The sequence below is a fragment of the Streptomyces sp. NPDC050263 genome (assembly GCF_040655955.1).
Lineage (GTDB): Bacteria > Actinomycetota > Actinomycetes > Streptomycetales > Streptomycetaceae > Streptomyces.
In genome coordinates this window covers 1-57,377 of the sequence record NZ_JBFAKW010000004.1, presented here as the reverse complement: position 1 = coordinate 57,377, position 57,377 = coordinate 1, and the positions used below count along the sequence as shown (strand labels likewise).

General features: G+C 71.0%; 52 protein-coding genes (1 of these 52 running past the window's edge). 38 read left to right on the top strand and 14 right to left on the bottom strand.

Translation table 11 applies throughout. The features are described 5' to 3' along the window. Positions 1-110, top strand: the 3' portion of a protein-coding gene (locus tag AB0J04_RS02735) for a hypothetical protein (protein WP_363166560.1). 25 nt of this gene lie to the left of the window's left edge; the window shows 110 of its 135 coding nt (coding positions 26-135); its start codon lies off the left edge, out of view; its stop codon occupies positions 108-110. 119 nt (positions 111-229) lie between these two features. On the opposite strand, the gene AB0J04_RS02730 is transcribed toward AB0J04_RS02735, so the two are convergent. From AB0J04_RS02730 to AB0J04_RS02720, 3 genes are read right to left on the bottom strand one after another with little or no spacing between them, the layout of a single operon-like run. After that, the gene (locus tag AB0J04_RS02730) at positions 230-1,141 is read right to left on the bottom strand and encodes an aminoglycoside phosphotransferase family protein (RefSeq protein WP_363166559.1); all 912 of its coding nucleotides are present in this window, start codon (positions 1,139-1,141) and stop codon (positions 230-232) included. 28 nt (positions 1,142-1,169) lie between these two features. Beyond that, entirely contained in the window at positions 1,170-1,658 is a 489-nt protein-coding gene (locus tag AB0J04_RS02725) for a DUF4439 domain-containing protein (RefSeq protein WP_363166558.1), read from the bottom strand. Continuing rightward, on the bottom strand, positions 1,655-2,182 hold the full coding sequence (locus AB0J04_RS02720) for a hypothetical protein (protein WP_363166557.1): 528 nt from the start codon (positions 2,180-2,182) through the stop codon (positions 1,655-1,657). Before AB0J04_RS02720 ends, AB0J04_RS02725 begins: the two co-directional genes overlap by 4 nt. 233 nt (positions 2,183-2,415) lie before the next feature. Between AB0J04_RS02720 and rimP the strand changes: the two genes are divergently transcribed. From rimP to AB0J04_RS02675, 9 genes are all read left to right on the top strand, one after another. Then, positions 2,416-2,928, top strand: coding sequence for a ribosome maturation factor RimP (rimP, locus tag AB0J04_RS02715; protein WP_363166556.1), 513 nt, complete (start codon positions 2,416-2,418; stop codon positions 2,926-2,928). Between the two features lie 2 nt (positions 2,929-2,930). Continuing rightward, on the top strand, positions 2,931-3,917 hold the full coding sequence (gene nusA / locus AB0J04_RS02710; protein WP_363166555.1) for a transcription termination factor NusA: 987 nt from the start codon (positions 2,931-2,933) through the stop codon (positions 3,915-3,917). 103 nt (positions 3,918-4,020) lie between these two features. Further along, entirely contained in the window at positions 4,021-4,317 is a 297-nt protein-coding gene (locus tag AB0J04_RS02705; protein ID WP_363166554.1) for a YlxR family protein, read from the top strand. Between the two features lie 147 nt (positions 4,318-4,464). Beyond that, positions 4,465-7,590, top strand: coding sequence for a translation initiation factor IF-2 (gene infB, locus AB0J04_RS02700; protein ID WP_363166553.1), 3,126 nt, complete (start codon positions 4,465-4,467; stop codon positions 7,588-7,590). A 190-nt stretch (positions 7,591-7,780) separates the two neighbouring features. After that, positions 7,781-8,074, top strand: coding sequence for a DUF503 domain-containing protein (locus tag AB0J04_RS02695; protein WP_363166552.1), 294 nt, complete (start codon positions 7,781-7,783; stop codon positions 8,072-8,074). Between the two features lie 44 nt (positions 8,075-8,118). Next, a complete protein-coding gene (gene rbfA / locus AB0J04_RS02690; protein ID WP_079659156.1) occupies positions 8,119-8,568 on the top strand; it encodes a 30S ribosome-binding factor RbfA in 450 nt (149 codons plus the stop codon). After that, entirely contained in the window at positions 8,568-9,473 is a 906-nt protein-coding gene (truB, locus tag AB0J04_RS02685) for a tRNA pseudouridine(55) synthase TruB (RefSeq protein WP_363166551.1), read from the top strand. Before rbfA ends, truB begins: the two co-directional genes overlap by 1 nt. A 260-nt stretch (positions 9,474-9,733) precedes the next feature. Further along, on the top strand, positions 9,734-13,387 hold the full coding sequence (locus AB0J04_RS02680) for a trypsin-like peptidase domain-containing protein (RefSeq protein WP_363166550.1): 3,654 nt from the start codon (positions 9,734-9,736) through the stop codon (positions 13,385-13,387). A gap of 133 nt (positions 13,388-13,520) precedes the next feature. After that, positions 13,521-14,471 carry a bifunctional riboflavin kinase/FAD synthetase gene (locus AB0J04_RS02675; protein ID WP_363166549.1) on the top strand — a complete coding sequence of 317 codons (951 nt, stop codon included), beginning with the start codon at positions 13,521-13,523 and terminating at the stop codon, positions 14,469-14,471. Between the two features lie 76 nt (positions 14,472-14,547). Here the strand turns inward: AB0J04_RS02675 and AB0J04_RS02670 are convergent, their stop codons facing one another. The 3 genes from AB0J04_RS02670 to eccE all read right to left on the bottom strand — a co-directional run bounded on the left by AB0J04_RS02670 (position 14,548) and on the right by eccE (position 20,535). Then, positions 14,548-18,117 (bottom strand): SCO5717 family growth-regulating ATPase, encoded by a 3,570-nt coding sequence (locus AB0J04_RS02670; RefSeq protein ID WP_363166548.1) that lies wholly within the window; start codon positions 18,115-18,117, stop codon positions 14,548-14,550. Positions 18,118-18,445: 328 nt separating this feature from the next. Further along, positions 18,446-19,222, bottom strand: a complete 777-nt coding sequence (locus AB0J04_RS02665) for a hypothetical protein (protein ID WP_363166547.1) — start codon at positions 19,220-19,222, stop codon at positions 18,446-18,448. Continuing rightward, positions 19,219-20,535 (bottom strand): type VII secretion protein EccE, encoded by a 1,317-nt coding sequence (eccE, locus tag AB0J04_RS02660; RefSeq protein WP_363166546.1) that lies wholly within the window; start codon positions 20,533-20,535, stop codon positions 19,219-19,221. Before eccE ends, AB0J04_RS02665 begins: the two co-directional genes overlap by 4 nt. A gap of 226 nt (positions 20,536-20,761) precedes the next feature. On the opposite strand from eccE, the gene eccB reads away from it, so the two are divergent. The 17 genes from eccB to AB0J04_RS02575 all read left to right on the top strand — a co-directional run bounded on the left by eccB (position 20,762) and on the right by AB0J04_RS02575 (position 35,444). Continuing rightward, positions 20,762-22,288 carry a type VII secretion protein EccB gene (eccB, locus tag AB0J04_RS02655; RefSeq protein ID WP_363166545.1) on the top strand — a complete coding sequence of 509 codons (1,527 nt, stop codon included), beginning with the start codon at positions 20,762-20,764 and terminating at the stop codon, positions 22,286-22,288. A gap of 14 nt (positions 22,289-22,302) precedes the next feature. Next, complete coding sequence (gene mycP, locus AB0J04_RS02650) at positions 22,303-23,574, top strand: type VII secretion-associated serine protease mycosin (RefSeq protein WP_363166544.1); 1,272 nt, start codon at positions 22,303-22,305, stop codon at positions 23,572-23,574. Between the two features lie 110 nt (positions 23,575-23,684). Further along, complete coding sequence (locus tag AB0J04_RS02645; protein ID WP_363166543.1) at positions 23,685-24,113, top strand: WXG100 family type VII secretion target; 429 nt, start codon at positions 23,685-23,687, stop codon at positions 24,111-24,113. Positions 24,114-24,182: 69 nt separating this feature from the next. Further along, a complete protein-coding gene (locus tag AB0J04_RS02640) occupies positions 24,183-24,497 on the top strand; it encodes a WXG100 family type VII secretion target (RefSeq protein WP_363166542.1) in 315 nt (104 codons plus the stop codon). Beyond that, positions 24,497-26,236, top strand: a complete 1,740-nt coding sequence (locus AB0J04_RS02635; protein ID WP_363166541.1) for an RNase A-like domain-containing protein — start codon at positions 24,497-24,499, stop codon at positions 26,234-26,236. The genes AB0J04_RS02640 and AB0J04_RS02635 overlap by 1 nt, the downstream gene beginning before the upstream one ends. 45 nt (positions 26,237-26,281) lie before the next feature. Next, the gene (locus AB0J04_RS02630; protein WP_363166540.1) at positions 26,282-26,881 is read left to right on the top strand and encodes a hypothetical protein; all 600 of its coding nucleotides are present in this window, start codon (positions 26,282-26,284) and stop codon (positions 26,879-26,881) included. A gap of 319 nt (positions 26,882-27,200) precedes the next feature. Then, positions 27,201-27,500 (top strand): RNase A-like domain-containing protein, encoded by a 300-nt coding sequence (locus AB0J04_RS02625; protein WP_363166539.1) that lies wholly within the window; start codon positions 27,201-27,203, stop codon positions 27,498-27,500. A 48-nt stretch (positions 27,501-27,548) separates the two neighbouring features. Next, on the top strand, positions 27,549-28,238 hold the full coding sequence (locus tag AB0J04_RS02620) for a contact-dependent growth inhibition system immunity protein (RefSeq protein ID WP_363166538.1): 690 nt from the start codon (positions 27,549-27,551) through the stop codon (positions 28,236-28,238). Positions 28,239-28,422: 184 nt separating this feature from the next. Beyond that, positions 28,423-28,977 carry an SAV_915 family protein gene (locus AB0J04_RS02615; protein ID WP_363166537.1) on the top strand — a complete coding sequence of 185 codons (555 nt, stop codon included), beginning with the start codon at positions 28,423-28,425 and terminating at the stop codon, positions 28,975-28,977. Then, positions 28,977-29,279: a DUF6317 family protein gene (locus AB0J04_RS02610; protein WP_363166536.1), complete on the top strand. Its 303-nt coding sequence runs from the start codon at positions 28,977-28,979 to the stop codon at positions 29,277-29,279. The genes AB0J04_RS02615 and AB0J04_RS02610 overlap by 1 nt, the downstream gene beginning before the upstream one ends. After that, complete coding sequence (locus AB0J04_RS02605; RefSeq protein ID WP_363166535.1) at positions 29,279-30,553, top strand: hypothetical protein; 1,275 nt, start codon at positions 29,279-29,281, stop codon at positions 30,551-30,553. Before AB0J04_RS02610 ends, AB0J04_RS02605 begins: the two co-directional genes overlap by 1 nt. Beyond that, the gene (locus tag AB0J04_RS02600) at positions 30,531-31,079 is read left to right on the top strand and encodes a hypothetical protein (RefSeq protein ID WP_363166534.1); all 549 of its coding nucleotides are present in this window, start codon (positions 30,531-30,533) and stop codon (positions 31,077-31,079) included. Before AB0J04_RS02605 ends, AB0J04_RS02600 begins: the two co-directional genes overlap by 23 nt. A gap of 214 nt (positions 31,080-31,293) precedes the next feature. Then, a complete protein-coding gene (locus tag AB0J04_RS02595; protein ID WP_363166533.1) occupies positions 31,294-31,677 on the top strand; it encodes a hypothetical protein in 384 nt (127 codons plus the stop codon). Beyond that, the gene (locus tag AB0J04_RS02590) at positions 31,677-33,383 is read left to right on the top strand and encodes a hypothetical protein (RefSeq protein ID WP_363166532.1); all 1,707 of its coding nucleotides are present in this window, start codon (positions 31,677-31,679) and stop codon (positions 33,381-33,383) included. Before AB0J04_RS02595 ends, AB0J04_RS02590 begins: the two co-directional genes overlap by 1 nt. Before the next feature lie 27 nt (positions 33,384-33,410). Further along, positions 33,411-34,685: a S8 family serine peptidase gene (locus AB0J04_RS02585; protein WP_363166531.1), complete on the top strand. Its 1,275-nt coding sequence runs from the start codon at positions 33,411-33,413 to the stop codon at positions 34,683-34,685. A gap of 58 nt (positions 34,686-34,743) precedes the next feature. Further along, the gene (locus AB0J04_RS02580; RefSeq protein WP_363166530.1) at positions 34,744-35,082 is read left to right on the top strand and encodes a WXG100 family type VII secretion target; all 339 of its coding nucleotides are present in this window, start codon (positions 34,744-34,746) and stop codon (positions 35,080-35,082) included. 59 nt (positions 35,083-35,141) lie between these two features. After that, positions 35,142-35,444, top strand: a complete 303-nt coding sequence (locus tag AB0J04_RS02575; RefSeq protein WP_363166529.1) for a WXG100 family type VII secretion target — start codon at positions 35,142-35,144, stop codon at positions 35,442-35,444. A 91-nt stretch (positions 35,445-35,535) separates the two neighbouring features. Here the strand turns inward: AB0J04_RS02575 and AB0J04_RS02570 are convergent, their stop codons facing one another. Further along, complete coding sequence (locus tag AB0J04_RS02570; protein ID WP_363166528.1) at positions 35,536-35,823, bottom strand: GntR family transcriptional regulator; 288 nt, start codon at positions 35,821-35,823, stop codon at positions 35,536-35,538. A gap of 161 nt (positions 35,824-35,984) precedes the next feature. On the opposite strand from AB0J04_RS02570, the gene AB0J04_RS02565 reads away from it, so the two are divergent. Beyond that, positions 35,985-36,344, top strand: coding sequence for a hypothetical protein (locus AB0J04_RS02565; protein WP_363166527.1), 360 nt, complete (start codon positions 35,985-35,987; stop codon positions 36,342-36,344). Continuing rightward, positions 36,344-36,559 carry a hypothetical protein gene (locus AB0J04_RS02560; RefSeq protein WP_363166526.1) on the top strand — a complete coding sequence of 72 codons (216 nt, stop codon included), beginning with the start codon at positions 36,344-36,346 and terminating at the stop codon, positions 36,557-36,559. Before AB0J04_RS02565 ends, AB0J04_RS02560 begins: the two co-directional genes overlap by 1 nt. A gap of 562 nt (positions 36,560-37,121) precedes the next feature. Here the strand turns inward: AB0J04_RS02560 and AB0J04_RS02555 are convergent. From AB0J04_RS02555 to eccCa, 4 genes are all read right to left on the bottom strand, one after another. Beyond that, positions 37,122-37,649: a hypothetical protein gene (locus AB0J04_RS02555; RefSeq protein ID WP_363166525.1), complete on the bottom strand. Its 528-nt coding sequence runs from the start codon at positions 37,647-37,649 to the stop codon at positions 37,122-37,124. A 44-nt stretch (positions 37,650-37,693) separates the two neighbouring features. Further along, on the bottom strand, positions 37,694-39,511 hold the full coding sequence (locus AB0J04_RS02550; RefSeq protein WP_363166524.1) for an alpha/beta hydrolase: 1,818 nt from the start codon (positions 39,509-39,511) through the stop codon (positions 37,694-37,696). 19 nt (positions 39,512-39,530) lie between these two features. Next, complete coding sequence (locus AB0J04_RS02545; protein WP_363166523.1) at positions 39,531-39,965, bottom strand: hypothetical protein; 435 nt, start codon at positions 39,963-39,965, stop codon at positions 39,531-39,533. Positions 39,966-40,127: 162 nt separating this feature from the next. Beyond that, the gene (gene eccCa, locus AB0J04_RS02540) at positions 40,128-44,096 is read right to left on the bottom strand and encodes a type VII secretion protein EccCa (RefSeq protein WP_363166522.1); all 3,969 of its coding nucleotides are present in this window, start codon (positions 44,094-44,096) and stop codon (positions 40,128-40,130) included. 242 nt (positions 44,097-44,338) lie between these two features. Between eccCa and eccD the strand changes: the two genes are divergently transcribed. After that, on the top strand, positions 44,339-45,850 hold the full coding sequence (gene eccD / locus AB0J04_RS02535) for a type VII secretion integral membrane protein EccD (protein ID WP_363166521.1): 1,512 nt from the start codon (positions 44,339-44,341) through the stop codon (positions 45,848-45,850). A 90-nt stretch (positions 45,851-45,940) separates the two neighbouring features. Here eccD and AB0J04_RS02530 read toward each other — a convergent pair whose 3' ends face one another. Next, the gene (locus AB0J04_RS02530; RefSeq protein ID WP_363166520.1) at positions 45,941-46,234 is read right to left on the bottom strand and encodes a DUF397 domain-containing protein; all 294 of its coding nucleotides are present in this window, start codon (positions 46,232-46,234) and stop codon (positions 45,941-45,943) included. Between the two features lie 299 nt (positions 46,235-46,533). On the opposite strand from AB0J04_RS02530, the gene rpsO reads away from it, so the two are divergent. From rpsO to AB0J04_RS02505, 5 genes are all read left to right on the top strand, one after another. Continuing rightward, a complete protein-coding gene (gene rpsO / locus AB0J04_RS02525; protein WP_015657483.1) occupies positions 46,534-46,821 on the top strand; it encodes a 30S ribosomal protein S15 in 288 nt (95 codons plus the stop codon). Positions 46,822-47,251: 430 nt separating this feature from the next. Further along, entirely contained in the window at positions 47,252-49,486 is a 2,235-nt protein-coding gene (locus AB0J04_RS02520) for a polyribonucleotide nucleotidyltransferase (RefSeq protein ID WP_363166641.1), read from the top strand. Further along, positions 49,483-50,862 (top strand): pitrilysin family protein, encoded by a 1,380-nt coding sequence (locus AB0J04_RS02515; protein WP_363166519.1) that lies wholly within the window; start codon positions 49,483-49,485, stop codon positions 50,860-50,862. The genes AB0J04_RS02520 and AB0J04_RS02515 overlap by 4 nt, the downstream gene beginning before the upstream one ends. 47 nt (positions 50,863-50,909) lie before the next feature. Further along, positions 50,910-51,662, top strand: coding sequence for a 4-hydroxy-tetrahydrodipicolinate reductase (gene dapB / locus AB0J04_RS02510; protein WP_363166518.1), 753 nt, complete (start codon positions 50,910-50,912; stop codon positions 51,660-51,662). Between the two features lie 31 nt (positions 51,663-51,693). Further along, positions 51,694-52,149, top strand: coding sequence for a hypothetical protein (locus tag AB0J04_RS02505; RefSeq protein ID WP_363166517.1), 456 nt, complete (start codon positions 51,694-51,696; stop codon positions 52,147-52,149). Between the two features lie 101 nt (positions 52,150-52,250). On the opposite strand, the gene AB0J04_RS02500 is transcribed toward AB0J04_RS02505, so the two are convergent. Both AB0J04_RS02500 and AB0J04_RS02495 read right to left on the bottom strand, forming a co-directional pair. Further along, complete coding sequence (locus tag AB0J04_RS02500) at positions 52,251-52,805, bottom strand: hypothetical protein (protein WP_363166516.1); 555 nt, start codon at positions 52,803-52,805, stop codon at positions 52,251-52,253. Positions 52,806-52,928: 123 nt separating this feature from the next. Further along, on the bottom strand, positions 52,929-53,165 hold the full coding sequence (locus AB0J04_RS02495; protein ID WP_363166640.1) for a hypothetical protein: 237 nt from the start codon (positions 53,163-53,165) through the stop codon (positions 52,929-52,931). A 196-nt stretch (positions 53,166-53,361) separates the two neighbouring features. On the opposite strand from AB0J04_RS02495, the gene thyX reads away from it, so the two are divergent. The 3 genes from thyX to AB0J04_RS02480 all read left to right on the top strand — a co-directional run bounded on the left by thyX (position 53,362) and on the right by AB0J04_RS02480 (position 57,008). After that, positions 53,362-54,102 (top strand): FAD-dependent thymidylate synthase, encoded by a 741-nt coding sequence (gene thyX / locus AB0J04_RS02490; RefSeq protein ID WP_363166515.1) that lies wholly within the window; start codon positions 53,362-53,364, stop codon positions 54,100-54,102. A 192-nt stretch (positions 54,103-54,294) separates the two neighbouring features. After that, positions 54,295-55,194 carry a 4-hydroxy-tetrahydrodipicolinate synthase gene (gene dapA, locus AB0J04_RS02485; protein WP_363166514.1) on the top strand — a complete coding sequence of 300 codons (900 nt, stop codon included), beginning with the start codon at positions 54,295-54,297 and terminating at the stop codon, positions 55,192-55,194. A 128-nt stretch (positions 55,195-55,322) separates the two neighbouring features. Further along, the gene (locus tag AB0J04_RS02480; RefSeq protein WP_363166513.1) at positions 55,323-57,008 is read left to right on the top strand and encodes a ribonuclease J; all 1,686 of its coding nucleotides are present in this window, start codon (positions 55,323-55,325) and stop codon (positions 57,006-57,008) included. The last annotated feature ends 369 nt before the right edge of the window (positions 57,009-57,377 follow it).

Genomic DNA, 57,377 nt, shown 5'->3' with positions numbered 1-57,377 from the left:
GGGACCCGGACCAGGCCGCCCACATCCTCCGGCACACACGACTGCTCGCCCTGGAGGGCGCCCTGCTCGCAGCGCCCGCCGACCTCCGACGGCGCACGGCCGACCCGTGAGACTCCGGTCGGCAGGCTCGGGAGGCACGTCGGCCGGACCCCAGCGCCCCTTTGCGGGGACCTCCGGCGGAGGGGCGCTGCCCGGCCCCGTCACCGCACGACCGGCGCCCGTGACACCGCTACAGCCAGCTCGCGAACTCCAGCAGCAGCTCCGCATCCCGGGACCGCCCGACCCGCCGCGCCCGCACCCCCGACTCCACCGCCCGGAAGAGCGTCCACCCCCGCACCCGCTCCTGATCCAGCTCCAACGACTCGGCCAGCTTCCGCACCCGCCGCCGCGTGGTCGCCGCCCCCGAGGGCGAGGCGATGAGATCCTCCACCCGATCCCGCACCAGCCGGGCCAGATCGAACGCGCACTCGCCCACCACCGGATCCGGCCCCACGGCCAGCCACGGCGACCGCTCACCCGCCAGCACCTTGCTCTGCCGGAACGTCCCGTGCAGCAACCGCTGCTCGGGGGCCGACGCCAACAACTCCTCCCGGGCCGCGAGGGCCGCGTCCACGAGGACGACGACCTCGGCGTCCGCGCTCGCCCGCATCGCCTCCGCCTGCCGCCCGGTCCGCTCGGCCACGCTCCCGAAGGAGTGCCCGGCCGGCGGCTCCACCCACAGCCGCCGCAACGTGCCCGCCGCCTCCAGCAGCGCCTTCGCCTCCGGCAGCGACCGCACCGACACATCGGGATGCAGCCGCTCCAGCAGCAGCGCCCCCGCCGGCTGCGACTGGGTCTGCGGCCGCGGGGGCTCCAGCAGTTGGACGGCGCCCAGCCCGTCCCAGTGCGCCAGCGCCGCCCGCTCGGCCTCGGGCCGGAACCGGGGCGGGGCCAGCTTCAATACGGCCGGAGTCCCGTCCGCGTGCCGCACCAGCAGGACCAGACTGGTCCGGCCGCCCGGCACCTGCACCCGGTCCACGGTCAACTCGCGTAGAGCGACGGCCTGTCGGGCCGCCTCCGGCAGCTTCTCCAACCAGCCGTCACCGTCCGGTGCCGTCTCACCGAGCGCCCTGACCAGACGCTGCGGCGGTTCGAAAGCCATGCGCGAGTCGTTCCCTTCCCTGTCCCGGCTACGCCGCCGGGGTCACCGAGGCCGTGGCCGGATCCGTACCCGTCGGCCCCGCCTGCCCCGTCCGCTCGGCGAGACCAGGGAAGGCTACGCTCCCGCCGCGCCAGCGCGCCGCGCGGACCGCCGCCTCCCGCAGCGCCGCCGCCGCGTCCGAACGCCGTGCGCCCCCGGCCGCCCGCACCAGGTCGGAGTAGACCCCGGCCACCCGGTCCTCCAGCTCGGCGGCGAGCCGGACCGCCGCGGCCGAGTCCGCCACCGCGAACGGCAGCGCGTACCCGGCGCTCGCCGCGACCGGCTCGGCGCCCAGGCCCCGCACCTCGCGCATCAGCGCGTCCCGGCGTGCCCGGTGCGCGTCGTAGGCCGCCCGCGCCTCGGCACGCCGTCCCTCGTCGACCCGTCCGCCGACGACCCCGTACCCGTACACGACGGCGTGCTCGGCGGCCAGCACCGCCTGGAGCGCCGTCAGCTCCTCGTTCGTCACGTCGGTCATCGGGTCCCCTCCGTCAGCAGATAGGCGTGGGCCGCGCCGGCCGCCGCCACCGAGGCCAGCAGCCGGGCCAGCTCGCCCGGCGCGTCCACCAGCTCCGCGGCCCGGCGGTCGGCGAGCGCCCGCTCGGCGCCGGCCAGCCCGACGAGCGCGTCCTTCTCGGTCGCGGGCGCGGCGGACGGCGCGGCCGAAGCGGCGGTCGTGGGGGAGGAGACCGTGGGGGAGGCGGAGGCCGTAGGGGACGGGGACGCCTTCTCGGTCCCGCCGAACGCCTCCACGTGCCGTACGACCTCCGCCCGCAGCGGTCCCAGCAGCCCCGCCAGCGCCGGACGGGCGGCGAGGACGGCGTCGTACCGCACCAGCAGCCCGTTGCTCTCCCGGGCCGCACGCGCGCGTGCCCGCTCGGACGCCGACGGGCTGTCGCCCACGCTCTCCTCGCCCTCCTCGGAGCCGGAGGAGCAGCCCACGAGCAGCGCGGCCCCCGCGGCGGACGCGAGCACGGATCTTCTGGGAAGGGGGAACGGCACGGCAGACGTCCTCGGGGAACTCGACGGAAGACACCAACGGTCGGGAAGGGCGGCGGGCCCGTGATCACCGTACCCGCGCGTCCCTCCCGCACCGGTCAGCGGCACCGCCGGTTCGCGGCCGCGCCCGCCCTCCGCGCCCCGGGATGGACGGCAACACACCTTGCGACCGGATACCCTTTGACCAGACACGCGCCCCATCCCACAACAGCACACGCGGCCGAGGAGTCACCCGGATGAGCACCACCCAGAGCGAGAGGCTGCGAGAGCTCCTGGAACCGCTCGTCGCCTCCCAGGGTCTGGATCTCGAAGAGATCACCGTGGACTCGGTCGGACGCAAGAGGGTGCTGAGCGTCGTCGTCGACTCCGACACCGGAGCCGACCTCGACGCAATCGCCGATGTGAGCCGCGCGCTCTCGGCGAAGCTCGACGAGACGGACGCGATGGGCGAGGGCGAGTACACCCTCGAGGTCGGCACCCCGGGCGCGGAGCGCGCCCTCACCGAGCACCGTCACTATGTGCGCGCCGTCGACCGGCTGGTGCGGTTCCAGCTCACCGAGGGCGGCGAGCTGGTCGCCCGGATCCTGACGGTGGACGACGAGGGACTCGACCTCGAGGTGCCGGGCGTGAAGGGCCGCAGGGCCACCGCCCGCAGACTCGCCTTCGGCGACATCGACAAGGCACGCGTGCAGGTCGAGTTCAACCGCAAGGACAAGAACGACGAGAACGAGATGGAAGAGGAGGCGTAGCCGTGGACATCGACATGAGTGCCCTGCGGGGCTTGGTACGGGAGAAGGAGATCTCCTTCGACCTGCTGGTCGAGGCGATCGAGTCGGCCCTCCTCATCGCCTACCACCGCACCGAGGGAAGCCGCCGGCACGCGCGCGTGGAGCTCAACCGGGAGACCGGACATGTGACCGTGTGGGCGAAGGAGGACCCCGAGGACCTCGAAGAGGGGCAGGAGCCCCGCACGTTCGACGACACCCCGTCCGACTTCGGCCGCATCGCCGCCACCACCGCCAAGCAGGTGATCCTCCAGCGCCTGCGCGACGCGGAGGACGACGCGACGCTCGGCGAGTACGCCGGACGTGAGGGCGACATCGTCACCGGCGTGGTCCAGCAGGGCCGCGACCCGAAGAACGTGCTCGTGGACATCGGCAAGCTGGAGGCCATCCTGCCGGTGCAGGAGCAGGTCCCCGGCGAGACGTACGCGCACGGCCTGCGCCTGCGGTCGTACGTCGTCCGGGTGGCGAAGGGCGTGCGCGGCCCGTCCGTGACGCTGTCCCGGACGCACCCCGCCCTGGTGAAGAAGCTCTTCGCCCTGGAGGTGCCGGAGATCGCCGACGGCTCGGTGGAGATCGCCGCGATCGCCCGCGAGGCCGGTCACCGCACGAAGATCGCCGTCAGGTCCACCCGTTCGGGTCTGAACGCCAAGGGCGCCTGCATCGGCCCCATGGGCGGCCGGGTGCGCAACGTGATGGGCGAACTCAACGGTGAGAAGATCGACATCGTCGACTGGTCGGACGACCCGGCCGAGATGGTGGCGAACGCGCTGTCCCCGGCCCGGGTCTCCAAGGTCGAGGTGGTGGACCTCGCGGCCCGCTCCGCGCGCGTGACGGTGCCCGACTACCAGCTGTCGCTGGCGATCGGCAAGGAAGGGCAGAACGCCCGTCTCGCCGCCCGGCTGACCGGCTGGCGGATCGACATCCGTCCGGACACCGAACAGCCCGGCGAATAGGTCCGGGGAATAGATCTCGGCCTGCACCGGCTGAGATCACGACAACAACCGTTCGATCCTTGCCCCACAGGGGTGAGGTCGGTGCGGGGAGGTAGACTTAGCCGTGTCTGGCCGGACGCACGCCGGAGCATGCCCTGAGCGCACCTGTGTGGGGTGCCGGGAGCGAGCGGCCAAGACGGAGCTGCTGCGCATCGTGGCGATCAAGGACGCATGCGTCCCCGATCCTCGCGGTACGCTGCCCGGCCGGGGTGCGTATGTGCACCCCGCCCCGGTCTGTTTCGACCAGGCGGTACGCCGCCGGGCGTTCACGAGGGCCTTGCGAGCCCCAGGAGCGCTCGACACAAATGCGTTGCGCCAGTACGTCGAGCAGACGACCGTTGCCGAACAGGCAACACCGTAAGAAGGCGTCGCGCGGAACCTCCGTGCGGCTCTGGTACCCCGCGAGTTGGAAGTAGGTCGAGATTGCGATGAGCACTCGATGAGCACGCGATGAGTACGCCCATGAAGTAGCGACGGTCCGGACACACCCGGACCTAAAAGGAGCGAAGTGGCTAAGGTCCGGGTATACGAACTCGCCAAGGAGTTCGGGGTTGAGAGCAAGGTCGTCATGGCCAAGCTCCAGGAACTCGGTGAATTCGTCCGTTCGGCGTCTTCGACCATCGAAGCGCCCGTTGTCCGCAAACTGACTGATGCCTTCCAGGGCGGCGGCAAGGCCGCCCCGCGCAAGGCTGCCCCCAGGCCCGGCGCGCCTTCCCCGGCGCAGGCGGCCCGTCCGGGCCCGGCTGCTCCGCGGCCGGCCGCCCCCAAGCCTCCCGTGGCGCAGACGCCCGCGGCTCCGGCGGCTCCCGCCGCCCCGGCCGCCTCGTCGGCCCCCGCGCCGGCGGCCCCCGGTCCGCGTCCGGGCCCCAAGCCCGCGCCGCGTCCGGCCCCGGCCGCCCCGGAGTTCACCGCTCCGCCGGCTGCTCCGGCCGCCCCCGCCGCTCCGGCCCAGTCGTCCGGCCCGCGGCCGGCCTCGCAGGGTCCGCGCCCCGGCGCGCCGCGCCCCGCAAGCCGTCCCGCGCCCGGTCAGGACCGTGGTGACCGCGGCGATCGTGGTGACCGCGGCCAGCGTCCGGCCGCCGCTCAGGGGCCGCGCCCCGGTGGCGCCGGTGCCCCGCGTCCGGGCGGTGCCCGTCCCTCGGGTCCGCGTCCGGGCAACAACCCCTTCACCTCCGGCGGCAACGCCGGCATGGCGCGCCCGCAGGCGCCCCGTCCGCAGGGCGCCCCGCGTCCCGCCGGTCCCGGTGGCGCTCCCGGCGCCGGTCCCCGTCCGCAGGGCCCCGGTGGCCAGGGCGGCGGTCCTCGTCCGCAGTCTCCGGGCGGCTCCCGTCCGTCTCCGGGCGGCATGCCCCGTCCGCAGGGCGCAGGCCCCGGTGGTCCGCGTCCCGGCGGCGGTCCGCGTCCCAACCCCGGCATGATGCCGCAGCGTCCCGCTGCCGGCCCGCGTCCCGGCGGTGGCCCCGGTGGCCGCGGTCCGGGTGGCGGCGGCGGTGCGGGTCGTCCCGGCGGCGGCGGCGGTCGTCCCGGTGGCGGCGGCTTCGCAGGTCGTCCGGCCGGTCCCGGTGGCGGCGCCCGTCCCGGTGGCGGCGGCGGCTTCGCCGGTCGTCCCGGCGGCGGTGGCCCCGGCGGCGGTGGCGGCGGCTTCGGCGGCGGCGGTGGCCGTCCCGGATTCGGCGGTCGTCCCGGCGGTCCCGGTGGCCGTGGTGGCACGCAGGGCGCCTTCGGTCGTCCCGGTGGCCCGGCGCGTCGCGGTCGCAAGTCGAAGCGTCAGAGGCGCCAGGAGTACGAGGCCATGCAGGCCCCGTCGGTCGGCGGCGTGATGCTGCCTCGCGGCAACGGACAGTCCGTCCGCCTGTCGCGCGGTGCGTCGCTCACCGACTTCGCGGAGAAGATCGGCGCCAACCCGGCGTCGCTCGTCGGCGTGATGATGAACCTCGGCGAGATGGTCACTGCCACGCAGTCCGTCTCCGACGAGACGCTGAAGCTCCTCGCGGACGAGATGAACTTCGTCCTCGAGATCGTCAGCCCCGAGGAGGAGGACCGCGAGCTGCTCGAGTCCTTCGACATCGAGTTCGGCGAGGACGAGGGCGACGAGGACGACCTGGTCGTCCGCCCGCCGGTCGTCACCGTCATGGGCCACGTCGACCACGGTAAGACCCGACTGCTCGACACCATCCGCAAGACGAACGTCATCGCGGGCGAGGCCGGCGGCATCACGCAGCACATCGGTGCGTACCAGGTCGCCACCGAGGTCAACGGTGAAGAGCGCAGGATCACCTTCATCGACACCCCGGGTCACGAGGCGTTCACCGCCATGCGTGCCCGTGGTGCCAAGTCGACCGACATCGCGATCCTCGTGGTGGCGGCCAACGACGGTGTGATGCCCCAGACGATCGAGGCGCTGAACCACGCCAAGGCGGCCGACGTGCCGATCGTGGTCGCGGTCAACAAGATCGACGTCGAGGGCGCGGACCCGACCAAGGTGCGCGGTCAGCTCACCGAGTTCGGTCTGGTGGCCGAGGAGTACGGCGGCGACACGATGTTCGTCGACATCTCCGCCAAGCAGGGCCTCAACATCGAGAGCCTGCTGGAGGCCGTGGTCCTGACCGCGGACGCCTCGCTCGACCTGCGGGCCAACCCGGAGCAGGACGCGCAGGGCATCGCGATCGAGTCCCACCTCGACCGTGGCCGAGGCGCCGTCGCGACCGTCCTGGTTCAGCGAGGCACCCTGCGGGTCGGCGACACCATGGTGGTCGGCGACGCGTACGGCCGTGTCCGCGCGATGCTCGACGACAAGGGCGAGAACGTGGAAGAGGCGGGTCCCTCGACTCCGGTCCTCGTCCTCGGTCTCACCAACGTCCCGGGCGCCGGCGACAACTTCCTCGTCGTCGAGGAGGACCGCACGGCCCGTCAGATCGCCGAGAAGCGCGCGGCGCGTGAGCGCAACGCCAACTTCGCCAGGCGTGGAGTCCGGTTCTCCCTGGAGAACCTGGACGAGGCGCTCAAGGCCGGTCTGGTGCAGGAACTCAACCTCATCATCAAGGGCGACGCGTCCGGTTCGGTGGAGGCTCTCGAGTCCTCGCTGCTCCAGCTCGACGTCGGCGAAGAGGTCGACATCCGCGTCCTGCACCGCGGTGTGGGTGCGGTCACCGAGTCGGACATCGACCTGGCGACCGGCTCCGACGCCATCGTCATCGGCTTCAACGTCCGTGCGGCCGGTCGTGCCGCGCAGATGGCGGAGCGCGAGGGCGTCGACGTCCGGTACTACTCGGTGATCTACCAGGCCATCGAGGAGATCGAGGCGGCCCTGAAGGGCATGCTGAAGCCGGAGTACGAGGAGGTCGAGCTCGGCACGGCGGAGATCCGCGAGGTCTTCAAGTCGTCCAAGCTGGGCAACATCGCCGGTGTCCTGGTCCGCTCGGGCGAGGTCAAGCGCAACACCAAGGCGCGCCTCATCCGCGACGGCAAGGTCATCGCGGAGAGCCTCACCATCTCCGGGCTGCGTCGCTTCAAGGACGACGTCACCGAGATCCGCGAAGGGTTCGAGGGCGGTATCAACCTCGGCAACTTCAACGACATCAAGATCGACGACGTCATCGCGACGTACGAGATGCGCGAGAAGCCGCGGGTGTAAGCACCCATGGTTCGCACCGGCCGGCGGGGATCGCTTCCCGTCGGCCGGTGCGGCGTCCGGCGGCGCACAGGACGCATGCACGAGGTAAAACTCCGTCGAGCGCCCGCCGGGATCGTTGTACCGTTCTTGATGTCCCTGTCCCATGGCGGCAGGGCCGTCGAGCCCGTACCGGCGGGTGAACCGGTTACACATGTACGTGGGGACTCTGTCCTTCGATCTTCTCCTCGGCGACATACGGTCGCTGAAGGAGAAGCGCTCCGTCGTCCGTCCCATCGTCGCCGAGCTCCAGCGCAAGTACGCGGTGAGCGCGGCCGAAGTGGACAACCAGGACCTCCACCGCAGGGCCAAGATCGGCCTTGCCGTGATCTCCGGTGACGCGGAGCATCTGACCGATGTACTGGACCGGTGTGAACGACTGGTCGCAGGCCGCCCCGAAGTGGAGCTGCTGTCGGTCAGACGCCGTATCCACGGCGAAGACGATTGACCGACCAGAGAACGCAAGAAGAGACAAGAACGGGAGACGGACCAGTGGCCGACAACGCGCGCGCCAAGAGGCTGGCGGACCTCATCCAGCAGGTGGTGGCCCAGAAGCTGCAGCGCGGGATCAAGGACCCGCGGCTCGGCTCCCACGTCACCATCACGGACACCCGGGTCACGGGTGACCTCAGGGAGGCGACCGTCTTCTACACCGTGTACGGGGACGACGAGGAGCGGGCGGCCGCCGCCGCCGGCCTGGAGAGCGCCAAGGGCATCCTGCGCTCCGAGGTGGGCCGCGCGGCCGGTGTGAAGTTCACGCCGACGCTGGCCTTCGTCGCCGACGCCCTGCCGGACAACGCCCGCACCATCGACGACCTCCTCGACAAGGCGCGCGCCGCCGACGAGAAGGTCCGCGAGGCGTCCGCGGGCGCCGGCTACGCGGGCGGGGCCGACCCGTACAAGAAGCCCGGTGACGAGGACGAGACGGACGACTCCGCCTGATGAACCACAAGCAGACCCCGCCCGACGGCCTTGTCATCGTCGACAAGCCGTCGGGCTTCACTTCGCACGACGTCGTGGCCAAGATGCGGGGGATCGCCAAGACCCGCCGCGTCGGCCATGCCGGCACGCTCGACCCGATGGCCACGGGAGTCCTCGTCCTCGGCATCGAGAAGGCCACGAAGCTCCTCGGGCACCTCGCGCTCACCGAGAAGGAGTACCTGGGCACGATCCGGCTCGGCCAGACGACCCTGACCGACGACGCGGAGGGCGAGATCACGGGGTCCACGGACGCCTCGAAGGTCACCCGGGACGCGATCGACGCCGGCATCGCCAAGCTCAGCGGCGCCATCATGCAGGTGCCGTCCAAGGTCAGCGCCATCAAGATCGACGGCGTCCGCTCCTACAAGCGCGCCCGGGACGGCGAGGACTTCGAGATCCCGGCCCGCCCGGTCACCGTCTCCTCCTTCTCGGTGTACGACGTCCGCGACGCCGTCGCCGAGGACGGCACCCCGGTCCTGGACCTGGTCGTGTCCGTCGTCTGCTCCTCCGGCACCTACATCCGTGCCCTCGCCCGCGACCTGGGCGGCGACCTCGGCGTCGGCGGTCACCTCACCGCTCTGCGCCGCACCCGCGTCGGCCCCTACAAGCTGGATTCGGCGAAGACGCTCGACCAGCTCCAGCAGGAGCTGACCGTGATGCCGATCGCCGAAGCGGCCACCGCCGCGTTCCCCCGCTGGAACGTGGACGCCAAGCGCGCCCGGCTGCTCCTCAACGGCGTACGCCTGGAGATGCCGGACGAATACGCGGGCGCGGGCGCCGTGGCCGTCTTCGACCCCGAGGACCGCTTCCTGGCGCTGGTGGAGGAACAGAAGAGCAAGGCGAAGAGCCTGGCCGTGTTCGGCTGAGAGCTTCCCGCCTCTGTCGGTCTTCGTGCCCGTGGAGCGGCGAACACGGGGTTGTGCTGCGCCGCCGCTCCACGGTCCCCCCTCGGTTCCCCCACCCCTAGGGTGTATCCAACGTCCCCCGTTCATTCACCCGTCCGGGCAGGCGCTCGGAGTGAACCGAGGGAGTGCAGGGGGGCGCGTTCGTTCCGTGATCTGTCCCGCTGATCATCCCGCCCCTACCGTCGGACAGAGGGCACGCGGGCGCGGTGGGAGGTACGGCGATGGCGGGACGGGGCCCGCGGACACCGCGGCACGACTCCCCTCGGGGCGGCACACCCCGGGACACGTCTCGGGACGCCCCCCAGGACGCCGCTCTGGTCCGCATCCGCGACCTCGCGGGCCGGCCGCGCGGCACCGGCTTCGTCGCCGACCACCTCGGCACGGTGATCACCAGCCATGAGGCCGTCGACGGCCTGCCCCGGCTCGTGCTGTACGCCGCCGACGACCGCAGCTGTGTCGTGACGGCCGACGCGGTCACCCCTCTCCCGGAGCTCGACCTGGCGCTCGTGCGCACCGAGGGCCTCGGCGCGGACCCGCTGCCGGTGACCGTGCGGGAGGGCGTCGAGACCGGCAGATACGTCCGGCTGACCGCCGGCTGCTGGCGCGAGGCACGGGCGCTGACCGAGACGTCGGTGACGTACACGGCCACCGACCGCCGCCACGTCCTCGACGGCGCCCTGGAACTGGCCATCGGCACGGCGGGCCGGGACGCGCTGCGGCTCGGCGGGGGAGCGGCCGGGGGACCGGTCCTCGACGCCGAGACCGGCGCGGTCGTCGCCGTCGTCGGCACGGCACTGCGCTCCGGCCACCGCGACACCGGCTTCGCGGTGCTGCTCCGCCCGCACGAACCGGCGCCCGACGACGCTCTGGCGCCCGACGACGCTCTGGCGCCCGACGACGCTCCGGGGTCCGAGGACGACAACCCCGCGGCCGGTGCCGGCGTGACGGAGACGGTGCCCGCGGGGGCGGGTGACACCTTCACCCCACCGGCGTGCGCTCCGGCCGGCAGCGGGCCGCTCGTCGAGTTGCTTGCTCGCAACGCGGCCACCGTGCCCGCGTACGGCGCCGATCTCAACCTGGCGGGCATCCTGGAGCTCACGGCCACCTCCGTCGGCTCGGACGGCCCGCCCGGCGCGCTGTCCGGCCACACCGGGGCCGGTTCCCGCACCACCGAGCCGCCGCCGGTCCAACGCGCAGCCCCCGCACGGGAGTTCGCCGGATTCGCGGTGAGCCCGGCGGCCGTCCTCGGCCTCGTCGGCACCCCGGGCAGCGGCCGGACGACGGAACTCGCGGCCCTCGCCGCCCGGCGCAACCGGGGCGCACCGCCGGCCCCCACCCTGTGGCTGCGCGGCGCCGACCTGAGGGACGAGGACGACTCCCTCGCCGACGCCGCCCGCCGGACCCTCGCCCGCGCGGCCCGCATCGTGGCGGCCTCCGCCGGCTCGTGGGGGTGCGCCGATCTAGGCGATGTCACCCCCGAGCGGATCGCCCGGCTCGCACGGGCCGTCGGAAGCCCGCTGCTGCTGCTCCTGGACGGTCCCGAGGAGATGCCCCCGGTCCTCGCGCACCGGCTCGCCGACTGGACCGAGGGCACGGCGGAGTGGCTGCGGGAGACCGGGGCGCGGCTGGTCGTGGCCTGCCGGGGCGAGTACTGGGAGCGGGCGGGAGCGGAGTTCCCGCCCGAGATGCTGTACGGCGGCGTCGCGCCCGGAGATCCGCTCCCGCCCTGCGTCCGTCTCGGCGACCTCACCCCCGACGAGGCGTGCGAGGCCCGCGCCCGCTACTCCGTGCCCGAGACCGTGCTCGCCGCCCCCGACGACCGGCACCCGCTCACCCTCCGTCTCCTCTCCGAGGTCCGTGCCGCCCTCCCCGGCCCGCCCGCCTCGACGCCCGTCGACCGGGACGACGTCCTCGCCGCCCACCTCGACCTGATGTGCCTGCGCGTCGCGGTCCGCCTCGCCGCCGAGAACGGGCTGCGCGGCACCGCCGTACGACGCCTCGCGGCGAAGGTCTCCGGCCAGGTGCACGAAGCCGCCCGGCGCAGTCTCGGACCGGGGCAGGGCGAGCTGGACCGGGCCTCGTTCGAGGCGGTGTTCCCCTGGGGGCTCGCACCCGCCCGGCTCGGCGGCGGCACCGGCTGGGCGTCCGCCGTCCTCGCCGAGGGCCTCCTCGTGCCGGCGGGCCGCGGGTACCGCTTCGCCCACGAGGAACTCGCCGACTGGATCCAGGGCGTCCACCTCGACCTGGGCGAGGCGCTGCGCGCCCTGGTCCACCGCCGTCGCGCACCGGAGGGCGGCCGTCCGCTGCCCGTCCCGCACCACCGCATCGGCCCCGTCGTCCAAGCCCTGCTGCTCCTCGCCCGCCAGCAGGGCCCGCACCAACTCGCCGCTCAACTAAGGGAGTTGACCCACGCCCTGGAGGCCGAGCCGAGCTCGTGGTGGGCCGCCCGGCTGCTCACCGAAACTCTGCGGCGGGTCCCCGACGCGACGCCGTACACCGGTGTCCTGCGGCTGCTCGCGGACCTGATCGGCGCCGGGGCGGAGGGGCACGGCCGGTTCGCGGACTTCGGCCCCGCCTTCTGGACCGAGCTGGCCCTGCCGCCCGATGCCCGCCTCGACCTCCTGCGCCGCCTGGTCCTCGCCGACGGCGCTCCGCAGGACGCGGACGCGCCCCGCTACCTCGACGCCGTCGCCCGGCTCCTCGCCGCCGACCCCACCGCCGTCCAGCCGTATCTCACCCACTGGTTCGACGACGAGCGGCCGCTGCCCGCGACCCCGAACGCCACCGTGGCCACCGCCGCGCAGGCGCTGCTGCACACCCACCGGCACCGGGCGCCGGACGACCTCACGGAACTCCTCGTCGACTGCGCGCACCCCCGCGCCGACGAACTGCTCGCCGTCCTGGCGGAGGAGGAGCCGTCCGCGCTCTGCCGGGCCGTCGACCGGTGGTCGCACGACGAACGCCCGGCCCGGCGGTCCGCCGCCGTGACGTACGGGTTGCGCGTCGCCCCGCACATCCGCAGCGACGCCGACCGCAGGCTGCTGCGCTACGCGGCCCTCGCCCTGCTCGCCCGACCCGCCGACGGCCCTCTGCACGGCGGCGCGCTCGCCCTTCTCGTCCGCGACCCCGAGACCCGCTCCCCGTACCTCCCGCAGGCGCTGGAGCGGTTCGCGGCCGGTGACCCGCAGCTGCCGCCGAGCGCGCTGCTCGCCGCCCTGAGCACCCACCCCGAGCCGGTCCTGGACGCCTTCCGACGCCGTCTGCACGGCCCCGACCGCGCCGACGAGGGCAGTGTCCTGCGCGCCCTCGCCGACGTCACCACGCCCGCACTGGCCCATCGGGTCGCCACGATCGTGCGGGAGGCGCTGGAGCGGCGGCCGGAGACCGCCGGGCACGTGGCCGGGTACGTCGACCGGCGCCTGGACCACGGCCCCGCCGCCCGCGCCGTCCTCCACCCGCTGGTCACCGGCCTGTTGGACGGCGACCGCCCCGAGCAGGTGCGGGCCGCCCTGGCCGGAGTGCTGGCCGCGCCCGGCGCCCCGGAGTCGCGTCCCCTGCGCCGCGAGCTCCTGGAGCACCTCCTCACGCACGAACGGGACCCCGCCGTCCTGGACGCCGTCCTGCACACCGCCGTCTGGCGCACCGGCGAGGAACTGCGCGAGCTCGTCCACCGCACCGGCCTGCTCCTCGTGCGCACCCCGGACGGCGCGACCCGCTTCGACCACGGCCTGGTCGAGCTCGGACGGCAGGTGCCGGGCTTCGCCGCACAGGTGGTGGACTGGCTCACGGAGGCGCCGGGGGAGTGGGCGGTCGTGGTCGGCCCCAGCGCCCGCCGGACGATCGAGAACCTGGCCGGCGTACGGGTGCCCGCGTGACCGTCCGGCCCCGAGTCCGTGCGTCGGGTCACAGGCCCCATGCCGATGCGGGCCGCAGGCACCTGGCATGGCACCCTTAGACCTGCGTAAGAGGCAATGGTAAATACGGACACGGGTTCGAGGAGCGGTCACAGTGCAGCGCTGGCGTGGCTTGGAGGACATCCCCGAGGACTGGGGACGCAGCGTCGTCACCATCGGTTCCTACGACGGGGTGCACCGCGGACACCAGCTGATCATCCGACACGCCGTGGACCGCGCCCGTGAACTGGACGTCCCCGTCGTCGTCGTCACCTTCGACCCGCACCCCAGCGAGGTCGTCCGCCCCGGCAGTCACCCGCCGCTGCTCGCCCCGCACCACCGCCGCGCCGAGCTGATGGCGGAACTCGGCGTGGACGCGCTGCTGATCCTCCCCTTCACCACCGAGTTCTCGAAGCTGTCCCCGGCGGACTTCGTGGTCAAGGTCCTGGTCGACAAGCTGCACGCCAAGGCCGTCGTCGAGGGCCCGAACTTCCGCTTCGGCCACAAGGCCGCGGGCAACGTCGAGTTCCTCCACGAGCAGGGCAAGGTCTACGACTTCGACGTCGAGGTCGTCGACCTGGTGCTGTGCGGCGAGGCGGGGGGCGGGCAGCCGTTCTCCTCGACCCTGACCCGGCGGCTGGTCGCCGAGGGCGATGTCGAGGGCGCGGCGGAGATCCTGGGCCGCCCGCACCGGGTGGAGGGCGTCGTGGTCCGCGGGGCCCAGCGCGGGCGGGAGCTCGGCTTCCCGACCGCCAACGTCGAGACGCTGCCGCACACCGCGATCCCGGCCGACGGCGTCTACGCGGGCTGGCTGCACGCGGACGGCGAGGTGATGCCGGCCGCGATCTCCGTCGGCACGAACCCGCAGTTCGACGGCACCGAGCGCACGGTGGAGGCCTACGCCATCGACCGCGTCGGCCTCGACCTCTACGGCCTGCACGTCGCCGTCGACTTCCTCGCCTTCGTCCGCGGCCAGGCGAAGTTCGACTCGCTGGAGGGCCTGTTGGAGCAGATGGCGCAGGACGTGAAGCGCTGCCGGGAACTGGTCGCGGCGGCTGATCAGTAGCCGACCTCGACCCGAACGGAAAGCCCGAAGGGCGGCCGGTGTCCGGTGACACCGGCCGCCCTTCGGCATGTACGGGTTACTGCTGGGGCGGCTGGGGCTGATGCGGGTAGCCGTAGCCGGGCGGCGGATACCCGGGGTGCGGCTGCTGCGGCTGCTGCGGGTAGGGCTGCCCCTGGGGCTGCTGCCCCTGCGGGGGGTACGGCTGGCCGGGCTGCTGCGGATAAGGCTGTCCGGGCGTGGACTGTCCGGGCATCGGCTGGCCTGGCATCTGCTGGCCAGGCATCGGCGGCGCGGCCATCGGCGGCGGGTTGCCGTCGCTGGTCCACAGCCCCTGACGCTGCTGGTGGCGGATGAAGTCCTCCGCGACCATCGCCGTGAGGTTGAAGTACGCCTCCCGCACCTTCGGCCGCATCATGTCGAGGTCGACCTCCGCGCCGGCGGCCAGATGCTCGTCGAACGGCACGACGACGACACCGCGGCAGCGGGTCTCGAAGTGCGACACGATGTCGTCGACCTTGATCATCTTGCCGGTCTCGCGCACCCCGGAGATGACGGTGATGGACCGTGACACGAGATCCGCGTACCCGTGCGCGGACAACCAGTCCAGCGTGGTGCTGGCGCTGCTCGCACCGTCCACGGACGGCGTGGAGATGATGATGAGCTGGTCGGCGAGGTCGAGCACCCCGCGCATGGCGCTGTAGAGCAGACCGGTGCCGGAGTCCGTGAGGATGATCGGGTACTGGTTGCCGAGCACGTCGATCGCGCGCCGGTAGTCCTCGTCGTTGAAGGTCGTGGACACGGCCGGGTCGACGTCGTTGGCGATGATCTCCAGGCCGGACGGCGCCTGGGAGGTGAACCGCCGGATGTCCATGTACGAGTTGAGGTACGGGATCGCCTGGACGAGGTCACGGATCGTCGCCCCGGTCTCGCGACGCACGCGGCGGCCGAGGGTGCCGGCGTCCGGGTTGGCGTCGATCGCGAGGATCTTGTCCTGGCGTTCGGTGGCGAGGGTGGAGCCGAGCGCGGTGGTCGTGGTCGTCTTGCCCACGCCGCCCTTGAGGCTGATGACCGCGATCCGGTAGCAGGACAGCACCGGCGTCCGGATCAGCTCCAACTTCCGCTGCCGCTCGGCCTCTTCCTTCTTCCCGCCGAGCTTGAAGCGGGAGGGCGCGGCGCTCGGCCGGCCGCTCTTCGCCTTCTGCTTCTTGTTGTTGAGCAACCGGTCGGAGGACAGCTCCACGGCGGCCGTGTAACCCAGCGGCGCGGCGCCCGGGTTCACCGGCTGCCGCTGATCATGCTGGATCGGCTGCGGCCAGGCGGCCCCGGCCCGAGGATCGACGGGCTGCTGAGGAATCTGCGACGCGTCGGGGCCGTGGACGTGCGGTGCGGGGTGAGCCTGAGGCGGCTGCCCCGGGAACCCCTGCGGCGCGGCGGCCGGGGGCTGCCCGTCCGCCTGCGGCGGAAACCCGGGGTGCGCTTGCGGAGCCGGAGCCGGAGCCTGCGGCTGCTGAGGCATCGGCGGCTGCGGGAAGCCGTAACCGTCGGGCTGGGGGGCCGGGGGTGCCGGTTGGGGTTGGGCATTGGGGGTGGGGGGTGCTGTGGGGCCGGTGTTCTGCTGGGGGAAGCCGTAGCCGCCGGGGGTGGCTGGCGGGGTGGGCATGGGGGTGCCACCGGGTTGCGGGAAGCCGTAACCGTCGGGCTGGGGGGCCGGGGGTGTCGGTTGGGGTTGGACGTCGGGGGTGGGGGGTGCTGTGGGGCCGGTGTTCTGCTGGGGGAAGCCGTAGCCGCCGGGGGTGGCTGGCGGGGTGGGCATGGGGGTGCCGCTGGGCTGGGGGAAGCCGTAGCCGCCGGGCTGGGGTTGGGGTTGGGCGTCCGGGGTGGGGGGTGCTGCCGGGCCCGCGTTCTGCTGGGGGAAGCCGTAGCCCGGCTGCGGGGCGGGCGGCTGCTGCGCCACCGGTGCGGGCGCGGGTGCGGGTGCGGACGCGGGCGGCTGGGGGAAGCCGTAGCCGGGCTGCGGGGTGGGCTCGGGGGCGGGCGGGTTCCAGCCGACCGGCGCGGGCGGGGCTGCCTGGGGCTGCACGGGCGGCTGCACCGGCGGCTGTTGGGCCGGCGCGGGCACCGCATCGGACGGCTGCGGCTGGGCCGGCCACTGCGCCGCCGGTGCGGGTGCCGCGGGCTGGTACGACGGCGGCAGCGGAGGCAGCTCGCTCTGCGGGGCCGGCGGGGGAGTCCAGGCGGGCGGCGCGGCGGGGACGGCGTCCTGAGGCACGCTGTCCTGCGGCTCGGCGGCAGCCGGGGGGACGGCGTCGGAGGGCTCGTTGAGCAGGAAGTCACTCGGGGAGACCGCATCCTGGACGACGGCGGCACCTTCATGCGCCGCGTCCTGAACGTCGACAACTTCCTCGGCGCCGGTGTCGCTTTCAGCGACCGCACCGTCGGCATCGGCATCGGTGCCGACCGCCTCCGCGTCCTCGGTGGGAGGAGAGGCGGTGGCCTCCGCGGGCTCCGGGGAGTCCACGGCCTCCGCGGTCGCCTCGACAGCCTCGTAGTCCGGCTCCGCGGGCTTCTCGGGCTCGGCCTGCGCCGCGGTGGCCGCGTGCGCCGCGATCTCCTGCTTGAGCGCGGCCGCGGAAAAGCGCATCGTGGCGGGGCTCTCCAGGTCTCCGTTGTCGGAGCCGCCGTCCTCGGCGTCCGCGGCGGGCCCCCACTGCGCCTCGGACTGCTGCGGTTGAGGCTGCGGCTCGAACCCGCTGCCCACCGGAAGGCCGGGCACGGCGACCGACCCCGGAACGGCAGGCCCGCCAGTACCCACCGGACCAGGCGGAGCGACCGGCGCCGCCGGCGCCACCGGGCCGACAGGACTGACCGGCACATCGTGAGCCACCGGGGCAACGGGAGTGCCGGGCACGCCGGGACCGGCCGGGGCAGGGGGAGTGCCGGGCGCGACGGGAGCCGCCGGAGCGAGGGGCATCCCATGAGCCACCGGGGCAGCCGGAGAGACCGGTGCACCCGGAGCAGCCGCGGAAGCCGAGGCGGCGGGAGTCACCGGTACTCCGGGAGCAGCCGGGGTGGTTGAGGCATCGGGAGCGACCGGTACTCCGGGAGCAGCCGCGGGAGCCGGGGCAGGGGGAGTCACCGGTACTCCGGGAGCAGCCGGGGTGGTTGAGGCATCGGGAGCGACCGGTACTCCGGGAGCAGCCGCGGGAGCCGGGGCAGCGGGATTGACCGGCGCGCCAGGAGCAGCCGCGGGAGCCGGGGCAGGGGGAGCGACCGGTACGCCAGGAGCGCCTTGAGCAGCCGGACCGGCCGGGCCGGTCGGCGTGACCAGGCCGCCAGGTGTCGGTGTCGGTGCCGGTGTCGGTGTCGGTGCCGTGGGCTGGGCGGCGGCCGGTGCGGCCGGGCCGGTCGGAGCCGGTGGTGCGGCCGGAGGGGCCGGAGGGAACGGTGCGCCAGGGGTGACCGCCCCCGTGCCCGCCGCCACGCCCGCCCCCGGCGTCGCACCGCCGCCCGCGTTCTGCGTGTACCAAGCCGGCGGCGCGTAGTCGACGGTGAACTCACCTGTCGCCTCGACGACGGCCTCCGCGTCGGGCTGGTCATCGCCGGGTGTGGCCCAGCCCCCGCGGATCCCGTCCCGATCGCTGCTCACAATTCCTCCTGGTGTGGTCGAGCACCCTCATGCCGTGCCGAAGCGACCGTTACTTGTCGTCCGAAGTGGGTTCGAGGCCGCCCGACGCAGTCGGATGCACAGGCCCTCCCCCGGAGACGCCGACGCCCAACCCACGGTTTCCGCATCGCGCCCCGTACCAGCCTAATCACCAGACGGCCCGCATCGGCAGGCCCGCCCACCCCTGGGCACCAGTCCACCACGTCAGGAGCTCAGCGAAACAACTGCGTGGGCGCGCCGGACCGGTCGGCAAAACGGGCATAGCCCCCGAAGTGCCGTGCGGGTGAAGGGAGAAGCCGCCTCGGCCGCCTCAGTCCATCCGCCGCGGCGTGCCGAGCAAACCGATCTCCGCGTCGGTGGGCTGTGTCATCACGTACTGCCGGTCCCGGTCGCCGCACCACAGGGTGAAGCCCTCGGCGAGCGTGGGCAGCGCCTCGACGTCCCCGCGGGGCAAAGCCAGCGCGCGGCCCAGCTCCGCGGCCTCGTCCGGCGAGATCTGCTGCACGCCGACGAGCCGGGCCTGCCGGATCAGCCGCGGGGCGACGGGACTGAGGTACGGCAGCAACGTCAGCACGGACTGCCAGGGCCCGGAGGCGACGCGTCCGCGCGGCGGGCGCATACCGCAGTCCCGCACCACCAACACGGGTGTGCCCGCCGAGGCGCCCTGCGGGGGCACCCGGCCGACCTCGTACACCGCCAGCCCGTTCTGTCCGCCGCCCATCGCGTGCACCATCTGTACCCAGGCCTGCGGCCGCCCCGTCTCCACGGCGACCCTGGCGCCGGTGGCCGCCGCCCTCAGCGCGAGGACCTGCGCCGTCCACAGGCCGCCGATGAGGACGACGTCGTACGGCGTCGGCCGGTTGATCCCCAGCACGGCGGGACGCCCGTCGGCGCCGACCCCGATGACGACGCCGTCGTCCCCGATGGGCAGCGCGAGCGTCTCCAGTTGCTCCACGGTCACCGAGTGCCGTCCGTGCCGCGGACCGATCAGGCCGAAGCCGCTGCGCGGCGACCGGCGTCCGGGCCGGCCGGCGGACGGCTCCGGTTCGCCGGGCGCGCCGCCCGCCCGTGTCGTCGTCGCGGTCATCGAGTACCTCCGAGGGGCAGCGTCGCGAGCATGCCGGGCACCTGCTCCCGGTCGAGCCGGGCGAGCCCGGCGCCGGTGTGCCGGGCCGCGCCCTGCACCGCGCGCCGGGCCGCCACCAGTTCGTCGTCGCTGCGGCCGGTGACCCGGACGTGTCCGGTCAGGGACACCTCCTGCCGGTCACCGCGCGCGAGGGTGACGCTGAACGTCGTGGCGAGCGCGGGAACGGCCGTGACCAGGGCCACGAACTGGGGCAGCGAGGGGCCGTCGCCGCCCAGCGCGGGCCACCGGCGCAACCAGTACGTGGTGTGGCGACGGTTGTCGCAGCGCCAACTGCGGCCCGTCTCCTCGGTCCGCCGCTCCAGTGCCCCGGTCCGCCCCGCCTCCGCCGTCACCAGCGGGTTGGCGCAGGCGGACGTGGCGACGGCAGCCGTCAGCTCCTCCTCGTCGAGGACGGTCGCCCGGAACCCGGCGCCGGTGAGCCGGCTCACCAGATGGTCCGCCGCCCGCACGGCGCACTTCTGCGCGCCGACGAGCCCGCCCCCGCGGACGGCCACGGCCTCCGGGCACAGCTCCGGATCCAGCTTGAGCGCGATCCAGGTGATGCGGACCGCCGGCGCTCCCGTCTGCTCCTGAAGGGGCGCGTAGTTGGCCACGGCCACGGACTGCCGGGGCAGATGCAGGGCGGGCGCGGGCTGGGTGTGCAGCACGATCTGCGCGGACTCCAGCCGGATGCCGTCCACCTCGAGGGCGTCCCGCACCAGGGCGAGCGGCAGCGGCTGCCGGCCGCGCTCGGCCCGCAGCGCGGTCGCGTCGGCCTCCACCTGGAGGACGGCGGTGACGAACGTGCCGTCCCCGACGAGCCCGACCGGCCGCCGGTCACGGCCGCCGTACGTGTACGTGCGCAGCCCGGGATCGCACTCCACGGCCGGCCCGAACCCCGGTTCCGTCCCCGGCGGTATCTCCAGCCGGGCGGCCGTGCGCCGACGGGCCTTCAACTCCCGTGCCGTGGACAGCCACTCCGGCAGCGAGCGGCCGCGCCGCCGGGCGAAGGCGAGGACCACCAGCACGGCGGCGATCACCCCGGCCGCCACCAGCACCACGGGCCCGCTCACCCAGCCGACGAGCAGGACGGCGGCCGCGATCTCCAGCAGGACGAGGCGTTGCAACCGGAATGCCCCGCCGTGTCCCGCGCGCGCCCGGTGCGACAGCGTGCCCGCCGCCGCCGACGACCGTTCGGACCGCCCGGTCCGCTCCGGCGGCTGCGAACCGGCCGCCGCGGAGCCCCGGTTCCGCGATCGACCGACGGAGCGCACGCCCGTTCCCGAAGCCCTCACTCCATCCCCCCGTTCCGTACACGACTCGCCCGTGTTCCAGCACCGCACAGGGCACTCGACGGCCCAGGAACCCTACCCGCTCCCCAAGTCCCGACGGTTACCGGGCATAGTAGGTGGCCGCTCTGACATCGTCGGACGGGGAGCCGGGTCCACCCGCGTCGCGGAGCACGCGGATCGGCCGGAAAACGGGGAGTGACGGGGACAGATGGCATCTCGGCGGGACCAGCTCAACGCCTACACCTTCGCGAAGCGCCGGATGCTCGCGGCCTTCCTCCAGCCGTCGCCCGACGGCTCGGAGGAAGGGGCGCCGCGCCCGCTGCGCTCGATCGTGCCCGGCATCGTCGTCGGGGTGATCGTCATGGCGGTCTTCGGGGCGTGGGGGATGTTCAAGCCCACCGCGCCCAAGGGCTGGGACGTGCCCAACGCCAAGGTGATCGTCGCGAGCAAGTCGACCACGCGCTACGTCGTCCTGAAGACGGGCAAGGAGGTCCAGCTGCACCCGGTCCTCAACATGGCCTCCGCCAAACTGCTCCTCGACGAGGGCCAGGGCGAGGTGGTGACCGTCTCGGAGTCCGTCCTCGACAACGGCAAGATCCCGCACGGTGTGACCGTCGGCATCCCGTACGCCCCCGACCGGCTGCCCTCGGCGTCCGAGGCGGGCACCGCGAAGCGGTGGGCGGTCTGCGAGCGGCCGAGCGCGGGGGGCGGGGATTCCGTCCAGAAGGCCGCGCTGGTCCTGGCCGCACGGGAGAAGGACGCGACCGAGGGCGCGGAGCGCCTCCACGGCGGCCAACTGCTCTATGTGACGGACCCGGACGGCAAGCGCTACGTCGTCGACGCGGACGGCACGGCGTACCCCGTGGGCAACAGCGACGAGTTGCTGCTGCGCGCGGTCGTCGGCTCCGGCCGGGAGCCCCAGCGGGTGTCCGCGGAGTGGCTGGCGACCCTGCACCAGGGTGATCCGATCGCCTTCCCGACGGTTCCCGGGCAGCCCGGCACGGCGGCCGACGCGCCCGGCCAGCTGGACGCGTCCGCGGACCGCGTCGGCATGGTGCTCAAGGCGTTCGACAACAACAAGGAGCAGTACTACGTGGTGTTGAGCGGCCGGGTCGCTCCCGTGTCCGCGTTCGTCGCCCAGCTCCTGCTGTTCAGCAAGGAGTTGGCCCCGCTCGGCCAGGCCGGTCACGCCCGTGAGCTGAGCCCCGGCGCGATCGTGCCGGGGCAGGCCTTCGGCACCGAGCGGCGCTGGCCCACCGGGGACCCCGAGCCCGTCAACGAGGCCTCGTCGGCCGCGGGGAGCCGCAGCACGATCTGCACCGTCCTGCGCGGCGTGAACGCCGCGACGGGCGCCACGACCCTGAGCACCTGGGCGGGCACCGAGTTCCCGGCTCAACTTCCCACCGGCTCCTCCAGCGCCTACGTCACGCCTGGCTCCGGTCAGCTCTACCGCCAGTTCCAGGGCGAGGAGACCAAGGCGGGCCCGGTCTTCCTGGTCACCGACACCGGCCTGCGCTACGTCCTGCAGTCCAACGGCGACAGCGCGACGGACGACGCGGGCATCGGCACCACCGCCAAGCAGCGCGAGCAGCTCCAGCAGGAGGCGCAGCAGGCCCAGACGCTGCTGGGCTACAAGGACGTCGACCCGGCGCCGATCCCGGCCGCCTGGTCGGAGTTCCTGCCCACGGGCCCCCGACTGTCGACGGCGGCGGCCCGCCAGCCCCAGGGCTCGTGAGAGAGGGGACGACGATGGCGCTGCGTAGCACGCTGCGTACGACGCTGGTGGCGGCCGCGACCCTCGTGACGACCGCCACGCTCCTCGCGCCGCCCGCGCAGGCCGCGACGGCCGCGCCGACGGCGGGCAAGCTGCCCTACTCGGACCAGTGCACGTTCCCCAACGGCGAGTACCCGGGCCGCCCCTGGGCCCTGCAACGCGTCCTCCTGGACGAACTGTGGAGCCGGTCCAAGGGCAAGGGCGTCCGCGTGGCCGTCATCGACACGGGCGTGGACGTCAAGAACCCGCAGCTCACCGACGCGGTGGACGTGAAGGCCGGCCGCAACCTCCTGCCGAGGAACCTCAAGGACGACAACGGCGACCCCATCGAGCGGGGCAACGAGAACGGCACGACGGACACCGTCGGCCACGGCACCAAGGTCGCCGGCATCATCGCGGCCCGCCCCCTCGACGGTACCGGCTTCGTGGGCCTGGCCCCCGAGGCGACGATCATCCCGATCCAGCAGAACGACGCCGAGGGCCACGGCGACACCAAGTCCCTGGCCGCGGCGATCCGCTACGCAGTGCAGGCCGGGGCCGGGGTCATCAACATCTCCCAGGACACGTCGAACGCGCTGAAGCCGTCCCCCGACCTGGAGCTGGCGATCGACGAGGCGCTGGACCGGAAGATCGTCGTCGTGGCGTCGGCGGGCAACGACGGCCTCGGCGGCAACGTCAAGGAGACCTATCCGGCGTCCTACGAGGGCGTCCTCGCGGTCGCCGCCTCGGACCGCAACAACGAACGCGCCTCCTTCTCCCAGTCCGGCGACTTCGTCGGCGTCGCGGCCCCCGGCGTCGACATGATCTCCACGGTCCCCCAGGGCGGCCACTGCTCCGACAACGGGACGAGCTTCTCGGCGCCGTACGTGGCGGGCGTGGCCGCGCTGCTCAAGGCGAGGCACCCGGACTGGACCGCGCGCGAGATCGTCGCCCAGATCGAACAGACCGCGGAACGCACGATCGCGGGCCACGACCGGCTGGTCGGCTGGGGCGTCGTCGACCCGGTCCGAGCGCTCACCGAGGACGACCGTCCCGTCGAGTCCCCGAGCCCCAAGGACGGCCTGGGCAAGGCCGAGGCCCCGTCCCCCGCGAAGTTCCGGATCGGCGAGACCCCCGACGAACGCAACACCCGCCTCGCCGTCTACGTGGTCGTGGCGGCGGCGGCCCTGGTCGCGTGCCTGGGCGGCACGGCGGTGGCGATCCGGGACGCCCGGAGACGGGCGCGCAGGGTGGCGGGGGCGGGGTAGGGGACGGCGGCCGGCGGCGGGCGGAAGTGTGCGGTCGCCACCGATCTATAGAATCATCGCAACGGCAGGGCGACTTGGGTTGCTGATGCGACGGGGGACGGAGGGACACCATGGGCGTGCCCGGAGCTGGCTCAGGACAGCCGGGACAGGGCGGCAGCCCCGATCTGCGGGCGTCCGCGACGGACCTCGCCAAACTCGCCGCCGACCTCGACGACATGCAGGATCACCTGGACAAGCAGGTACAGCGCATGGACGGGATCGTCGACCGCATCGAGGCGGGCTGGCGCGGCCCGGCGGCGTCGGCGTACCGCGACTTCCACCGGGCGGCGGCCGAGGACGCCGTACGCATCCGCGAAGTGATGAAACTCCTGGAGGAAGCGGTACGGCTGAGCCGCGACGGCTTTTCCCAGAACGACCTCGAAGTGCTGGCACAGATGAGGCAGATCCAGGTGGACGTCGCCGGAGAGGTGAACCGACTGTCGACCCCGAACACCGAGCCCCCGACGACGGCGCCGCGCAGCAGCCTCGACGATCTGTAGCCCGCACGGCCCTTCACGCAGTTCTCCTCACGCAGTTCTTCACGAACCGAGACCGAGACCAGGGGGATCATGTCGACCGGCTCCGCGCCCGACGAGCACATATCCGTCTCCTTCACCACGCTTCAAGAGCTGGCTGCCGACCTGGAGGACATCCTCAAGAAGCTGGGCGAGAAGGTGGAGGCCCTCTACGACCGCGTCGAGCCGGTCGTCCTGTCCTGGCAGGGCGAGGCCCGGGAGGTCTTCGTCGGCAAACTCGACGAGTGGGACCGCTCGGCACAGGACCTCGAGGCAGCCCAGAAGTGGCTCCACGAGTACGTCACCACCGGCCACACCAACTACGCGGCAGCGCACCGGGCGGTGCTGCGGGGCTGGGGGGCCGGCTGATGGCGGACCGTCCCAGCGCCGCCGAGCGCAAGCGGGAACGGGACCAGCTGACGCCGGCGGCACCCGACGCGGGCAGCGGGTTCGACGTACAGCCGCCGCATCTGTACTACACGTCGGCCGTCGTGCGCGACGGGCAGTTCGACTACGACAAGGGCGCCACCGACCTGGTGAGCGCGCTCAACCAGTACAGCCAGTCGGCGGGCACCGGATCGGGACCGGACTCCTTCGCCAAGGTCTACCTGCAGATCGCCGAGAAGTACCTCCAGGTCTGGGCGGCGGGCGTGCTGAGCGTCGGAGGCGTGGCGGTCGGCCTGACCGTGACCGCCAACAACTACCAGGCAGCGGACTGGTCCACCCGCGGCATGCAGGGACCGCCGCCCCGCCGCCCTCCTCCCGTCGTCATCGACAAGAAGCCCGACTACGGGAAGATCAACGACATCAAGTGGACCGGGACCGGCGAGGACGCCGACTCGTGGGCGATCTCCGGGGCGATGGGCGAGATCCCGGACTTCCTCGCGGACGTCATCCGGCCGGCCATCGAGTACGGGCTGAACCTCGGCAAGACCCATGAGATCACCCCGGGAGCCCGTGAGGACGACCTCAAGGGCATGGCCACCGCCTGGCGGGAAGCCGGCGGCACCGCGCTGAAGGCCGGGGACACCTTCACCTCCGCCATCGACTACATGACAGACCCGCACGGGAACAACGAGTGGCAGAGCGCGATGAAATCGTTCTGCCAGTCGATCTGGGGGACCACCGCCTGGGGCCGCAGCCGGAACGCGCAGGGCCAGATCGCCCAGCCCCACCAGGGCGGCCGCAGTTGGAAGACCTCGGGAAACGTGGCGCCCGCGCAGCGTCGGCCGATCCTCGAGGTACTGCACACCACCGCCGACACCGTGCAGAAGACCTGCGACGACCTGGCCCAGGCCGCCCGCCTGTGCAGGGAGACCACCTCCAACCTCGCCAAGACCGCCGCCAAGAAGATGGTCGAGGACCTGACCGTCGGACTGGACGCGCTGGAACTGCTCCAACTCGCCGGCACCGCCATGTTCGGGAAGCTGGTGCTGACCTTCCGGCAGCACATGGACCGGGCGGCTGCGGACAAGGCTGTCGAGGCCTACCAACAGAAGTTCAGTGACGCCGCCACCACACTGCTTGCGCTGGAGTGGGAGCTGGACGAGGCGTTGAAGAGCACCCCCACGTTCCTCGCGGAGGAGGCCAGGGCCGAGGCGTTCGCGGGCCGCTCGCTGAACGAGTTCAAGCGGGAACACAAGATCCTCAACGGGGAGAACCCGATCCCCTACAAGTACACGCTCGACCTGGCGATGGCCGAGGACCTCGGCGGCGGCCACACCATCGACAAGCACGTCGGCAAGACCGACGCCCAACTGCTCCAGCGGCTGCGTGATCAGAGCGGCATCCCGGCGGCCTCCAGCTTCCCGGACCTGACCTCGGCCCAGAAGTACACCCAAGCGTGCATCCGGCAGAACTCCGGGGCTATCGACGCATGGCTGGCGACCGGCCCGCCGCCGCAACCGGCCAGCCCGATCTTTCAGGTCAGCTCGGTGAGTTCCGACGTCAACAACCCGCTTGCGGTGGCCCCGGTGACCGGGCGCACCTCACGGATGGTCAATGGCCAGGCGGGCCCGGTGACCGACGCGCACGGCGTCGCCACCCGCCTCCGGTACGACGCCGGCCTCGACCCGCCCTTCATCGTGGTCACCTCCATGCCCAAATAGGCTGGATCCAGTCACTCGGAGAACACGATCGTCAAGGGAGCCGCGATGTCGACGCCGGACGCCGAGGCATGGGCCGAGGCACTCACCATGTACGAGCAGCGCTACTCGTACGTCCTGGTGGGGCCCCGCGCGCACCAGGACTGGGTGCAGGACGTGGCGGCGGTCATGAGCCGGCGGGCGGTGGATCCCCGGAACTGGAGGTGGATCGACGTCGACGAAGGCGAGGAGGAGCGCCAGGAGGATCCGTTCTTCCCCTTCGCCCCGCCGCCCTCGGACCCGGAAGGCGCGGCGGCCTGGCGCGCCGCACTGCGAACCGTGCCCCGCACGTCGGTCGAGCGGCTGCTCGTGATGCTGTCCACCACTTGGCTGGACGTCCCGGACGAACGTGCCCGGAACCACTTCGAGGCCCGTCGGCCGGAACTCGAGCGCAAGGCCCGGGTGATCCTCTCCCGCTTCCCGCACGAGACGTCCTTCTACGCCAACACCGGCTTCCCCGACGTGCGGACCGGTAACCGCGTCGACGATCCGGACTTCTACGAGATGACCACCGGCTGCAACCCCCGTTCCCGCTACGACTGGGACCTGGGCATGGTCGCGGTGTGCGACACCGAGGTCGGGGTCTTCTGGTCCTTCGACGCCACCTGAGCGCGGGGGGCAAGGTGCCGTCATGACAATGCAGCAGAGGTGCAGGAGACAGAGATGGTCGAACTCGACGAGCGTTCGTGGTCCGATGCGATCGACATGTACGAGCGTCGGGCGACCTGCGAACACCGGGCGCGGCAGCGATACCCGCGACTACTACCGGCGGGTTTCTGGGTGGAACTCCTTTTCCGTGCGCACCTTCGGCTTCGGCCTGGTCCTCGTGTCGGAGACGGAAGTCGGGATGGTCTGGTCATTCCGCTGATGTGATGCGATCCGCCGTGCTGCCCCCATCCTCCGTACCGGCCCATGAGGGAGAAGCCCCTTGCGCACCCGTACCGCCACCTACCCCGACCGCGTGACCGCCCAGTGGGCCACCCAGCAGGTGGTCACCGCCAACGAGCAGGTCATCCATCGCTGGCTGGCGCAGTCCACCCGGCAGCGGCTCACGATCGAGGCGTCGTGGCCGTCCCGCGAGGAGCCCGTCGGGCGGGTGCTGCTGCAGGCGATGATGCTGGCGGGGCGCGACGCCGTCGACGTACGCGCCGCCCGGGTCGTGCTGCGCCGCGAGCCGTCCGCCGCGCACGGGTTCGCCGTGCACGCTACTTTCCCGGTCTACCTGTAGAGAACCCCAGTAGAGAACCCCAGTAGAGAACCCCAGAGGCTGCCCACCGTGCCCTTGAGCCCGCTCGAACACGACCGCCGCTACGGCGAGCTGGATCACGTGATCCGCGCCTACGTCGGCCAGTCGGCGGACGACACCCCGGGCGAGCCCGGCGTCGCCCTGACCGCCTATCTCCGCCAGACCTGGCACACCCGCCCCTGGGCCCTGGCCGTCGCGGAACGCCAGCTGCGCGAGTACGCCGACAACCCGCCCGGCCGACTCCGCCTCCGCCTGGGCGAGTTCTATGCGATCCCTGACGTCGGTCTGCCCGAGGGCGAGATCCAGCAGTGGCTGTACTGCCTGGCCGACCACATCAAGCACAGCATCGAGCAGGGTGACGTCCCGCCCCCGGCCGCCCCCGCCACCCACTGGGAGTGGCACGCCCGCTTTCCCGAACTGACCCAGTTCCTCGGCGGCTGGTTCTCCCAGGACATGCCGGACGAGTTCGACGACCACGACGCGGCCGTCGACGACTACCGCACCACCACCGACCCCCACCTGGTGGCCCGCCTCGTCGGCGAACTGCACGAACTGCTCGCCCTCGACCTGGACGAGCCCGACTACGCCTTGGCCGTCGCGGAGTTGGGCATGGAGGTCGACCCGCCGACTCCGTACGCCCCCAGCGCCTGGCTCACCCTCGCCGCGGCCCGCCTGAGCGCTCCGCGCGCCGACTACGGGCTCGGCGCGCAGGCGGACTGAGGATCGCCCCCCAGGCCGGGGGTCATCCCGCGGTCAAGCGCTGATCTGGCCACGGCCAAACACCTGTATGGGTTCCGCATGCTCTGCCCCCGCCAACCTGAAATAGCCGGACTTGCCCGGAAGTTGCCTGGCTACGGTGGTCCCGCCACATCATCCGCAGGTCCACGGGGAACAGGAGACGGCGGTGGGCACACCCATCCGTTCGCGCCTTCTCGACTACATCGAGCTCGACCGCGTCGAGGCAGAGCCGCCCGCAGGGGCGGTCCAGGCATGTGCGTCCGCGCCCGCGTCCGTGTCGACGCCGGTACGGGCCGGATCACGCCTGCTCGACCACTACGCAGCGGCGGCAGGCGCCGAAGCGACCCCGTACACGCCGCCGGGCCCCCGGCCCGGCGTCCCCGCCTACCACGCTCCGGTGTTCGTACCGGCCCACCCGCGGTACGCGGACATCACGGACGCGGACGGCCGTCCGGCCCGCGTGCCCTTCATCGCGTACGAACTCTTCGAGCACCGGACGGGCGCAACGCGAACCCGGACCGTGGCGTTCGCCTTCACCACACGCGACCGGCTCGTCGCCGCGCTCGGCGAGGCTCAGCCCTGGGTCGCCACCTCGATCGGCCCCCTGGCCGAGGCCGTCGCCGGCTACGGCGTCACGGTCGTCCTGGACCCGCGCGTCACCCCGGGTCACCACAACTGGCAGCCGGACGACCTCGCCGCCCTCGCCCGGGAGGCGCGCTGATGCCCTCCGACTTCAAGGCGGTGCTGAGCGACCTGACCGCCATGTCCGGGACCTTCCACGACGAGGCCGTCAACTACCGCAAGCTGCACGCCGACGTCGCCCCGCCCCTGGCCGACGGCGGCGACGCCGGACTCGACCACGCCCTCAAGGAGGTCGCCGACCTCATCGTCGCCCTGCACATCGGCTTCGCCGACCGCCTGGACGACCACGGCGACAAGGTGACGTACGCCCGCGACTCCTTCCGGCGGCACGACATCGACGTCCACGGACTGTTCGAGGACCTGATGACGGAGGACGGCTGATGGCCGACAGCTGGGTCGGCGGCGACATCGGCGGACTGCGCACGATGGCCGAGACGTACAAGAACGCCAAGGACAAGCTCGACGACGTCATCACACCGATCAGTCGCGCCGTCGAGGCGCTGGTGGGCGACGCGGCCTGGAAGGGCGAGGCGGCCGAGACCTTCCGGGGCACGTGGAGCGAGGACGCGCTGACGGCAGGCGCCTTCGCGACCCTCGTGCACAGCGTGGGCGACATCCTCGACACGCTCGTCGGCGCCCTCGCCGCCTGTGAAACGGCGCTGCAGAACGCCGAGCACGTCGCCACGGGCAAAGGCGTGGCGATGGGGGACAAGGGCGTCCCGCTGGAGATCCTCACCGCGAACCCGCCCAGCGCCGACGACCGGAAGACGATCGCCGCGCTCGACGAGTACGGCACAGCGCGCGACGGGATCCTGCACACCGCCCAGCACGCCCGGCTGGTCGCGGCCGACGGACTGCGCGGCCTCTACGCGCAGGTGACGGCGCCGGTCTCGACCGGCGACAAGATCACCATCGCCGACGCCCTGCGCGGCCTGTACGCCTACGACGCCGAGGACGCCCGGGCCGGCGGCAAGGAGGCCCGCACACTGATCGACGGCGCCAAGGACGAGGAACGCGCCGCCAAGAAGGAACTGCGCGCGGAGCGCAAGGCGTTCCAGAAGGCGGGCCGCGCAACTCCGGACGACCTCCCCGCCAAGAGCGCCTACCGCGACGCGGTCACCCGGGTCGACTCCCTCGAGGACGCCATCGCCCGCGCCGATCACGGCAGTACGGCCCTTCCCTACGACCGGGCCCTCAACGTCAAACTGGCCGACGCGGCGGACGCGCTGCGCCTGGGCGAAGGCGTGGCCAAACTCCCGGAGTTCCTCAGGGAGATCCCGGTGCTCGATGTGGCGGCGGCCGCGGCCTGCGGGCTGGTGGAGGCGAAGGACGACCACGACAAGGGCTGGTCCTGGCAGCACTCGGTGGTCGTCGACGGCGGTGTCGCGCTCGGCGGAGTGGCCGTCGGCGCGGGCGTGGTGGCCGCCCTGCCCGTCGAGGGCGCGGCCGCGGTGGCCGGGGTCGGAGTCCTGGCGGCGGTCACCGCGACCGAGGTCCTCGATCACTCCTTGCACGAGCACTGGAGCGAGGACATTCACGACCACGGCGTGGTCGGCGGTGTGGTGACCGGCGCGGGCCATGTCCTGACGGAAACCGGGGAGGACGACGTACGAATGGTGAAGGACATCTGGCATGGCGTCACGAGCATCTTCTGAGATCCCCGCCCTCGGCATCCCCGTCCGCATCCCGGCTCTGCCCAAGCTGGGCACCACCTGGTACAGGCGGGGCGCGCTCTACTGGCTGTGCCGCGCGCGTACGACCGTCTTTGTGATCATGGTGACGGCCATGTTCTGTTTCGTGTCACTCAGGCTCTACCAGGGATTCCGCAGTGAAATGCCGCCCACGGTGCGCGTCGTGTGTGACGTGGCGCAGGCGGTCGCGTCCTGCGCGGCCCTGGTCTGGGGGTGGGTCAAGCAGCGCCGCAGCCACAGGGAGGCCCTCCTGGATCCGCCCACCCCCCAGCAGACCTGGGTGGCCAAGCGCGACCACAACAGGCGTGCCGGCAGGGCGTCCGGCAGGGGGGCGGTCGGCGGGCGCGCACTGCTGGCGCTGGCGGCGCCCGTCATGCCGGCGTTCGTCGCGTACCTGGTCGGCTGGCTGACCGCCTGGCTCACGGTCCGCGAGTACCCGAGCGAGGTCGGGGCGCGTCGCTGGATGCAGCAGAAAACACCCCGAACGTGAGGAATGGGGCGCTTGTTGTCCAGTGGTGGCACGGTTGTTGCATAAGGCAGTTGGGGGCTGTCAGAGGGAGTCATTAGAGTGGTTGCGTTGCGGTCATGAACACGTGAAAGGCGCGGGCGGTGCCGCCCAGGACGGGCGGCGGGAAACGGGGAGAGTGGCTGTCGTGATTCCTGACGACTTGGGCGGGGGCCCTGCCGACGTACGGCGCGGATACATGGCCCTCTCGACGTTCAAAAAGCGGGTGGACGACCTGCTCACGGCCTTCGAGAAATCCGCGGGCGGCTCGGCGAAGGTCGGGGACCACAACCTGTCGGAGGCCACGTTCGGCGCGGGGCACTTCCCGGAGGCAAAGGCGCTCCACCTCCAGTACGCGCGCGTCCATGAGCGCATCACGGCGCTCTCCAAGTCGCTGGGCCTCCAGTTGGAGGCGATGCAGATCGCCGTGCACGGCGTGGACGTCAGCTTCGACAACCTCGAAGAGGACCTCCGGTACCGATTCCACGAGATCCGCACCGAGGTCAACCGGGACCGGGAAGAGGCGCTGAACAAGCAGATCCAGCGGACCAACGACGCCGACCACACCGACGCGGGGTACTGATGAGCGGCGACAAGCGGAAGCCGGACCACTACCAGGCGGAACGCCAGGACGCGGCCGAGCAGAACACCGGCGTGGACGATGCCGTCCACAAGGCCGTGGTGATCAACCCTGGCTCTCTCAGCAGCCCGGGCGGCTTCGGCAAGACCAGCTTCGAGGGCTACGACCTCAACGCCATGATCGACATCGTCGAGTCGGCGAACCCGGAGACCCTGGAGAGCGCGGCCACGGCCCTCGTCGACGCCCGCGACGCCATCAACGACGCCGCCGACGAACTCAGCCGCAACCTGGGCGACGTCGACTGGGAGGGCGACGCCCACACCGCCTTCTACACCTGGGGCATGAACCTCACCACCACGGCCATCGCACTCGCCGGCTACACCGACGAGGTGGGCACCCAGGTCCTGGCAGCAAGCTCCGGCCTCGCCTCCGTCCGCAAGTCGATGCCACCACGCGACAACCGCATCGCCCCCAAGAAGCCCGACGACATCCCGACACCGCAACGAGTCGACGGCAACGAGGAGTACACGGCGGCGGTCGCAGCCGAGAAGGACCGCCAGGAGGCGATCAACCAGATGTACCGGTTGGCGTCGTTCTACACGGTGTCGAGCGGAATGATGGAACTGGCGGAGGAGCCGGTGTTTCCGGAGATGCCTAGTGTGGGGGTGCCGGAGCCGCCGCCGGGCTACGGGAAGTTCGAGGATCCGCCGGGCCAAGGGGCGCTTTCGGCTGCAAGTGATTCTGGAACCACGCGACATCACTCTGTGTCAACTGGAGTGGAGCGACCGCATGCGGAGGACTTGCCGTCATCCCATAGGAGCGGGGATGAGACCGTCAGGCTTCCGGAACGGCACGTGGGCACGGAGATCGACAGCGTCGGCACCTTGCCGCCGCCGGACACAGTGAAGCCGACGACTGTCACCCCGCCCTCGACGGCGGGTCCCAGCGCAACTCCAGCGGGGACGGTGACTCCCTTTGCCCCCACTGGTGTACCTCCCACCTTCCGAGGGTCGGCCGGGCGTACCTCAGGGTTCGGCCGCGAACCGGGAAGCAGGCTTCCCGCCTCGGCGCAGGGACGCGTAGGCGGTATGCCGGGCGGTACCGCGGCGGGGCGCGCGGGAGCTGGCCCCATGGGGCAGGCAGGACGTACCGCCGCAGCAGGGAAGACAGGCGGTCGCACCACCGGCCCCATGGGACGAGGTGTGGTCGGCGGGGCGCCGAAGGCCGGTGGGCAGGCGATAGGACGTACTGGCGGTATCCCACGAGGTCCCGTCACCGGCATGGGTGCCACGAACCCCGGACGTCCAGGCGCTGGGCGCACCGGTGCCGGACGTATCGGCGATGGTGTGGTCGGCGGCAGGCCTGTCACCGGGGGTGCCCCCGGCGCCAATGGCTCCAGGTTGCCGCGCGGCACGGTCGTCGGAGGTGAGGGCGCACCCACCTCGCGTGTCACGGGCGAGAGGCCCGGCCAGCGCGGGGTGATCGGGACCCCCGGCTCTACGACGGGCACGGGACAGGCTGCTCGCCGCCCCGCCGGCAGCCCTGACGGTGTGGTGGGAACGCCGAAGGGACCAGTCTCCGGAAGCAGGAACAACGGAAACACGCCCGGCGGCTCGGGCGAGGCGCGTCGTTCTGCGCGCAATCAGGGTTCTGGCGAGACACGTTCGCGCCGTGACGAGCGGCGCGATGACGCGTCGGCGACCGACTGACCGGACAAGAGCGAGGACAGACAGGGCATGGTGGCAGGGATCAGCCGACGCGACAGGCGGAAGGCGTCTTTCGAGGGACGAAACGGGAGACGGGTTTCCGCCGTCTGTTCAGCGCTCGGCGCGTTGGCGGTCGTGTCGGCAGGTCTGGCTCCGAGTGCGTCTGCCGCCGACGTTCAGTCCCAGCAGTGGTACCTGACGGCGATGAAAGCCGACGAGATGTGGAAGGTGAGTACCGGCGAAGGCGTCAAGGTGGCCGTTGTCGATACGGGAGTCAACCCCAACACGCCCTCTCTGAAGGGGCAGGTGCTGGCTGGCGAGGTACCGAAAGCCGTCGGTTACAAGGCGACTGAGGACTACGACGGCCACGGGACGAGCATGGCGGAACTGATTGCCGGCACCGGTGCCGACGGCGGCCTGAAGGGACTTGCTCCAGGGGCAAAGATCGTTCCTTATCGGCTCGCAATGAAGGACCTGAAGGATGAGAGCGAGAAGGAGAAGGCCCCTGAACTTCCGAACGTGATCAGGGTAATCGCTGACAGCGACGCCAGAATCATCAGCATGTCCTTCGGTGAGGATATTCAAAGGCCAGATGTTCTTGCGGCAATCAAATACGCCCAGTCCAAGGGAAAGTTGATGATCGCAGCCACTGGCAATGACGCCGAAGAGAAGAACTACATTGGTTACCCAGCCGCCTACCCCTACGTAGTAGGCATCGCCGCTTCGGACAAGTCCGGAACAGTAGGGAAGTTTTCAGAGCACGGAAACTACGTCGACCTGGCTTCCCCCGGTCTAGACGTACCCACGTGGTGCGATAACACGTTCCGCTCCTACTGCACAGGTCAGGGCACCAGCCAGGCCACCGCCATCGCCTCCGCCTCCGCCGCCCTCGTCTGGTCCGCCCACCCCAAGTGGACCGCCAACCAGGTCCTCGCCAGCCTCATCGACACCGCCGGACGCGACTGGGCGAAGGACGACCCGAGCACGTACCTCGGATACGGACTGATCCGCCCCCGCATGGTGCTGGAGAACAGCAGTTTCAACCCGGGGGCCGCCGACACCGACCCCCTCGCGAAGGAGAACGCGACGGGCGTCACGGGCGAGTCGGGTGACACATCCTCAGCCGCCACGTCACCTTCGCCGCAGCCCTCGAAAAGCACGTCGGGCGGAGCAGCCTCAGCGGCGGAATCAAGCTCGAACTCCTCCGAAAGCAACACCCAGTTGTACACCATCCTCGGCGCAGTGCTCGTCGCGGCGATCGGCGGCGGCGTATTCGCGGTGGTACGCAAGAGGCGCACTGCCTGACCGTGTCCCCCGGTGGCCAATCAGCAGCGAAATTCAACGCACGAAAGGAAGTCAGGTTATGGCGGATGGGCAGCGGCTCAACGACGGCCAGGTAATCAAGCTCGAAAAGGAGATCGTCGCGCGGTACGAGTCCATCAAGGGACAGCTCAGCAGCCTCCAGGGCACGCTGGACACGATGGAGACGCACTGGAAGGGCATCGGCGCCGGCGCCTTCAACGCCAAGCAGACCGAGATCAACGAGCGGGTCAAGCACATCGGCGGACTGCTGGCCTGGTTCCTGGAGAACATCAACGAGACCCGCAAGATCTCGTCGCAGACCGACGACCAGGTGCTCGCCACCATGAAGAGCATCGACGTCCAGTACGGCGGCGCGCATTCGGCTCTCAACAGCTACTGACCCCGAACCCGCCGCCCGTACCCCAACCGGGCACCCACGTGACGAAGAGATGAGGAACCATGGTCAACGTGCACTATGACGAGCTCGCCGTGAAGTACGGCGGTCTCGACGCGATCACCACCGAGCTGGGCAACCAGGCCAAGAAGCTCGAAGACGACCTTTCGGCGCTCAAGGCCGCGGTGCAGCAGGTGGCCGCGGGCTGGGAAGGTGAGTCCGCGGGGGCTTTCCAGGGCAAGATGGTCGAGTGGGACAAGGACGCCGCGGCGATTCACGCCGCGCTGGTCGCCATCGGCCACCGAGTCACCGAGGCCAGCGGCGACTACCGCGGCGGCGACCTCAAGGCGGCCGGCTACTTCCTCTGAGCCCGAGTGACAGAGCCGAGGCAGCCACACAGCACGGCACAGACAGCACGGCAGAGGGTGGGCACGCACGGGAGGTGCCCACCCTGGCCCGTCAGCTATCGCCCTTGTCGCCCTTGTCGTCCTCAGACGTATCGGCGGGCATGGCGATGACGAACACACCTTTGCCCTGGACTCCTTGAACGATTCCCTCGGCCTGCAGTGCCTCGATGGCCGACTTGATGGTTCGGCGGCTGACCGCTCCACCCGTCTCCTGCTCCAGCTCGAAGTGGGAAGGGATGCGTCGGCCGACCGGAATCTCGCCGCGTCGGATGCGCTCGCGCAGGGCGGAAGCTAGCTGCACGTACATCGGAATGATGCTCTCCCGGTCGATCTCTATCATGCCATGGAGCGTAAAAGGCCAGCTCAAGTCAGCATAGGGCGACTAATCACGTGTAGAGACGTACCAGGACGTGCCAAGTTGGCGTAGAGTCGATGTCGGCAAAAGACCCCCGCGACGGTAGGCGCCGTCCGGGGGCATGGCCGCCAACCCAACGGAGGTTGATGACAGTGAGCATTATCCACGTGCTGCTGCGCTGGACCCTGGGCGTGTTCGCACCTGGTACCGGCAGGCGTAGGGCGGTTGCACGCTCCGCCGAGCCGGTCCTCGCCCGCAGCCCCGAGAGGGGCGGCGCCGTGGCCGTACGACTCCCCGCACCCCGTTCCCCGTACGGGCTGCGGGAGCCCCTCGATGGAGCCTCCACCGCCTCGGTCCGTCCGTACGTACTCGCGGCGGAGCGGGCTCACCGGGAACGGGAGTGTGAGCAGGCGCGGCAGACACGGCGCTGCGTGGCCCTGTTCCCGGCGGCGGACTTCGGACTCGACCTCGACCGGCATGTCATCGGCGCGGAGAGGGCGGCGTGATGGCGACGAGAGACAAGGCGGCCCGTCCGCCGGTGCGGATGTGCGTGTGCTGCCAGGTGACGACCGACGCTCCGGTCGTGGTCGGCGTGGTCCACCAGAACTCGGGGCCGGGCTTCGTCGTCTACGCGTGCCAGGTGTGCGCCGTGCACTATCCGCCGCAGCCGGACATCCTCACCGTCCTGCCTCCGTCTCGACGAGCTGGGGGTGAGCAGTGAGCGCGCGATCTGCCGGAACGACCGGGGAGATGGGGGAGTTGTCGCCAGAATGCACCCTGGCGCATCGGCCCGGGTACGAGGACGTACATGCCTCGTGCCGCCGCCTGCGAGACATCCCACTCCCGCACAGCGGGGGCCTGCCGCTGGTACGCCGTTGCAGTTGCGCCTGCCACCGTCCGTCGGCGGAGAGGGCCCAAGTGAGCGCCGGCACCCCGTCCGAGCGGATGCGCAAAGTCCGACCCTGACCATCTAGCGCTCGGTGTGATCGGGCCGACGTATCGGCCCGATCCAGACCCGTGTCCACGATGGTGGTGGCGATGCGAAGGTGCTGCGGTACTGCTTGTTGTGGCCTCCCCGCCGCCGTTTCCGCTGTAAGGGCCTGGGCGATCTCACCCAGGCCCGGTACGGTCTTGACCGTATCGGTGCACCGGGACTTCAGTTCGTAGTCCAACAAGTTCTCACTCGCCTGTGAGCATGCCGTTAGCAGAGCATAGGCCGCCATCACATACGTGTGTTTTTGCGACGCCGATACGGGGTGCGACGACGGCCACGGGCTGGTCTGTCAAAATCGCTCAACCTCTTCGCCGTCGGGGACCTTGTAGCACCCGGAGATGAGGTCCAGGCTCAACATGGGCGGGTCGTCCTTCGCCATGGCGACGACCTTGACACTGACCTTCTTCTTGTCATTGTCAGCGGTGAGATTCATGTTCTGGTTCTTGCTGGTGTCCGGGCCGTAGTTGACGATCTCCCACCCATTCTTCGGTAGTTCCCCCTTGAGTCGTTTCATCGCCACGTCGAGGTCGCTCACCGACACCGGGACGAAGCTCCAAGGGTGCAAGATTCGGAAGTACGTCTTCGTGTCCTTCCCTGAACAGTCCAGGACTGTCGGACGGCTGTCTGATGCCTTTCCCTTGACGCCGATCAGGTCATAGATAGTGCTGGACACCTTCTCCATCAGGTCTGAGGCATCACGTGAGGTGCTCGTGCCGGCGGACGGAATTGCGTCGGAATCGTCGTCAGTCATGCTGCATCCGGTGAGAGTGGTGGCCAGGGAGACTGTGAGCACAAGAGCGCTCAGTTTGCTCTTCACATCAGAAGCCTTACTTCGTCGGGCGGGGTTGCGGTCCGGTGTCCCTACTTCACGTGCGCCCACGGGTCGGGCGGCGGCTTCAGCGGCACGCTATCGCCCTTTCCGACGACGACGAGGGCCTGATTCTGCAGACTCGTCGAGTCCCCGTCCGACCCCGTATCCCAGTACCCGCTGTGGCCGTCGGTGTCTGTGGTCATCTGATTGGCGCCGAACTCTGGATCGCTGGGGATGATGAAGCCGTCCCCGCCGTGGCCCCAGCGGCCCACGTCAGGAACCACGTCTCCGTCGGCCTCTTCGTTCCACACGTGCCCCTTGGGGACGTCCAGTTCATCCGCACCGGACACCCTGACACCAGGACTACCCGCGAACACAAGGTCGTCGGCGTTGAGATGGCCCGTCTCGGCCGCCGCACCGACAAGGGTCGTTCCGTACGAGTGGGCGATCACTGTGGTGTGCGAAGGCGAATCGCCGGAATGCGATGCATCCAGTCCGTCCATGAACCCTCGGAGTGCCGGAGCGCCGTCATATGCGTAGTGTGCCCGCGGTGCGTCCTTGTAGACGCTGTCAGGTGCGTCATAGCCGAGCCAGGTGATGGTGGAAACGGATTGCCCAGGGGCTTTGGCGTCGGCCGCATGCCAGACATTGACCATTCGGTTGACGGTGCCCTCAATATTCCCCAGCTCCGACGTCGTACCAGGAACATAGACCGCCGTGTGATCGGCCGTGTCCGGATTTCCGTTGGCGACGATTGCGCGGCCGTCTCCTTCGGTGCTGAACCCCAGCAGATAAGCCTCGGGCAGTCCATTCGTGCCGGTCTGGGCGAAGCGTTTGTGGATCGCATCCATGCCGTCGAGGGACTTGTGGGCGTTTTTGCGTGCCTCTTCCCAGTCCTTCCACGCCTGGGTCTCAACGTTGACGCCCTTCATCACGGTCCCGGTATAGGGGTCGATATAAGTCTGAAACCGCTCGGGTTCCGGGTGCTTCTTCAGCCAATCGTTGTACTGTCCCGTCGCGACACCGTGGGCCTCAGCGAGCACCATCCGGTTCGCCTCGTCCCGGACCGTGGCAGGCAGTCCATCGAGCGCGCCCACTGAATCGGGGCGCATGGAGACCCATGCCGCCTGCTGCTCTGCGTCGAGCCCCTTCCACCACTCCGCGTTGTCCTCAGGGCTGCCGTCCTTGGGCGGCTGCGGCAGCGAGTCGAGGTACTTCTTGCCCGCCTCCTTCACGCCGCTCGTGTCCGAGGACGCGTCGGCCCAGTCCTCGTCGGAGACGGTCAGGTCGTCGTCCGCCTTCAGAGCCCGCAGCTTCGGTGCCCACTTCTCGTCGGCCTCCGTCGCCTCCTTGAGGGCGGCAGCGATCTGGTCGGCGTAGTCCTGGGCGAGGCGGTGGTTGGGGTTGGGGTCGAAGTTGGCGGACTGGCGGCCGATCGCGGCGGCCGTTCCGTCCGTCAGACCGCTCACCGTGCCACCGGCGGGGATCTTGCCGTCGGCGTCCTTCTCCCCGCCCGCCGGATAGGACACCGAACCGTCCGCGTGCACCGTGAGATTGGCGGCCTGGGCGCCGTCCAGGGCCGCGTCGAGCTTGCCCTTGGCAGCTCCCATCTCGTAGGAGAAGGCATCGAGAGCCGTACTGACCAGACCGCACTCGACCTGAACGTAATGGAAGTTCTTGCCCAGCTCGCCCAACTGCTTGATCGCTGCGGTCGCCGCCTCGCCCTTCAGCGAGTTCCTCATGGCCACGGCGATCTGGTTCTCGATGCGGTCCTTGGCCGCGCTCGCCATGTCAGAGGTGTTGCGGTATCCGCCGGCCGCTTCCGAGTACTCGGCAGGCTTGAGAGCCTTGAGCGTTGCGAGATCCATGATGTCTCGTTACCGTCCCTCAGCCCTTGCCGCCGACGGCCGGAGTGTCCGCGTACTCCACCGTCAGATTGCCGATCTCGACCTCGATCGCCTCATCGGTTTTCAGCTGGTCGTTGCCCGCCTTCTCCAGCAGACCCGAGAGCTTCCCACAACGCCCGCTCACGTTCTTGACGTACGTTTCCCACGAGTCGTGGACGTCCTTCTGGGCCGCGGCGGTCAGGCAGCCCGCGTCCTCGCCGAGGCCCTTCTGCCCGTCCGTCAGCTTGGCCATCGCCTTGCTGATGTCCTGACGCAGCGAGCCGACGTCCTGCCCGGCCTTGGACCAGGCCGGCTTGTTCGACACCAGCGTGCCGGTGCCACCACCCGGGTCGCTCGGCACGTGGTTCAGTTGCATCTGGGCCGCATGCTGATCAGCCGCCGCGCTCTTGAGCTGCTCCCACTCCTCCCACGCCATGCGTGAGCCCCTTCCCCGTGTCCCCGTGTCCTTGTGAAGCCCGTCCGTCGGACGGCGAGCCTGTCCGCCCGACGCAACAGTTTCGTCGAGCCACCAACAGGCCACATCCATGCCCCCCGTTCAACCGAGCTCACGGATGGCACCCTACTTTTCAGCCGCTCGTCACACCCCCTCCGGCACCAACCCCACCTGCACCAACGGCTTCCCCCGACGCCGGGAAACAAAGACGCCCCGACCCGCAGGCATCGGCCGCGGCCGAACCCCGCCCAGAAGGTCGCCCTCCCCGGGATCCCCCGCCAGCACCACGCCCTGTGCGCCCAGTTCCTTGATCCGCTGCATGAACGCCTCGTACGACGCCCGCCCCGCGCCCGCCGTCGACCGGGCGACGATGAACCGCACGCCCACATCCCGGGCGAACGGCAACAGCTCCGTCAGGCCGGCCAGTGGATTGCCGCTCGACGTCGCCACGAGGTCGTAGTCGTCGATGACGACGTACACCGTCGGGCCGCGCCACCAGCTGCGGTCCCGGAGTTGGCGCGCCGTCACGTCGGCCGTCGGGGCCCGGCGCTGCATCAGGTCCGCCAGCGCGGCCATGTGATGCTCCATGGCGTTGGACATCGGGATGTACTCGGCCAGATGCGAGGACGGGGTCGCGTCCAGCAGGGAACGCCTGTTGTCGACCACGAACAGCTTGCACTCGTCGCCCGAGTAGCGCTCCGTCAGCTGCTTGATCAGCAGCCGCAGCAGATTCGACTTGCCGGACTCGCTCTCGCCGAAGACGAGGAAGAACGGATCCTGTTCGAAGTCGAGGTAGACCGGTTCGAGGTTGTTCTCGTCGAGGGCGAAGGCGACCCCGCGGTGCGGGAAGCGGTCGCCCGGCGGCAGCGAGGCGGCCGGGAACTCGCGTGGCAGCAGCCGCACTTCCGGCGCGGGCGCCGCCTGCCAGTGCCGGGAGACCTCCGCGGTCAGCGCCTGCGTGGCGTCGGCGAGGTCGGTGTCGGAGGTGAGCCCGTCGATGCGCGGCACCGCCGCCATGAAGTGCAGCTTCTGCGGGGACTGGCCCCGGCCCGGAACACCCGCCGGGACGTTCACGGCGACCTTGCGGTCGATCTCGGAGTCCATCGTGTCGCCGAGCCGCAGCTCCAGGCGGTTCATCAGATGGTCCTTGAGGGCGGACCTGACCTCCATCGACCGCGAGGCGGTCAGCACCAGGTGGATGCCGTAGCCGAGGCCGCGCGCCGCGATCTCATGGATGATCTGGTCCATGGCCTCGTAGTCCGCGCGGAAGTTGCCCCACCCGTCGATGACCAGGAAGACATCGCCCCACGGCTGGTCCGTCACCGAGATGTCGCCGCTCGCCCGCCGGGCCCGGAAGTCCGCGATCGAAGGGATCCCGGCCGAGCGGAAGTACTCCTCGCGGCGGGTCAGCACGCCGTACACCTCGGCCACCGTGCGCCGCACCCGCTCCGGGTCCAGCCGCGAGGCGACCCCGCCCACGTGCGGCAGTCCGGCCACCGCCGCCATCCCGCCACCGCCGAAGTCGAGGCCGTAGAACTGGACCTCGTGCGGTGTGTGGGTGAGGGCGAAGGAGCAGATCAGCGAGCGCAGCAGGGTCGACTTGCCGGACTGCGGGCCGCCGACGATCTGCATGTGGCCCGCCGCGCCGGAGAAGTCCACCCACAGGGAGTCGCGGCGCTGCTCGAACGGCTTGTCCACCAGACCGACCGGCACGACCAGCCGGCCCGCGCCCTCGTAGCCGGGCTGCGTCAGACCGCGGCCCGGCACGCCCGTGAGCCCCGGCAGGAGCGCGTCCAGCGACGGCGGGCTGTCCAGCGGCGGCAGCCACACCTGGTGCGCCGCCGGGCCCTGCGCCTCCAGCCGACGCACGATCACGTCCAGCACGGTGTCGGCGAGCGCCTCGTCGACCTCGGGACCGTCCCCGGAACGCGTTTGCCGCGGCACGGCCGCGTACCGCACCGGCACCTCGGCCGACGTGAACAGCACCGGCCGCCGGTCCACCGGCAGCGCACCGCCGCCCGTCGCCGCCCGCTGACCGCCCGAGCGGTAGGCCCCGGACACGTACGCCGCCTTGAACCGCACCATCTCGTCCGTGCCGTACTTCAGGAACCCGGAACCCGGCACGTTCGGCAGCGAGTAGGCGTCGGGCACGCCCAGCGCCGCCCGCGACTCCGCCGCGGAGAAGGTGCGCAGACCGACGCGGTACGACAGATACGTCTCCAGACCGCGCAGCCGGCCCTCCTCCAGACGCTGCGAGGCCAGCAGCAGATGCACGCCGAGCGAGCGGCCGATCCGGCCGATCTGCACGAACATCTCGATGAAGTCCGGCTTCGCCGTCAGCAGTTCGCTGAACTCGTCGATCACCAGCACCAGCGAGGGGATCGGCTGGAGGGCGGCTCCCGCGGCCCGCGCCTTCTCGTAGTCGTGGATGTTGGCGTAGTTGCCCGCGTCCCGCAGCAGCTCCTGGCGGCGGTTGAGCTCGCCCCGGATGGAGTCGCCCATCCGGTCGACCAGCGTCAGATCGTCCGCCAGGTTGGTGATCACGGCCGCCACGTGCGGCATCTGCGCCATGCCGGCGAACGTCGCGCCGCCCTTGAAGTCGGCGAGGACGAAGTTCAGCGTCTCCGAGGAGTGCGTGACCGCCAGGCCCAGCACCAGGGTGCGGAGCAGCTCGGACTTGCCGGAACCCGTCGCGCCCACGCACAGACCGTGCGGGCCCATGCCCTCCTGCGCCGCCTCCTTGAGGTCCAGCATCACCGGGCGGCCGTCCTCGCCCACCCCGATCGGCACCCGCAGCCGCTCGGCCAGCGAACGCGGCCGCCAGGTGCGCGACGGGTCCACGGACGCCGCGTCCCCGAGGTTCAGCAGGTCGGTGAACTCCAGATTGGCCAGCAGCGGCTCGTCGTCGTCCCCGCCGGAGGCCATCCGCAGCGGGGCGAGCTGCCGGGCGAGCGCCTCGGCGGACTCCGGCGAGAGGGCGTCGGGCGTCCCCTCGTAGACGGCGCCGTGCGCCGACTCCAGCCGCAACGCCCCAGGCTGCACGACGATGTCCAGCTCGCCGCCCGCCCCCGTGAGCTCACCGGGGACGATCTCCAGCACGGTCACGCCCTGGAGCCCCTCGGGGTTGGCCAGCACCGAGTCCGGGGGCAGGGACACGCCGTCCAGGACGACGACGATGTGCGGCTCGTCGGGCAGCGGTGCCGCGTTCGGATGGAACCGCGGGCGCCCGGTCAGCCGGGCCCCGAGCAGGTTCTCCAGCCCGCGGGTGTCGGCGCCGATCAGCCTGCGGCTGCCCGCCCCGTCCACGGCGTCGGCCGCCTGGACGTGCGGCAGCCACTTGGCCCAGTCCCAGTGCGGCAGCTCCGCCCGGTCCGCCGCGACGACGAGGACCAGGTCCTCGGACGAGTGCAGCGCGGCCAGCGAACCGGCCAGGGCCCGGACGCAGGCGCGCACCGACTGCGGCTCACCACTGACCGTCACGTGGTGGAAGGCGCGCAGCGACACGGCCATCGGCAGGTCGTCCAGGCTGTCGTGGACGGCGATGAAACGCTGCAACGCGCCCGTCGTCAGCGGCTCCAGCTGCTCCACCGGGCCGGTCTCGGGGGCGATCAGCGGGGTGGCGAGCGACTGCGCGCCGAGGCCGACCCGCACCTGCGCGAAGTCCTCGTCCCCGGGCCGCCGTTCCCACACCCGGCTGCCCTCGGCGACCAGCGCCCACAGCTGCTCGGGGGCGGGGTGCAGGTAGTACTGGGCGTCCCGCTGGGCCCGTGCGGTGTCGAGCGCGGTGCGCCGGGTCTGCGCCAGATAGCCCAGGTAGTCCCGGCGCATGTCCGCCAACTGCCCCTGCGAGCCGCGCCGGAAGCGCACCACCATCGCGATCGACATCGCCACCGTCGAGGCGATCATGACCATGCCCATGATGCGCATGAACGGCTGGCCGCTGGTGAAGAAGAAGACCACCGAGCCGCCCATGCCGAGCGTCGGCAGCAGTTGCATCAGCACGCTCTCCTGATGCCCCCGCGGCAGCTCGGGCGGAGGCTGAAGGACAACCTCGCCCGTGGGCACCTCGGACGGCAGCGCCCGTGGCGGACGCTTCACGACGATGTGGCTCACTGCTCACCAATCCCCTTGCGCGGCCTGCCGGAGGAATCGTCCGCCACCCCGTGTCAGGCGGACGCAGGCCGACGCGTGATCCTACTGACTGACCGCGCGACCAGAGGGCGGTAGGGTGCCGGATGTTCGCGTGAGCACACCCGCGGGCCGCCCGGCGCACGCACCGGCGCGGTGCTTCACACCGCACTTTCACACCGCCGACGCCGAACCATCACCGAGCCATCACTGAGGGGGAGCAGCAGGTGAGTATCGCGGCCTCCGCGGCAGCCACCGGAGAAGGGCGCGGCACGGGAGCCGCCCCCACGGCGGGGACGGGGCTCGGCTTCTGCCGGGTCACCATCGTCGCCCCCGACAGCCGGATCGACGTGGCGCTGCCCGACGACGTCCCCGTCGCCGACATCTACCCGGAGATCCTCAGGCTCTCCCGGCAGAGCCCCGCCGCGGGCGCCCCGGTCGGCTACCACCTCGTCCGCCGGGACGGCGCCGTCCTCGACAGCTCACGGTCGTTCGCCGCCCAGCACATCCTCGACGGCGAACTCCTCACGCTGCGCCCCTTCTCCGAGTCGCTGCCGCCCGCCGTCTTCGACGACGTGTCCGAAGCGGTCGCCTCCGCCGTGACACGCGAACACACCCTGTGGAGCGGCGACCTGACCCGCGCCGCGGGCCTCGCCGGCGGAGGCGTCCTGTCGGCCCTGCTCGCCTTCGTGGCCTGGTCCGGCGACCCGCGCCACGACATGAACGGCCTGCCCGGCGTCCTCGCCGCGGTCGTCGGCGTCCTGCTGGTCGCCCTCGCCTGTGTCCGGGCCCGCGTCTACGACGACCGCGGCTCCGCCGTCGCCCTGGGCCTCGGCGCACTGCCGGGCGTGGCGGTGGCGGGTTCCGGGCTCCTCCCGCTCGCAGACGGCCAGGGCATCGGAAAGCTGCAGTTCCTGCTGGCCTGCGCCGCGGTTCTGCTCGCCTCGGTGCTGCTCACCCTGTGCTCCCCGCGCGGGGACGGCCCCTTCGTCGCCTTCGTCGTCGCCTCCGGCGCGGGCGTGGCGGCGTTGTTCGCGGCGATCCTCGCGCACTGGACCCCGGCCGAGACCGCCGCCCTGTGCGCCCCCGTCGGCGTGGGCGCCCTGGCCTTCCTGCCCGGCCTGTCCATGCGCTTCGCCCGCCTGCCGATCGGCTTCGACGCCCCGGCCTCCGGCGCGCGCAGCGCCTACGGCACCGACCCCACCCCCCGGGAGCCGGTCGACGCCGAGCGGATCGCCGCCCAGGCCCGCCGCGGCCACGAACTGCTGGTGGGCCTGGGCGGCGGCTGCGCGGTGATCACCGTCGGCGCCTGCGCGGTCCTCGGATTCTCCGACGACGTCTGGGCCCAGCTCCTCGCGCTGGCCACGGGCATCGCCCTGCTGATGCGCGCCGGCCTCTTCCGCTACACCGCGCAGGTGGCCCCCGTGCTGGCCGCGGGCCTCGGTTCGCTCGTCCTGCTCGGACTCGGCCTGGCGCTCAACCCGCCCCACTCGGTGATCCGCGCGGCTCTGGCGGGCGACCGCGCCGACCTGGACATCCGCACGATCTGGCTCGTCGCCGCGATCGCCGCGGCCTCCGCGATCGTCACCGCGATCGGCCTGATCACCTCGCGCGGCGGTCTCACCCCGTTCTGGGGCCGGTTCATGGAGATCGCCGAGGGCTTCGTCCTGCTGACGCTCGTGCCGCTGGCCCTGGCCGTCTTCGACGTGTACGCGACCGCCCGCTCGATGACCGGCTGACGCGCCCCCGTGCCGACACGGGAACGGCGGTCGGCGCCCACCGACCGCCGTCGCGGCTACTCCGCCACCGCCCACCGACCGCCGTCGCGGCTACTCCGCCGCCGTTCCTCCGTTGCCCGCCGTCGGCTCCAGATCGAACTCGCCGTCCCGGGCGCCGAGCACGAAGGCCCGCCACTCCGCCTCGGTGTAGCGCAGCACCGTCTCCGGGTCGAGCGACGACCGCATCGCCACGGCCCCCTCGGGCAGCTGGGCGATCTCGACGCGCTCCTCGTGCTCCTCCGTGCCCGGCGCGGACCGCCACTCGACGCCGGAGATGTCGAGCGCGTAGAGCTCGTCCCGCTCCCGCTCCTTGCGCGCCTTGATCTCCGCTTCCGTCTCCGCCATGCCGCAGCGACCCCTTCCACACATACGACCTACGTTGCACGAACGATTTCCGAGCGTTCACCCTAGTGGCCGAGGCCGCGCCGACCCGGCGGATCGGGAACTGCGGGGAAGGCGCTCGCCACCTCCTGCTACCCTGGCTCTCGGCCGTTTGTGTACGCACCCCCGGAAACACCCTCAGGCAGTGTCTGAAGGCTCTGGAGGTCGCGCTCAGCGGATCCCCGCCTCCCGAGTAACGGAAGCTCCCCCGAGACACAGACCGGGGGCACTCGGTGGCCACGAAAAGACTACGAGGAGTACGCGTGCCGCTCGACGCCGCTACGAAGAAGCAGATCATCAGCGAGTTCGGCCAGAAGGAGGGCGACACCGGCTCCCCCGAGGTCCAGGTCGCCATGCTGTCGCGCCGGATCTCGGACCTGACCGAGCACCTCAAGACGCACAAGCACGACCACCACTCCCGTCGTGGTCTGCTGATCCTGGTCGGTCAGCGTCGCCGCCTGCTGCAGTACCTCGCCAAGAAGGACATCCAGCGCTTCCGTGCGCTGGTCGACCGCCTCGGCATCCGCCGCGGTGCGGCGGGCGCCAAGTAGGACGCCGTGAGGGGAGCGGTTCCCGGGACCATCGGGACCGCTCCTTTTTGCTGTAAACAGAGAAGTACGCAGAAGTACGCAGCCGTACGCACCCGGCTGGACGCACCCGCACGCCCCCTGGCAAGGCCCACCGCACGCCTGCCGCGGTCGCGGAAACGTGCGGAGTGTCGGCAGCGCTTTGTAGTGTGGTAGCACAACGCAATAGGTACGACACAGCGTGATGACGTGTACTCGCTGCGGGTAAACGTCACCACGCACACCGAACGAGGAGAAGCGCGCTTAGCCGCCGCCGGTCCTCGGTAGTGGCCCCCGGGAAAGAGAACCCCGGGTGCTTCGATCGAAGACCGGCCCGCACCGCACGGAGCGCTTCTTCGCCACCGTCCCCCTGCCACACGGGCAGCCCAGGGACGAAGACGAGGAGAAAACGCTAGTGGAGAACGAGACCCACTACGCCGAGGCCGTCATCGACAACGGTTCCTTCGGCACCCGCACCATCCGCTTCGAGACGGGCCGCCTGGCCAAGCAGGCCGCCGGCTCCGCCGTGGCGTATCTGGACGACGACACCATGGTGCTGTCGGCCACCACCGCCTCCAAGAACCCCAAGGACCAGCTCGACTTCTTCCCCCTCACGGTGGACGTCGAGGAGCGGATGTACGCCGCCGGCAAGATCCCGGGTTCCTTCTTCCGCCGTGAGGGCCGGCCGAGCGAGGACGCGATCCTCACCTGCCGCCTCATCGACCGCCCGCTGCGCCCGTCCTTCAAGAAGGGCCTGCGCAACGAGATCCAGGTCGTCGCCACCATCATGGCGCTCAACCCCGACCACCTGTACGACGTCGTGGCGATCAACGCCGCCTCCGCGTCCACGCAGCTGGCCGGTCTGCCCTTCTCCGGCCCGATCGGCGGCGTCCGCGTCGCGCTGATCAACGGCCAGTGGGTCGCGTTCCCGACGCACACCGAGCTCGAGGACGCCGTCTTCGACATGGTCGTCGCCGGTCGCGTCCTGGAGGACGGCGACGTCGCGATCATGATGGTCGAGGCCGAGGCCACCGAGAAGACCATCCAGCTGGTCGCGGGCGGCGCCGAGGCGCCGACCGAGGAGGTCGTCGCCTCCGGTCTGGACGCCGCGAAGCCCTTCATCAAGGTGCTCTGCAAGGCCCAGGCCGACCTCGCCGCCAAGGCCGCGAAGCCGACCGGTGAGTTCCCGGTCTTCCTCGACTACCAGGACGACATCCTGGAGGCGCTGTCCGCCGCCGTCCGCCCGGAGCTCGCCTCCGCGCTGACCATCGCGGGCAAGCAGGACCGCGAGGCCGAGCTGGACCGCGTCAAGACGCTCGCAGCCGAGAAGCTCCTGCCGGAGTTCGAGGGGCGCGAGAAGGAGATCTCCGCCGCGTACCGCTCGCTCACCAAGCAGCTGGTCCGCGAGCGCGTGATCAAGGAGAAGAAGCGCATCGACGGCCGTGGCGTCACGGACATCCGTACGCTCGCCGCCGAGGTCGAGGCCATCCCGCGCGTGCACGGCTCGGCGCTGTTCGAGCGTGGCGAGACCCAGATCCTGGGCGTCACCACCCTGAACATGCTCCGGATGGAGCAGCAGCTGGACACCCTCTCCCCGGTGACCCGCAAGCGCTACATGCACAACTACAACTTCCCGCCGTACTCCGTCGGCGAGACCGGCCGCGTCGGCTCCCCGAAGCGCCGCGAGATCGGCCACGGCGCGCTCGCCGAGCGCGCGATCGTGCCGGTCCTGCCGACGCGCGAGGAGTTCCCCTACGCGATCCGTCAGGTGTCCGAGGCCCTCGGCTCCAACGGCTCCACGTCCATGGGCTCGGTCTGCGCCTCCACCATGTCGCTGCTGAACGCCGGTGTGCCCCTCAAGGCCCCCGTCGCCGGCATCGCCATGGGCCTGATCTCCCAGGAGATCAACGGCGAGACGCACTACGTCGCCCTCACCGACATCCTCGGTGCGGAGGACGCCTTCGGCGACATGGACTTCAAGGTCGCCGGCACCAAGGAGTTCGTGACGGCCCTCCAGCTCGACACCAAGCTGGACGGCATCCCGGCCTCCGTCCTGGCCGCGGCCCTCAAGCAGGCCCGCGACGCCCGCCTCCACATCCTCGACGTGATGATGGAAGCGATCGACACGCCGGACGAGATGTCCCCCAACGCCCCGCGGATCATCACCGTCAAGATCCCCGTGGACAAGATCGGCGAGGTCATCGGCCCGAAGGGCAAGATGATCAACCAGATCCAGGAGGACACCGGAGCCGAGATCACGATCGAGGACGACGGCACCATCTACATCGGTGCCCAGGTCGGCTCGCAGGCCGAGGCCGCCCGCGCCACGATCAACGGCATCGCCAACCCGACCATGCCGGAGGTCGGCGAGCGCTACCTGGGCACGGTCGTCAAGACGACCACGTTCGGCGCGTTCGTGTCGCTGCTCCCGGGCAAGGACGGTCTGCTGCACATCTCGCAGATCCGCAAGCTCGCCGGCGGCAAGCGAGTGGAGAACGTCGAGGACGTGCTCGGTGTGGGCGCCAAGGTCCAGGTCGAGATCGCCGAGATCGACTCCCGCGGCAAGCTCTCCCTGATCCCCGTGATCGAGGGCGAGGACGGCTCCGACAGCGGCTCCTCCGACGAGCAGAAGGACGACACCGACAAGTGACGTCGAGTAGCTCCCAGGCGACGGCCCGCACCTCTTCGGAGGCGCGGGCCGTCGCCCGTACCCAAACCCTGATCAAGGGCACGGCCGGCATCGGCGTCGTCCGCAAGACCACCCTCCCGGGCGGCCTGCGCATCGTCACCGAGACCCTCCCCTCGGTCCGCTCGGCCACCTTCGGCATCTGGGCGCACGTCGGCTCCCGCGACGAGACGCCGTCCCTGAACGGCGCCACCCACTACCTGGAGCACCTCCTCTTCAAGGGGACGACCCGCAGGTCCGCGCTGGACATCTCCTCCGCGATCGACGCGGTCGGCGGCGAGATGAACGCCTTCACGGCGAAGGAGTACACGTGCTACTACGCGCGCGTGCTCGACGCCGACCTGCCGCTCGCGATCGACGTCGTCTGCGACATGCTCACCGGCTCGCTCATCCTCGAAGAGGACGTCAACGTCGAGCGCGGCGCGATCCTCGAAGAGATCGCCATGACCGAGGACGACCCCGGCGACTGCGTCCACGACCTGTTCGCGCAGACCATGTTCGGCGACAACCCCCTGGGCCGGCCGGTCCTCGGCACGGTCGACACGGTCAACGCCCTCACCGCCGACCGCATCCGCCGCTTCTACAAGAAGCACTACGACCCGACCCACCTCGTGGTCGCGGCCGCCGGCAACATCGACCACAACAAGGTCGTCCGCCAGGTCCGCGCGGCCTTCGAGAAGGCCGGCGCCCTCAAGAACCCGGACGCCGCGCCGATCGCCCCTCGGGACGGCCGACGCACGATCCGCACCGCCGGCCGCGTCGAGCTGATCGGCCGCAAGACCGAGCAGGCGCACGTCGTCCTCGGCATGCCCGGCCTGGCCCGCACGGACGACCGCCGCTGGGCGCTGGGCGTCCTCAACACGGCCCTCGGCGGCGGTATGTCCTCGCGGCTGTTCCAGGAGGTCCGCGAGAAGCGCGGCCTGGCCTACAGCGTGTACTCGTACACCTCCGGCTTCGCCGACTGCGGCCTCTTCGGCGTCTACGCCGGCTGCCGGCCCTCTCAGGTCCACGACGTGCTGAAGATCTGCCGCGACGAACTCGACCAGGTCGCCGAGCACGGCCTGTCCGACGACGAGATCGGCCGCGCCATCGGCCAGCTCAGGGGCTCCACGGTCCTCGGCCTGGAGGACACCGGCGCGCTCATGAACCGCATCGGCAAGAGCGAGCTGTGCTGGGGCGAGCAGATGTCGGTCGACGACATGCTGACCCGGATAGCCGAAGTGACCCCGGACGAGGTCCGCGCGGTGGCCCGCGACATCCTGGGACGGCGCCCGTCGCTCTCGGTCATCGGCCCGCTCAAGGACAAGCAGGCCGCCCGGCTGAACGACGCGGTCGCCTGATCCACCCCCTGTCGAAAAGCGTTGAGAAGCGTAAGGAAGCAAGAACGATGAGCAAGCTGCGCGTGGCGGTCCTCGGCGCCAACGGCCGGATCGGCTCCGAGGCGGTACGGGCGGTCCAGGCCGCCGAGGACATGGAGCTGGTGGCCGCCCTCGGCCGCGGCGACAAGCTCGAGACGCTCACGGAGACCGGCGCCCAGGTCGCCGTCGAGCTGACCACCCCCGCCTCGGTCATGGACAACCTCGAGTTCTGCGTACGCCACGGCATCCACTCCGTGGTCGGCACGACGGGCTGGACCGACGAGCGCCTCGCGCAGCTGAACGGCTGGCTGGCCGACTCCCCGCAGACGGGCGTGCTCATCGCACCCAACTTCTCCATCGGCGCCGTCCTCACCATGAAGTTCGCGCAGATCGCCGCGCCCTACTTCGAGTCGGTCGAGGTCGTCGAACTCCACCACCCGAACAAGGTGGACGCCCCCTCCGGCACCGCCACGCGCACCGCCCAGCTCATCGCCGAGGCCCGTCGCGCGGCGGGCACGGCCCCGGCGCCGGACGCCACGGCGACGGCCCTGGACGGCGCGCGGGGTGCGGACGTCGACGGCATCCCGGTGCACGCCGTCCGCCTGCGCGGCCTGCTGGCCCACCAGGAGGTGCTGCTGGGCGGCGAGGGCGAGACCCTCACGGTCCGCCACGACTCGCTCCACCACAGCAGCTTCATGCCGGGCATCCTGCTGGGCGCCCGCCGAGTGGTGTCGACGCCCGGCCTCACCTTCGGCCTGGAAAACTTCCTGGACCTCGGCTGAGGCCGCGGCTGAGACCGAGACTGAGACCGACATGCGAGCCAAGCTCTCCTACGCCATGACCGCCGCCGTCCTGGTCTTCTACTTCGTCCTGGTCGGCAGCCGCGGTGTCATGCTCATCCAGGCCGGCACGCTCCTGACCGTGACCTTCGGCGTGGCGGTGCTGATCCTGCCGGTCATCGGCGTCTGGTTCCTGTGGAAGAACACCCAGTTCGTCCGCAAGGCCAACGCCCTCGCCGCCGAACTCGACGCCGAGGGCGGCCTGCCCGTCGACGACCTGAAGCGCACCCCGGGCGGCCGCGTCGACCGCGACTCGGCCGACGAGGTCTTCGCCCTGCGCAAGGCCGAGACCGAGGCGGCCCCCGAGGACTGGCGCACCTGGTTCCGCCTCGCCGTCGCCTACCACGACGCCCGCGACACCCCGCGAGCCCGCAAGGCGATGCAACGGGCGATCAGCCTGCACGACGGCAGGCCGCTGGAGGCAGCGTGAGCCGCATCCGAATGCGGCGACACCGAAATCGAGACCGAAACCGAAGGGGCCGGTCCGCAGCGACTGCGGACCGGCCCCTCCTGCGTCTTGCCTACGCGGGCTCAGCCGCGCCGGTTCTCCGCGGCCCACGCCTCGATGGCGTCCGACGCCCGGTCGAACGCCTCGGCACGCGCCAGGAAGTCCGCCCCGTGCGTGGTCAGCAACGGCGTGGCCTCACCCGCGGGCCGGTCGCGGCGCACGACGGTCAGGGCCTGCCCCTGGACCGTCCGCGGCAGGCCCAGCCAGCGCACCGGCTGCTGCACGGTCCGCACCGCCACGACGCGCTCCCAGGGCAGTGTGCGCGTGAACAGGAAACCCACGTGCCGCAGCCCGCGGTCGCTCACCCACACCCCCATGCGCAGCAACCGCAGGGCGCCGGCGATCACCAGCAGGGAGCAGCCGAAGACCGCACCGGCCTCGGACGCCGACCCGGTCAAGGCGATGATGACGGCCGCGAACAGCACGTACGAGGCGAGCAGCAGCGCCACCGCGGCCATCCCGACCCGCCAGGGCCCGGGCCGGTAGGGGCGCCGCCAGCGCTCGTGGTCGTCGAAGGGCAGAGCGACCTCGTCCGCTGCTTCGAATGCGCGGTCGGCCGTCAGGAAGGGCAGGGGCACGGCTGGTCCTCACTCGTCCATGCGTGGGCTGTGCCCGGTGAGGCTATCCGCCTGTGTCCCCGCTCACCACCATCGGGGGGCCGTGGCGGTACCTCCCGCGCCGTTCGGGCGGTGGGGGAGGGGTCAGCGCCCCTGGGACGCCTGCGACTGCTGTGCCTGCGAGGAGTGGTCCAGACTCAGCGCCGGCATCCCGATGACCAGGGCCCCCACCAGCGCGGCGACGACGGTGAGCCCGAACAGCACACGCCCGGCTATCTGGCCGACGGAGGACCGCTCGACGGGTGGGGGAGTGACATTGCTACGGAACCGATCGGCCTCGGCGAGGAAGGCGAAGGGTACGGGCTCGCGCCGGCGGAACATGGTGGGCACTTCGGTGGGCACTTCCTCTGAGGCTCTCGATCGGACGTTGTCACTGATACAGACGAGCGAGTGCCCGAAAACGTGCCCAATATCGGCAGACGTCCCGCACGAATCCCGCGGCATGCCCGTGAACCGGTTCGGCGGCCCCCGTAAAGTTGGCGCCGCTCCGCAGCCGCGATGGAAGGACCCCCGCACAGTGACCGACAGTCCCGCAGACGACCTCAAGCCCGGCTTCCGCAGCGATGTGACCGTCGAACTGGTCAAGCACACCGCGTCCGACGCCGACGTGCTCTTCGCCGCCCGCGTCTCGACCGCCGGCGAGCAGTCCCTGGACGAGCTGGGCAAGGACCCGGAGCGCTCGAAGGGCCTGATCAACTACCTGATGCGGGACCGGCACGGCAGCCCCTTCGAGCACAACTCGATGACGTTCTTCATCAGCGCCCCGATCTTCGTCTTCCGCGAGTTCATGCGGCACCGCGTCGGCTGGTCCTACAACGAGGAGTCCGGCCGCTACCGGGAGCTCCAGCCCGTCTTCTACGTCCCCGGCGAGTCCCGCAAGCTGGTCCAGCAGGGCCGCCCGGGCAAGTACGTCTTCGTCGAGGGCACCCAGGAGCAGCAGGAGCTGGTCGGCCGCACCATGGAGGACTCCTACCGCCGGGCCTACGAGGCCTACCAGGAGATGCTCGCCGCCGGCGTCGCCCGCGAGGTCGCCCGCGCGGTCCTCCCGGTCGGCCTGTTCTCCTCGATGTACGCCACCTGCAACGCGCGCTCGCTGATGCACTTCCTCGGCCTGCGCACCCAGCACGAGCTGGCGAAGGTGCCCTCCTTCCCGCAGCGGGAGATCGAGATGGTGGGCGAGAAGATGGAGGCCGAGTGGGCCGCGCTCATGCCCCTCACGTACGCCGCCTTCAACGCCAACGGCCGCGTCGCCCCGTAACGGAGACGTATGTACGGATCATCCGCGCGAAGTGTCCGTATTGCGGCATTTAGAGAAGTTCATCTAGCCTGATCAAACGGACCCGGCACTGCTTGAACCCCCGAGCAGGCAGTGCCGGGTTCCATCTTTGTCCTGACTTGTCACCTCCCCCGAGGGCAGACCCCACGGTGAGCAACGAGTAGCGTGTTACCCATGGCTCCGACCTCCACTCCGCAGACCCCCTTCGGGCGGGTCCTCACCGCCATGGTCACGCCGTTCACGGCGGACGGCGGACTCGACCTCGACGGCGCACAGCGGCTAGCCACCCACCTGGTGGACGCGGGCAACGACGGCCTGGTCGTCAACGGCACCACCGGTGAGTCACCCACCACCAGCGACGCGGAGAAAACGGACCTGGTACGAGCCGTCCTGGAGGCCGTCGGAGACCGCGCCCACGTCGTCGCCGGCGTCGGCACCAACGACACCCACCACAGCGTCGAACTCGCCCGGGCGGCCGAGAAGACGGGCGCACACGGCCTCCTGGTCGTCACCCCGTACTACAACAAGCCCCCGCAGGAGGGCCTGTACCGCCACTTCACGGCCGTCGCCGACGCCGCCGAGCTGCCGGTCATGCTCTACGACATCCCCGGCCGCAGCGGCGTCCCGATCAGCACCGAGACGCTGGTCCGCCTCGCCGAGCACCCCCGGATCGTCGCCAACAAGGACGCCAAGGGCGACCTGGGCCGCGCGAGCTGGGCCATCGCGCGCTCCGGTCTCGCCTGGTACTCCGGCGACGACATGCTGAACCTGCCGCTGCTCTCCGTGGGCGCGGTCGGCTTCGTCTCGGTCGTCGGCCACCTGGTCACGCCCGACCTGCGAGCCCTCGTCGAGGCGTTCACCGCGGGCGACGTCCAGAAGGCCACGGAGATCCACCAGAAGCTGCTCCCGGTCTACACGGGCATGTTCCGCACCCAGGGCGTCATGACCACCAAGGCGGCGCTCGCCCTCCAGGGCCTGCCCGCCGGCCCGCTGCGCTCGCCCATGGTCGAGTGCTCACCCGAAGAGATCGAACAGCTCAAGATCGATCTTGCCGCGGGCGGGGTACAGCTCTGACAACAGACTTCACAACTGAATAGGCAGGCCACCGGTGCCTGCAATCCACAACGACAACTGCTTTCGCACGAACGTCACGCGCGCCACGTGCCCACCGGTACGTGGCGTGCGTGTTTGAGGAGAGTCTTTTGAGTCATCCGCATCCCGAACTCGCCCCGCCTCCGCCGCTCCCCGCGGGAGGCCTCCGGGTCACCCCGCTGGGCGGCCTCGGCGAAATCGGCCGCAACATGACGGTCTTCGAGTACGACGGCCGCCTCCTGATCGTCGACTGCGGAGTGCTCTTCCCCGAGGAGGAGCAGCCCGGAATCGACCTGATCCTGCCGGACTTCACGTCCATCAGGGACCGCCTCGACGACATCGAGGGCATCGTCCTGACCCATGGCCACGAGGATCACATCGGCGCCGTCCCCTACCTCCTCCGGGAGAAGCCGGACATCCCGCTGATCGGCTCCAAGCTGACCCTCGCTTTCATCGAGGCCAAGCTCCAGGAGCACCGGATCCGCCCGTACACCCTCGAGGTGGCGGAGGGACACCGTGAGCGCATCGGCCCGTTCGACTGCGAGTTCATCGCCGTCAACCACTCGATCCCGGACGCGCTCGCGGTCGCCATCCGCACCCCCGCCGGCATGGTCGTCCACACGGGCGACTTCAAGATGGACCAGCTCCCGCTGGACGGCCGTCTCACAGATCTACACGCGTTCGCACGGCTGAGCGAGGAAGGCATCGACCTTCTCCTCTCGGACTCCACGAACGCCGAGGTCCCCGGTTTCGTGGCACCCGAGCGGGACATCTCCAACGTCCTGCGCACGGTCTTCGGGAACGCCCGCAAGCGGATCATCGTGGCCAGCTTCGCCAGCCACATCCACCGCATCCAGCAGATCCTGGACACGGCGCACGAGTACGGCCGCCGGGTCGCCTTCGTGGGCCGCTCGATGGTCCGCAACATGGGCATCGCCCGCGACCTGGGCTACCTCAAGGTCCCGCCGGGCCTGGTCGTGGACGTCAAGACGCTCGACGACCTCCCGGACCACGAGGTGGTCCTGGTCTGCACGGGCTCCCAGGGCGAGCCGATGGCGGCCCTGTCCCGCATGGCCAACCGCGACCACCAGATCCGCATCGTCCCCGGCGACACGGTGATCCTGGCGTCCTCGCTCATCCCGGGCAACGAGAACGCGGTCTACCGCGTGATCAACGGCCTGACCCGCTGGGGCGCGCACGTTGTCCACAAGGGCAACGCGAAGGTCCACGTCTCAGGCCACGCCTCGGCCGGCGAGCTCCTGTACTTCTACAACATCTGCCGTCCGAAGAACCTGATGCCGGTGCACGGCGAATGGCGCCACCTGCGCGCCAACGCCGAACTGGGCGCCATGACCGGCGTCCCGCACGACCGCATCGTCATCGCCGAGGACGGCGTGGTCGTCGACCTCGTCGAGGGCAAGGCGAAGATCTCCGGCAAGGTCCAGGCGGGTTACGTCTACGTCGACGGCCTCTCGGTGGGCGACGTCGGCGAGCCGGCCCTGAAGGACAGGAAGATCCTGGGCGACGAGGGCATCATCTCGGTGTTCGTCGTCGTGGACTCGTCCACGGGCAAGATCACCGGCGGCCCGCACATCCAGGCCCGCGGCTCGGGCATCGACGACTCGGTCTTCTCCGAGGTCGTACCGAAGATCGCCGAGGTCCTGGAACGCTCGGCCCAGGACGGCGTGGTCGAACCCCACCAGCTCCAGCAGCTCATCCGCCGCACCCTGGGCAAGTGGGTCTCCGACACGTATCGCCGCAGGCCGATGATCCTCCCGGTCGTGGTGGAGGTCTGACCGACGGACGACCCGCCGTACGCGTGAACCTGGAGCGGGGCTCCTCGATTTGCATCGAGGAGCCCCGCTCCAGTACGTTTACGGCTCCGCCTGAACGGGAACCCGGTCGCCTCGCGCGCCGGAACCAGTCCCTGGAGGGGCCGGGAAAACCGACTCAGAACTTCTGATAAAGTCGGAACTGCCGGAAAGGGAAACCGCGAAACAAAAGCGGGAACCTGGAAAGCGCCGAGGAAATCGGATCGGAAAAGGATCTGATAGAGTCGGAAACGCAAGACCGAAGGGAAACTGCCCGGAGGAAAGCCTGAGAGTGTCTCGGGTGAGTACAAAGGAAGCGTCCGTTCCTTGAGAACTCAACAGCGTGCCAAAAAT

Bases quoted from the DNA above. Each gene is read 5' to 3' on its own strand.
- AB0J04_RS02665 (WP_363166547.1), bottom strand. From the start codon at position 19,222: ATGACCGCGACGACGACACGGGCGGGCGGCGCGCCCGGCGAACCGGAG.
- AB0J04_RS02585 (WP_363166531.1), top strand. From the start codon at position 33,411: ATGGTGGCAGGGATCAGCCGACGCGACAGGCGGAAGGCGTCTTTCGAG.
- AB0J04_RS02695 (WP_363166552.1), top strand. From the start codon at position 7,781: ATGTACGTGGGGACTCTGTCCTTCGATCTTCTCCTCGGCGACATACGG.
- AB0J04_RS02495 (WP_363166640.1), bottom strand. From the start codon at position 53,165: ATGTTCCGCCGGCGCGAGCCCGTACCCTTCGCCTTCCTCGCCGAGGCC.
- AB0J04_RS02550 (WP_363166524.1), bottom strand. From the start codon at position 39,511: ATGGATCTCGCAACGCTCAAGGCTCTCAAGCCTGCCGAGTACTCGGAA.
- AB0J04_RS02545 (WP_363166523.1), bottom strand. From the start codon at position 39,965: ATGGCGTGGGAGGAGTGGGAGCAGCTCAAGAGCGCGGCGGCTGATCAG.
- AB0J04_RS02630 (WP_363166540.1), top strand. From the start codon at position 26,282: ATGTCGACGCCGGACGCCGAGGCATGGGCCGAGGCACTCACCATGTAC.
- rimP (WP_363166556.1), top strand. From the start codon at position 2,416: ATGAGCACCACCCAGAGCGAGAGGCTGCGAGAGCTCCTGGAACCGCTC.
- AB0J04_RS02565 (WP_363166527.1), top strand. From the start codon at position 35,985: ATGACAGTGAGCATTATCCACGTGCTGCTGCGCTGGACCCTGGGCGTG.
- AB0J04_RS02575 (WP_363166529.1), top strand. From the start codon at position 35,142: ATGGTCAACGTGCACTATGACGAGCTCGCCGTGAAGTACGGCGGTCTC.
- AB0J04_RS02640 (WP_363166542.1), top strand. From the start codon at position 24,183: ATGTCGACCGGCTCCGCGCCCGACGAGCACATATCCGTCTCCTTCACC.
- AB0J04_RS02590 (WP_363166532.1), top strand. From the start codon at position 31,677: ATGAGCGGCGACAAGCGGAAGCCGGACCACTACCAGGCGGAACGCCAG.
- mycP (WP_363166544.1), top strand. From the start codon at position 22,303: ATGGCGCTGCGTAGCACGCTGCGTACGACGCTGGTGGCGGCCGCGACC.
- AB0J04_RS02645 (WP_363166543.1), top strand. From the start codon at position 23,685: ATGGGCGTGCCCGGAGCTGGCTCAGGACAGCCGGGACAGGGCGGCAGC.
- AB0J04_RS02580 (WP_363166530.1), top strand. From the start codon at position 34,744: ATGGCGGATGGGCAGCGGCTCAACGACGGCCAGGTAATCAAGCTCGAA.
- eccB (WP_363166545.1), top strand. From the start codon at position 20,762: ATGGCATCTCGGCGGGACCAGCTCAACGCCTACACCTTCGCGAAGCGC.
- AB0J04_RS02680 (WP_363166550.1), top strand. From the start codon at position 9,734: ATGGCGGGACGGGGCCCGCGGACACCGCGGCACGACTCCCCTCGGGGC.
- AB0J04_RS02560 (WP_363166526.1), top strand. From the start codon at position 36,344: ATGGCGACGAGAGACAAGGCGGCCCGTCCGCCGGTGCGGATGTGCGTG.
- AB0J04_RS02730 (WP_363166559.1), bottom strand. From the start codon at position 1,141: ATGGCTTTCGAACCGCCGCAGCGTCTGGTCAGGGCGCTCGGTGAGACG.
- AB0J04_RS02600 (WP_363166534.1), top strand. From the start codon at position 30,531: ATGGCGTCACGAGCATCTTCTGAGATCCCCGCCCTCGGCATCCCCGTC.
- dapB (WP_363166518.1), top strand. From the start codon at position 50,910: ATGAGCAAGCTGCGCGTGGCGGTCCTCGGCGCCAACGGCCGGATCGGC.
- AB0J04_RS02570 (WP_363166528.1), bottom strand. From the start codon at position 35,823: ATGATAGAGATCGACCGGGAGAGCATCATTCCGATGTACGTGCAGCTA.
- AB0J04_RS02530 (WP_363166520.1), bottom strand. From the start codon at position 46,234: ATGGCGGAGACGGAAGCGGAGATCAAGGCGCGCAAGGAGCGGGAGCGG.
- AB0J04_RS02635 (WP_363166541.1), top strand. From the start codon at position 24,497: ATGGCGGACCGTCCCAGCGCCGCCGAGCGCAAGCGGGAACGGGACCAG.
- AB0J04_RS02610 (WP_363166536.1), top strand. From the start codon at position 28,977: ATGCCCTCCGACTTCAAGGCGGTGCTGAGCGACCTGACCGCCATGTCC.
- AB0J04_RS02605 (WP_363166535.1), top strand. From the start codon at position 29,279: ATGGCCGACAGCTGGGTCGGCGGCGACATCGGCGGACTGCGCACGATG.
- AB0J04_RS02505 (WP_363166517.1), top strand. From the start codon at position 51,694: ATGCGAGCCAAGCTCTCCTACGCCATGACCGCCGCCGTCCTGGTCTTC.
- AB0J04_RS02595 (WP_363166533.1), top strand. From the start codon at position 31,294: ATGGCCCTCTCGACGTTCAAAAAGCGGGTGGACGACCTGCTCACGGCC.
- dapA (WP_363166514.1), top strand. From the start codon at position 54,295: ATGGCTCCGACCTCCACTCCGCAGACCCCCTTCGGGCGGGTCCTCACC.
- AB0J04_RS02725 (WP_363166558.1), bottom strand. From the start codon at position 1,658: ATGACCGACGTGACGAACGAGGAGCTGACGGCGCTCCAGGCGGTGCTG.
- truB (WP_363166551.1), top strand. From the start codon at position 8,568: ATGAACCACAAGCAGACCCCGCCCGACGGCCTTGTCATCGTCGACAAG.